The sequence below is a fragment of the Pseudomonas sp. SAS7 genome (assembly GCF_052112345.1).
Classification (GTDB): Bacteria; Pseudomonadota; Gammaproteobacteria; order Pseudomonadales; family Pseudomonadaceae; genus Aquipseudomonas; species Aquipseudomonas putida_Q.
The window spans coordinates 337,877-393,015 of the sequence record NZ_JBEGGO010000002.1; the positions used below are offsets into that span (position 1 = coordinate 337,877).

54 protein-coding genes and 1 pseudogene (2 of these 55 running past the window's edge) are annotated in these 55,139 nt (G+C 63.2%); 43 read left to right on the forward strand and 12 right to left on the reverse strand.

What is annotated here, in order from left to right; genetic code table 11:
* The 3 genes in view from potA to ABI582_RS05120 are tightly spaced (each overlapping or abutting the next) and all read left to right on the forward strand, a layout consistent with a single transcriptional unit that may run on beyond the window.
* A protein-coding gene (potA, locus tag ABI582_RS05110) for a polyamine ABC transporter ATP-binding protein (protein ID WP_442118542.1) crosses the window boundary here: on the forward strand, positions 1-436 show its end. 707 nt of this gene lie to the left of the window's left edge; 436 of the gene's 1,143 nt are visible here — the last part of the coding sequence; its start codon lies beyond the left edge, outside the window; it ends in the stop codon at positions 434-436.
* Positions 433-1,353 (forward strand): ABC transporter permease subunit, encoded by a 921-nt coding sequence (locus tag ABI582_RS05115; protein WP_338745563.1) that lies wholly within the window; start codon positions 433-435, stop codon positions 1,351-1,353. The genes potA and ABI582_RS05115 overlap by 4 nt, the downstream gene beginning before the upstream one ends.
* Entirely contained in the window at positions 1,350-2,243 is an 894-nt protein-coding gene (locus ABI582_RS05120; RefSeq protein WP_016489721.1) for an ABC transporter permease subunit, read from the forward strand. Before ABI582_RS05115 ends, ABI582_RS05120 begins: the two co-directional genes overlap by 4 nt.
* A 64-nt stretch (positions 2,244-2,307) precedes the next feature.
* On the opposite strand, the pseudogene ABI582_RS05125 reads toward ABI582_RS05120, so the two are convergent.
* A pseudogene (locus tag ABI582_RS05125) lies at positions 2,308-2,732 on the reverse strand (REP-associated tyrosine transposase).
* Positions 2,733-3,029: 297 nt separating this feature from the next.
* Between ABI582_RS05125 and ABI582_RS05130 the strand changes: the two are divergent.
* From ABI582_RS05130 to ABI582_RS05215, 18 genes are all read left to right on the forward strand, one after another.
* The gene (locus ABI582_RS05130; protein WP_338745561.1) at positions 3,030-4,118 is read left to right on the forward strand and encodes an efflux RND transporter periplasmic adaptor subunit; all 1,089 of its coding nucleotides are present in this window, start codon (positions 3,030-3,032) and stop codon (positions 4,116-4,118) included.
* Positions 4,115-5,182 (forward strand): efflux RND transporter periplasmic adaptor subunit, encoded by a 1,068-nt coding sequence (locus ABI582_RS05135; protein WP_132844838.1) that lies wholly within the window; start codon positions 4,115-4,117, stop codon positions 5,180-5,182. Before ABI582_RS05130 ends, ABI582_RS05135 begins: the two co-directional genes overlap by 4 nt.
* Positions 5,179-8,232, forward strand: coding sequence for an efflux RND transporter permease subunit (locus ABI582_RS05140; RefSeq protein ID WP_086978551.1), 3,054 nt, complete (start codon positions 5,179-5,181; stop codon positions 8,230-8,232). The genes ABI582_RS05135 and ABI582_RS05140 overlap by 4 nt, the downstream gene beginning before the upstream one ends.
* Positions 8,233-8,481: 249 nt before the next feature.
* Positions 8,482-8,664 (forward strand): sulfur starvation response protein OscA, encoded by a 183-nt coding sequence (gene oscA / locus ABI582_RS05145; protein WP_016489716.1) that lies wholly within the window; start codon positions 8,482-8,484, stop codon positions 8,662-8,664.
* Positions 8,665-8,712: 48 nt separating this feature from the next.
* A complete protein-coding gene (locus ABI582_RS05150; protein WP_016502136.1) occupies positions 8,713-9,720 on the forward strand; it encodes a sulfate ABC transporter substrate-binding protein in 1,008 nt (335 codons plus the stop codon).
* A 184-nt stretch (positions 9,721-9,904) separates the two neighbouring features.
* Positions 9,905-10,723, forward strand: coding sequence for a sulfate ABC transporter permease subunit CysT (gene cysT, locus ABI582_RS05155; RefSeq protein WP_012274724.1), 819 nt, complete (start codon positions 9,905-9,907; stop codon positions 10,721-10,723).
* An 11-nt stretch (positions 10,724-10,734) separates the two neighbouring features.
* Positions 10,735-11,607, forward strand: a complete 873-nt coding sequence (gene cysW, locus ABI582_RS05160; protein WP_016502135.1) for a sulfate ABC transporter permease subunit CysW — start codon at positions 10,735-10,737, stop codon at positions 11,605-11,607.
* Between the two features lie 3 nt (positions 11,608-11,610).
* On the forward strand, positions 11,611-12,600 hold the full coding sequence (locus ABI582_RS05165; protein ID WP_442118543.1) for a sulfate/molybdate ABC transporter ATP-binding protein: 990 nt from the start codon (positions 11,611-11,613) through the stop codon (positions 12,598-12,600).
* Between the two features lie 332 nt (positions 12,601-12,932).
* A complete protein-coding gene (locus tag ABI582_RS05170) occupies positions 12,933-13,730 on the forward strand; it encodes an energy transducer TonB (RefSeq protein WP_442118544.1) in 798 nt (265 codons plus the stop codon).
* Positions 13,731-13,760: 30 nt separating this feature from the next.
* On the forward strand, positions 13,761-14,480 hold the full coding sequence (locus tag ABI582_RS05175; protein ID WP_258654319.1) for a MotA/TolQ/ExbB proton channel family protein: 720 nt from the start codon (positions 13,761-13,763) through the stop codon (positions 14,478-14,480).
* A gap of 1 nt (position 14,481) precedes the next feature.
* The gene (locus ABI582_RS05180; RefSeq protein ID WP_012274719.1) at positions 14,482-14,883 is read left to right on the forward strand and encodes an ExbD/TolR family protein; all 402 of its coding nucleotides are present in this window, start codon (positions 14,482-14,484) and stop codon (positions 14,881-14,883) included.
* Positions 14,884-15,236: 353 nt separating this feature from the next.
* Positions 15,237-15,818: an alpha/beta hydrolase gene (locus ABI582_RS05185; protein WP_338745558.1), complete on the forward strand. Its 582-nt coding sequence runs from the start codon at positions 15,237-15,239 to the stop codon at positions 15,816-15,818.
* 64 nt (positions 15,819-15,882) lie between these two features.
* The gene (locus ABI582_RS05190; protein ID WP_063423253.1) at positions 15,883-16,713 is read left to right on the forward strand and encodes a sigma 54-interacting transcriptional regulator; all 831 of its coding nucleotides are present in this window, start codon (positions 15,883-15,885) and stop codon (positions 16,711-16,713) included.
* 175 nt (positions 16,714-16,888) lie between these two features.
* A complete protein-coding gene (locus ABI582_RS05195) occupies positions 16,889-17,674 on the forward strand; it encodes a MetQ/NlpA family ABC transporter substrate-binding protein (protein ID WP_442118545.1) in 786 nt (261 codons plus the stop codon).
* Positions 17,675-17,999: 325 nt separating this feature from the next.
* The gene (locus ABI582_RS05200) at positions 18,000-18,665 is read left to right on the forward strand and encodes an amino acid ABC transporter permease (protein ID WP_442118546.1); all 666 of its coding nucleotides are present in this window, start codon (positions 18,000-18,002) and stop codon (positions 18,663-18,665) included.
* The gene (locus tag ABI582_RS05205) at positions 18,646-19,305 is read left to right on the forward strand and encodes an amino acid ABC transporter permease (RefSeq protein ID WP_027609997.1); all 660 of its coding nucleotides are present in this window, start codon (positions 18,646-18,648) and stop codon (positions 19,303-19,305) included. The genes ABI582_RS05200 and ABI582_RS05205 overlap by 20 nt, the downstream gene beginning before the upstream one ends.
* On the forward strand, positions 19,302-20,075 hold the full coding sequence (locus tag ABI582_RS05210; protein WP_063423256.1) for an amino acid ABC transporter ATP-binding protein: 774 nt from the start codon (positions 19,302-19,304) through the stop codon (positions 20,073-20,075). The genes ABI582_RS05205 and ABI582_RS05210 overlap by 4 nt, the downstream gene beginning before the upstream one ends.
* Positions 20,072-20,944 (forward strand): transporter substrate-binding domain-containing protein, encoded by an 873-nt coding sequence (locus ABI582_RS05215; protein ID WP_442118547.1) that lies wholly within the window; start codon positions 20,072-20,074, stop codon positions 20,942-20,944. The genes ABI582_RS05210 and ABI582_RS05215 overlap by 4 nt, the downstream gene beginning before the upstream one ends.
* Positions 20,945-21,063: 119 nt before the next feature.
* On the opposite strand, the gene ABI582_RS05220 is transcribed toward ABI582_RS05215, so the two are convergent.
* On the reverse strand, positions 21,064-23,427 hold the full coding sequence (locus ABI582_RS05220) for a penicillin acylase family protein (RefSeq protein ID WP_442118548.1): 2,364 nt from the start codon (positions 23,425-23,427) through the stop codon (positions 21,064-21,066).
* 86 nt (positions 23,428-23,513) lie between these two features.
* Here ABI582_RS05220 and ABI582_RS05225 point away from each other — a divergent pair, with 86 nt between their 5' ends.
* On the forward strand, positions 23,514-24,080 hold the full coding sequence (locus ABI582_RS05225) for a sugar O-acetyltransferase (protein ID WP_442118549.1): 567 nt from the start codon (positions 23,514-23,516) through the stop codon (positions 24,078-24,080).
* Here ABI582_RS05225 and ABI582_RS05230 read toward each other — a convergent pair.
* Entirely contained in the window at positions 24,059-24,598 is a 540-nt protein-coding gene (locus ABI582_RS05230; protein WP_442118618.1) for a DUF6436 domain-containing protein, read from the reverse strand. The two genes, ABI582_RS05225 and ABI582_RS05230, sit on opposite strands and share 22 nt — an antisense overlap.
* A gap of 263 nt (positions 24,599-24,861) precedes the next feature.
* Between ABI582_RS05230 and ABI582_RS05235 the strand changes: the two genes are divergently transcribed.
* The gene (locus ABI582_RS05235) at positions 24,862-25,788 is read left to right on the forward strand and encodes an alpha/beta hydrolase (RefSeq protein WP_442118550.1); all 927 of its coding nucleotides are present in this window, start codon (positions 24,862-24,864) and stop codon (positions 25,786-25,788) included.
* Here the strand turns inward: ABI582_RS05235 and ABI582_RS05240 are convergent, their stop codons facing one another.
* Entirely contained in the window at positions 25,789-26,541 is a 753-nt protein-coding gene (locus ABI582_RS05240; RefSeq protein WP_442118551.1) for a DUF2059 domain-containing protein, read from the reverse strand.
* A 110-nt stretch (positions 26,542-26,651) separates the two neighbouring features.
* Here ABI582_RS05240 and ABI582_RS05245 point away from each other — a divergent pair, with 110 nt between their 5' ends.
* Both ABI582_RS05245 and ABI582_RS05250 read left to right on the forward strand, forming a co-directional pair.
* Positions 26,652-27,287, forward strand: a complete 636-nt coding sequence (locus tag ABI582_RS05245; protein WP_258657795.1) for a 2OG-Fe(II) oxygenase — start codon at positions 26,652-26,654, stop codon at positions 27,285-27,287.
* The gene (locus ABI582_RS05250) at positions 27,274-27,765 is read left to right on the forward strand and encodes a DUF523 domain-containing protein (protein WP_442118552.1); all 492 of its coding nucleotides are present in this window, start codon (positions 27,274-27,276) and stop codon (positions 27,763-27,765) included. The genes ABI582_RS05245 and ABI582_RS05250 overlap by 14 nt, the downstream gene beginning before the upstream one ends.
* Before the next feature lie 105 nt (positions 27,766-27,870).
* On the opposite strand, the gene ABI582_RS05255 is transcribed toward ABI582_RS05250, so the two are convergent.
* Positions 27,871-28,359 (reverse strand): transporter substrate-binding domain-containing protein, encoded by a 489-nt coding sequence (locus ABI582_RS05255; protein ID WP_442118553.1) that lies wholly within the window; start codon positions 28,357-28,359, stop codon positions 27,871-27,873.
* Positions 28,360-28,582: 223 nt separating this feature from the next.
* Here ABI582_RS05255 and ABI582_RS05260 point away from each other — a divergent pair, with 223 nt between their 5' ends.
* A complete protein-coding gene (locus ABI582_RS05260; protein ID WP_442118554.1) occupies positions 28,583-29,059 on the forward strand; it encodes a DUF4399 domain-containing protein in 477 nt (158 codons plus the stop codon).
* 49 nt (positions 29,060-29,108) lie between these two features.
* Here ABI582_RS05260 and serA read toward each other — a convergent pair whose 3' ends face one another.
* A complete protein-coding gene (serA, locus tag ABI582_RS05265) occupies positions 29,109-30,338 on the reverse strand; it encodes a phosphoglycerate dehydrogenase (protein WP_016489694.1) in 1,230 nt (409 codons plus the stop codon).
* Between the two features lie 171 nt (positions 30,339-30,509).
* Between serA and ABI582_RS05270 the strand changes: the two genes are divergently transcribed.
* From ABI582_RS05270 to ABI582_RS05285, 4 genes are all read left to right on the forward strand, one after another.
* A complete protein-coding gene (locus ABI582_RS05270) occupies positions 30,510-31,907 on the forward strand; it encodes an FAD-binding oxidoreductase (protein WP_442118555.1) in 1,398 nt (465 codons plus the stop codon).
* 25 nt (positions 31,908-31,932) lie between these two features.
* Complete coding sequence (locus ABI582_RS05275) at positions 31,933-32,598, forward strand: fumarylacetoacetate hydrolase family protein (RefSeq protein WP_132844873.1); 666 nt, start codon at positions 31,933-31,935, stop codon at positions 32,596-32,598.
* Between the two features lie 181 nt (positions 32,599-32,779).
* Entirely contained in the window at positions 32,780-33,700 is a 921-nt protein-coding gene (locus ABI582_RS05280) for an SdiA-regulated domain-containing protein (protein ID WP_442118556.1), read from the forward strand.
* Positions 33,701-33,789: 89 nt separating this feature from the next.
* Positions 33,790-34,692, forward strand: a complete 903-nt coding sequence (locus tag ABI582_RS05285) for an SdiA-regulated domain-containing protein (protein WP_442118557.1) — start codon at positions 33,790-33,792, stop codon at positions 34,690-34,692.
* A gap of 116 nt (positions 34,693-34,808) precedes the next feature.
* Here the strand turns inward: ABI582_RS05285 and rpiA are convergent, their stop codons facing one another.
* Entirely contained in the window at positions 34,809-35,483 is a 675-nt protein-coding gene (gene rpiA / locus ABI582_RS05290) for a ribose-5-phosphate isomerase RpiA (protein ID WP_016502110.1), read from the reverse strand.
* A 135-nt stretch (positions 35,484-35,618) separates the two neighbouring features.
* Here rpiA and ilvA point away from each other — a divergent pair, with 135 nt between their 5' ends.
* Both ilvA and ABI582_RS05300 read left to right on the forward strand, forming a co-directional pair.
* Positions 35,619-37,133, forward strand: coding sequence for a threonine ammonia-lyase, biosynthetic (gene ilvA / locus ABI582_RS05295; RefSeq protein WP_442118558.1), 1,515 nt, complete (start codon positions 35,619-35,621; stop codon positions 37,131-37,133).
* 38 nt (positions 37,134-37,171) lie between these two features.
* Complete coding sequence (locus tag ABI582_RS05300) at positions 37,172-37,597, forward strand: DUF2269 domain-containing protein (RefSeq protein ID WP_442118559.1); 426 nt, start codon at positions 37,172-37,174, stop codon at positions 37,595-37,597.
* 116 nt (positions 37,598-37,713) lie between these two features.
* On the opposite strand, the gene ABI582_RS05305 is transcribed toward ABI582_RS05300, so the two are convergent.
* A complete protein-coding gene (locus ABI582_RS05305; protein WP_016489686.1) occupies positions 37,714-38,370 on the reverse strand; it encodes an HAD family hydrolase in 657 nt (218 codons plus the stop codon).
* A 141-nt stretch (positions 38,371-38,511) separates the two neighbouring features.
* Between ABI582_RS05305 and ABI582_RS05310 the strand changes: the two genes are divergently transcribed.
* Both ABI582_RS05310 and ptsP read left to right on the forward strand, forming a co-directional pair.
* Positions 38,512-38,991, forward strand: a complete 480-nt coding sequence (locus tag ABI582_RS05310; protein WP_003249017.1) for an RNA pyrophosphohydrolase — start codon at positions 38,512-38,514, stop codon at positions 38,989-38,991.
* A 22-nt stretch (positions 38,992-39,013) separates the two neighbouring features.
* Positions 39,014-41,293: a phosphoenolpyruvate--protein phosphotransferase gene (gene ptsP / locus ABI582_RS05315; RefSeq protein ID WP_442118560.1), complete on the forward strand. Its 2,280-nt coding sequence runs from the start codon at positions 39,014-39,016 to the stop codon at positions 41,291-41,293.
* A 123-nt stretch (positions 41,294-41,416) separates the two neighbouring features.
* Here ptsP and ABI582_RS05320 read toward each other — a convergent pair whose 3' ends face one another.
* The gene (locus ABI582_RS05320; protein WP_442118561.1) at positions 41,417-42,154 is read right to left on the reverse strand and encodes an NRDE family protein; all 738 of its coding nucleotides are present in this window, start codon (positions 42,152-42,154) and stop codon (positions 41,417-41,419) included.
* 129 nt (positions 42,155-42,283) lie between these two features.
* Here ABI582_RS05320 and ABI582_RS05325 point away from each other — a divergent pair, with 129 nt between their 5' ends.
* From ABI582_RS05325 to ABI582_RS05335, 3 genes are read left to right on the forward strand one after another with little or no spacing between them, the layout of a single operon-like run.
* Positions 42,284-43,066, forward strand: coding sequence for a sulfite exporter TauE/SafE family protein (locus ABI582_RS05325; protein ID WP_016502104.1), 783 nt, complete (start codon positions 42,284-42,286; stop codon positions 43,064-43,066).
* Positions 43,067-43,082: 16 nt separating this feature from the next.
* Positions 43,083-43,892 (forward strand): prolipoprotein diacylglyceryl transferase, encoded by an 810-nt coding sequence (lgt, locus tag ABI582_RS05330; RefSeq protein ID WP_442118562.1) that lies wholly within the window; start codon positions 43,083-43,085, stop codon positions 43,890-43,892.
* A 48-nt stretch (positions 43,893-43,940) separates the two neighbouring features.
* Positions 43,941-44,912, forward strand: a complete 972-nt coding sequence (locus ABI582_RS05335) for a thymidylate synthase (protein ID WP_132844900.1) — start codon at positions 43,941-43,943, stop codon at positions 44,910-44,912.
* A gap of 123 nt (positions 44,913-45,035) precedes the next feature.
* On the opposite strand, the gene cadR is transcribed toward ABI582_RS05335, so the two are convergent.
* The gene (gene cadR, locus ABI582_RS05340; RefSeq protein ID WP_338745540.1) at positions 45,036-45,479 is read right to left on the reverse strand and encodes a cadmium resistance transcriptional regulator CadR; all 444 of its coding nucleotides are present in this window, start codon (positions 45,477-45,479) and stop codon (positions 45,036-45,038) included.
* A gap of 83 nt (positions 45,480-45,562) precedes the next feature.
* Between cadR and ABI582_RS05345 the strand changes: the two genes are divergently transcribed.
* From ABI582_RS05345 to ABI582_RS05370, 6 genes are all read left to right on the forward strand, one after another.
* On the forward strand, positions 45,563-47,815 hold the full coding sequence (locus ABI582_RS05345; protein WP_442118563.1) for a heavy metal translocating P-type ATPase: 2,253 nt from the start codon (positions 45,563-45,565) through the stop codon (positions 47,813-47,815).
* 9 nt (positions 47,816-47,824) lie between these two features.
* Positions 47,825-48,694, forward strand: coding sequence for a LysR family transcriptional regulator (locus ABI582_RS05350; RefSeq protein WP_442118564.1), 870 nt, complete (start codon positions 47,825-47,827; stop codon positions 48,692-48,694).
* Positions 48,695-48,936: 242 nt separating this feature from the next.
* Positions 48,937-49,995, forward strand: coding sequence for a putative 2-aminoethylphosphonate ABC transporter ATP-binding protein (locus ABI582_RS05355; protein ID WP_442118565.1), 1,059 nt, complete (start codon positions 48,937-48,939; stop codon positions 49,993-49,995).
* Position 49,996: 1 nt separating this feature from the next.
* On the forward strand, positions 49,997-51,721 hold the full coding sequence (locus ABI582_RS05360) for a putative 2-aminoethylphosphonate ABC transporter permease subunit (protein WP_174371339.1): 1,725 nt from the start codon (positions 49,997-49,999) through the stop codon (positions 51,719-51,721).
* A gap of 18 nt (positions 51,722-51,739) precedes the next feature.
* Complete coding sequence (locus ABI582_RS05365; protein ID WP_442118566.1) at positions 51,740-52,765, forward strand: putative 2-aminoethylphosphonate ABC transporter substrate-binding protein; 1,026 nt, start codon at positions 51,740-51,742, stop codon at positions 52,763-52,765.
* 114 nt (positions 52,766-52,879) lie between these two features.
* Positions 52,880-53,428, forward strand: coding sequence for a phosphonate degradation HD-domain oxygenase (locus ABI582_RS05370; protein ID WP_442118567.1), 549 nt, complete (start codon positions 52,880-52,882; stop codon positions 53,426-53,428).
* A gap of 108 nt (positions 53,429-53,536) precedes the next feature.
* On the opposite strand, the gene ABI582_RS05375 is transcribed toward ABI582_RS05370, so the two are convergent.
* Both ABI582_RS05375 and ABI582_RS05380 read right to left on the reverse strand, forming a co-directional pair.
* On the reverse strand, positions 53,537-54,901 hold the full coding sequence (locus tag ABI582_RS05375) for a GTPase/DUF3482 domain-containing protein (RefSeq protein WP_442118568.1): 1,365 nt from the start codon (positions 54,899-54,901) through the stop codon (positions 53,537-53,539).
* Positions 54,894-55,139 carry the end of a DUF2868 domain-containing protein gene (locus ABI582_RS05380; protein WP_442118569.1) on the reverse strand. 1,146 nt of this gene lie beyond the right edge of the window, so only the last 246 of its 1,392 coding nucleotides appear in the window; the start codon falls outside the window, past its right edge; its stop codon occupies positions 54,894-54,896. The genes ABI582_RS05375 and ABI582_RS05380 overlap by 8 nt, the downstream gene beginning before the upstream one ends.

A 55,139-nucleotide genomic window follows, 5' to 3' on the forward strand; every position in this document is an offset into this window, starting at 1 on the left:
GCCTGTGGACATCTACGAAACCCCGACCAGCCGCCTGGTGTGCGAGTTCATCGGCAACGTCAACCTGTTCGAAGGTGACGTGGTCGACGACGCCGAAGGCCACGCGATCATTGCCAGCCCGGAGCTGGAGCGCAAGATCTACGTCGGCCACGGCATCACTACGTCGGTGGAAGACAAGCACATCACCTACGCCCTGCGCCCGGAAAAGATGCTGGTCACTACTCAGCAACCGACCTGCGAGCACAACTGGTCGCGCGGCAAGGTGCACGACATCGCCTACCTGGGTGGCCACTCGGTGTTCTACGTGGAGCTGCCGAGCGGCAAGGTTGTCCAGTCGTTCGTCGCCAACGCCGAGCGCCAGGGCACCCGCCCGACCTGGGGCGATGAAGTGTACGTGTGGTGGGAAGACGACAGCGGCGTGGTACTGCGGTCATGAAACTGCGCAAGCTCAAGCGAGCCTTCCAGCGCCTGACCCCGCGGGGGCGGCACGTGGTGATCGGCGTGCCGTTCATCTGGCTGTTCCTGTTCTTCATGCTGCCGTTCTTCATCGTGCTGAAGATCAGCTTCGCCGAAGCCGACGTGGCGATCCCGCCGTATACCGAGATCTACAGCTACGTCGAAGACAAGATCCAGTTGGTACTCAACCTGGCCAACTATGGCTTGTTGACCGAGGATGAGCTGTACCTCTCGGCTTACCTGGGCTCGTTGAAGATGGCGTTCTTCAGCACCCTGCTGTGCCTGCTGATCGGCTTCCCGATGGCCTACGCCATTGCCAACGCCAAGAAGGAAACCCAGACCGTCCTGCTGCTGCTGATCATGATGCCGACCTGGACCGCGATCCTGATCCGCGTCTATGCCTGGATGGGCATTCTCAGCAACAACGGCCTGCTCAACGGCTTCCTGCTATGGACCGGGTTGATCGACCAGCCGCTGCAGATCCTCAACACCAACCTGGCGGTGTACATCGGCGTTGTCTATTCGTACCTGCCGTTCATGATCCTGCCGCTGTTCGCCAACCTGGTGAAGCATGACCCGAGTCTGCTAGAAGCGGCATCCGACCTGGGTTCGAGCACCTTCAACAGCTTCTGGAAAATCACCGTGCCGCTGTCGAAAAACGGCATCATCGCCGGCTGCATGCTGGTGTTCATCCCGGTGGTGGGCGAGTTCGTGATCCCTGAACTGCTCGGCGGCCCGGAAACCCTGATGATCGGTAAAGTGCTGTGGCAGGAGTTCTTCAACAACCGTGACTGGCCGGTAGCCTCTGCGCTGGCGGTAGTGATGCTGGCGATCCTGATCGTGCCGATCCTGCTGTTCAACCGCAGCCAGGCCAAAGAAATGGAGGGCCGCGCATGAAACGCTTCAGTTTCTCCAAGCTGATGCTGGTGCTCGGCTTGCTGTTCATCTACCTGCCGATGCTGATCCTGGTGATCTACTCGTTCAACGCCTCCAAGCTGGTGACGGTATGGGGGGGCTGGTCGATCAAGTGGTACGTCGGCCTGCTCGACAACACCCAGCTGATGGGGTCGGTGATGCGCTCGCTGGAAATCGCCTGCTACACGGCGGTGGCGGCGGTGGCGCTGGGTACCCTGGCGGCCTTCGTGCTGACCCGGGTCACCCGCTTCAAGGGCCGCACGCTGTTCGGTGGCCTGGTCACCGCGCCGCTGGTAATGCCTGAAGTGATTACCGGCCTGTCGCTGTTGCTGCTGTTCGTGGCCATGGCGCAGATGATCGGCTGGCCGCAGGAGCGCGGCATCGTCACCATCTGGATCGCCCACACCACGTTCTGTGCGGCGTATGTGGCGGTGGTTGTATCGGCGCGGCTGCGTGAGCTGGACCTGTCGATCGAAGAAGCGGCAATGGACCTGGGTGCCAAGCCGTGGAAGGTGTTCTTCCTGATCACCATCCCGATGATCGCGCCGTCGCTTGCGGCGGGCGGCATGATGTCGTTCGCGCTGTCGCTGGACGACCTGGTGCTGGCCAGCTTCGTGTCCGGCCCGGGTTCGACCACCTTGCCGATGGAAGTGTTCTCGGCAGTGCGCCTGGGCGTGAAGCCGGAGATCAACGCCGTGGCCAGCCTGATCCTGCTGTCGGTGTCGCTGGTGACCTTCTTTGTCTGGTACTTCAGCCGCCGCAGCGAAGAACGTCGTCGCAAGGCGATTCAGCAGGCGATCGAGGAAGGCGCCGCGGCCAATGCTTCGCAGCCGCAGGTCAAGCGCCCGACGCAGGTAGCTGCGTCGGCCTGACCCGGCCCTTTCGCGGCGGTTCGGCCCTTTCGCGCCGAACCGCCGCGAAGGCTCCAGCATCGAATCAAAGCCATACTGCATCCCAGTGTGGATATTCCCGGACACTTCTGACCAATCCAGCCCTCAATGGATTGGCAACAATGTACCGGGCTGCGTGCACCATGCTTTCCTCCCTTCTCAATGCCCGGTCCTGATACCCAGGCTGCCATACCGGGTCATGCTCAACCCCTGCCTGATGTAATGCGAGACTGGAGCGGGACTTCCTTTCAGCTCGATCAGCCAATGCAGATGGTCTGGCATCAGCACCCACGCCAGTGAGCGGCAGGCGTGCTCCTGATCGGCTTGCCGCAATTGGTGAATGACTAACCGGGCATGGTGGAAGTCATCGAATAGCGGCTTGCGCTGATGGGTAACAGTAGTCAGCAGATACAGCCTGCCAAGTTCTGAATAGCGACCACGACGAAGCAGATGGGATTGGGCCCTGGGCATCAGGTTCTTCCTTGGATAGAGATCAACCTCCCAAGGTAGTGGCTGTGTTGCCCCCCCAGGGAAGCAGATGATTTCTGGATATGGCAGGACCGGCCCTTTCGCGGGTGAACCCGCTCCCACAGGTACTGCACAGGATTCAGCCTATGCACGATCTTTGTGGGAGCGGGTTCACCCGCGAAGAGGCCGGCACAGGCTGTGAAAATGCCGAACTGATCCGCGTCAGTGATGTTTATCGAACCCTGAACTACGCTCACAGTCGCATTCCACAAATCATTTGTGCACAAGCAAGGAGCCAGCATGGCGTTGATGCGTCCGCTGTCGGTCGTCTGCCTGGGGCTGCTTTACATGCTCAGCGGCTGTAGCAAGGAAGAGGTACCCGAGACGTTGCCTCGGGTAGGTGTGCAGCAGGTCCAGCCCACCGATTTCGCTGCCAGGGTCACCCTGACCGGCGATGTACAGGCGCGGGTGCAGACCGATTTGTCGTTCCGCGTTGGCGGCAAGATCATTTCGCGCAGTGTGGATGTTGGCGATCACGTCAAGGCCAACCAGGTGCTGGCCCGGCTGGACCCGAAAGACCTGCAGAACAACGTCGACTCGGCCAAGGCCGAAGTCTTCGCTGCGCAGGCGCGGGTCACCCAGACCAGCGCCGCCTTCGTGCGCCAGCAAAAACTGTTGCCCAAGGGCTACACCAGCCAGAGCGAATACGATGCTGCCGAAGCCGCGCTGCGCAGCAATCAGAGCGCGCTGAAGGCCGCCCAGGCCCAGTTGGCCAACGCCAACGAGCAACTCAGCTATACCGCACTGGTCTCCGAGGCCGCCGGGGTTATCACCGAGCGTCAGGCCGAAGTCGGCCAGGTGGTGCAGGCGACCATGCCGATCTTCAGCCTGGCCACCGATGGCGACCGTGATGCAGTGTTCAACGTCTACGAATCGCTGCTGGTAGCGCCGCCCAGCGATGCCGGGGTGATCGTCAGCCTGCTGGACGACCCCAAGGTCCAGGCACATGGCTTCGTGCGCGAAATCACCCCCACGGTGTCGGCACAAAGCGGCACGGTGCAGGTCAAGGTGGGCCTGAAAGACGTGCCAGCAGGGATGCAACTGGGTGCACCAGTCACCGCCACCACCAATGCCCAGGGCCGGCCCAGCATCGAACTGCCATGGTCGGCACTGACCAAGGCCCTGCATGAGCCCGCCGTGTGGGTGGTGGGCGAGGGCGACAAGGTGGAATTGCGCAAAGTCGAAGTCAGCCGTTACCTCACCGGCAAGATTGTGGTCGCCAGCGGCCTGAAGGGCGGCGAAACCGTGGTGGTCACTGGCGGGCAGCTGCTGCACCCCGGCATGCAAGTGCAGAAGGTCGACGCCAAGGCCCAAGGGGGTGAGCTATGAAACGCCTGCTGCTGATGCTGTCGGCCGGCGTATTGCTGGCCGGCTGCAGTAGCGAGGAAGAAGCACCAGAGCCGATTCGGCCGGTGCTGTCGGTCAAGGTCGAACCCCAGGTGCAGTCGCAACTGGGCCGCTTCGCCGGCAGTATCCAGGCGCGTTTCGAAAGTACCCTGGGCTTTCGTGTTTCCGGGCGCATTGCCCGGCGTTGGCTGGATGTGGGCGCCCAGGTAAAGCCGGGCGACACCTTGGCCACCCTCGACCCGACTGACCAGCAGAACCAGCTGCGCGCCGCCGAAGGCGACTTGGCCAAGGTGCAGGCGCAGTGGATCAACGCCCAGGCCGATGCCCGTCGCCAGCAACAGCTGTATGACCGCGGCGTTGGCGCCCAGGCCCAGCTGGATATCGCCCAGACCAACCTGAAAACCACCAGCGCAGCGCTGGAGCAGGCGCGCTCTGCGCTCAGCCAGGCCCGTGACCAGCTTGACTACAGCACCCTGCGCACCGACCACGCCGCCGTGATTACCGCCTGGCAGGCCGAAGCCGGGCAAACCGTAACGGCGGGGCAAGCCGTGGTGACCCTGGCCCGACCGGATGTGAAGGAAGCGGTCATCGACCTGCCAATCGGCCTGGCCGAGCAGTTGAGCAAAAGCCTGACCTTCACCGTGGCCTCGCAACTGGACCCGACCATCAGCACTACGGCAAGCCTGCGCGAACTGGAGCCCCAGGCCGATGCCACCACCCGTACCCGCCGCGCCCGCCTGACCCTGGCCAGCACGCCGGCGGCCTTTCACCTCGGCACAGCTATCAGTGTGACCCTCAGCTCGCAGGTATCCCCGCGAAGCGAATTGCCCTTGAGTGCCTTGCTCGAGCGCGACGGCAAGACCCAAGTGTGGGTGATCGATACGCAGCAGAAGACCGTGGCCACCCGTGACGTGGCGCTGATCGAGCGCACCGCTGACAGCATCGTGCTGAGCGCCGGCGTGCAGCCCGGTGAGCGCGTGGTCACCGCGGGCGTCAACAGCCTCAAGCCTGGCCAGAAGGTCACCTTCGACGAGGATGCGCAATGAAAGGAAGCTTCAACCTGTCCGACTGGGCACTCAAGCATCAATCGTTCGTCTGGTACCTGATGTTCGTTGGCTTGTTGATGGGGATTTTCTCCTACTTCAACCTGGGCCGTGAGGAAGACCCGTCGTTCACCATCAAGACCATGGTCATCCAGACCCGCTGGCCCGGCGCGACCCAGGACGAAACCCTGTACCAGGTCACCGACCGCATCGAGAAGAAGCTCGAAGAACTCGACTCGCTCGACTACACCAAAAGCTACACCCGCCCCGGTGAGTCCACGGTCTACGTGTACCTGCGCGACACCACCAAGGCCAAGGACATCCCGGATATCTGGTACCAGGTGCGCAAGAAGATCCAGGACATTCGTGGCGAATTCCCGGCGGGCATCCAGGGGCCGGGCTTCAACGACGAATTCGGTGACGTATTCGGCTCCATCTATGCCTTTACCGCCGACGGCCTTACCTTGCGCCAGCTGCGTGACTACGTGGAACAGGCGCGGGCCGAGGTCCGCGATGTACCCAACATTGGCAAGATCGAGCTGGTCGGCACCCAGGACGAAGTACTGTACCTGAACTTCTCCACCCGTAAGCTGGCTGCCTTGGGCATTGACCAGCGCCAGGTGATGCAGGCACTGCAAGCGCAGAACGCGGTGACGCCGGCCGGCATGATCGAAGCCGGCCCGGAGCGTATCTCGGTGCGAACGTCCGGGCAGTTTGCCTCGGAGAAGGACCTGCAAACCGTCAACTTGAGGATCAACGATCGCTTCTTCCGTCTGGCCGATATCGCCGACATCGAGCGTGGCTACGTCGACCCGCCTTCGCCCATGTTTCGCTACAACGGCCAGACGGCAATCGGCCTGGCCATCGGCATGAAGGCCGGCGGCAATATCCAGGTGTTTGGTGCAGCACTGAAAAAGCGCATGGACCAGGTAATCGAAGACCTGCCGGTAGGTGTCGGGGTACACACCGTCTCCGACCAGTCGGTGGTGGTCAAGGAGGCGGTCGGCGGCTTTACCAGTGCGCTGTTCGAGGCGGTGGTAATTGTGCTGGCAGTGAGTTTTGTCAGCCTTGGCGTACGCGCCGGCCTGGTGGTTGCCTGCTCGATCCCGCTGGTGCTGGCCATGGTGTTCGTGTTCATGGAGTACAGCGGCATCACCATGCAGCGGATTTCGCTGGGTGCCCTGATCATTGCGCTGGGCCTGCTGGTGGACGATGCGATGATCACCGTGGAGGTGATGGTCACGCGGCTGGAAATGGGCGAAAGCAAGGAGCAGGCGGCGACGTTCGCCTACACCTCTACAGCTTTCCCCATGCTTACCGGCACCTTGGTAACCGTGGCTGGCTTCGTGCCCATTGGCCTCAACGCCAGCTCTGCGGGTGAATACACCTTCACCCTGTTCGCGGTGATCGCCGTGGCGCTGATCGTGTCCTGGGTGGTGGCGGTGTTCTTCGCGCCAGTGCTCGGGGTGCATATCCTCAAAGGCGACAAGCTCAAGGCCCACGACGCCGAGCCTGGCCGGGTCGGGCGGGCATTCGAGGGCGGGTTGCTGTGGTGCATGCGCAACCGCTGGTTGACCATCATCGGCACCGTTGTGCTGTTCGCCCTGTCGATCTTCTGCATGCGCTTTGTGCAGAACCAGTTCTTCCCGTCCTCGGACCGCCCGGAAATTCTCGTCGACCTCAACCTGCCGCAGAACGCCTCGATCGAGGAAACGCGCAAGGTGGTCGACCGCCTCGAGGCGCGGATCAAGGACGACCCGGACCTGGTGCGCTGGAGCACCTACATCGGGCAAGGCGCGATTCGCTTCTACCTGCCCCTCGACCAGCAGCTGCAGAACCCGTACTACGCGCAGTTGGTGATCGTCAGCAAGGGCTTCGAAGAGCGCCAGGGCATGATCGACCGCCTGCAGAAGATCCTGCATGAAGACTTCGTCGGCATCGGTACCAACGTGCAGTCGCTGGAGATGGGCCCGCCGGTGGGCCGGCCGATCCAGTACCGGGTCAGCGGCGCCAACATCGACCAGGTGCGCAAGCACGCCATCGAGCTGGCCACCTTGCTCGACCAGAACGAGCACATCGGCGAGATGATCTACGACTGGAACGAGCCGGGTAAGGTGCTGCGCGTGGAAATCGCCCAGGACAAGGCCCGCCAGCTGGGGCTATCGTCAGAAGACGTAGCCAATGTGATGAACAGCATCGTCAGTGGCGTGCAGATCACCCAGGTCAACGACAACATCTACCTGGTGGACGTGGTCGCCCGCGCCGAAGACAGCGAGCGCGGCTCGCCCGATACGCTGCAGAACCTGCAGATTCTTACCCCCAACGGCACCTCGATCCCGCTGCTGTCGTTCGCCACCGTGCGTTACGAGCTGGAGCAACCGCTGGTGTGGCGCCGTGACCGCAAGCCGACCATCACCATCAAGGCTTCGGTCAATGGCGAGATCCAGCCCACTGACCTGGTGGCGCAGCTCAAGCCGAAGATCGATGAGTTCGCCAGCCAATTGCCGGTCGGTTACGAAGTGGCCACGGGCGGTACGGTGGAGGAGAGCAGCAAGGCCCAGGGCCCGATCGCCAAGGTCATTCCGCTGATGCTTTTCCTCATGGCGACCTTCCTGATGATCCAGCTGCACAGCGTGCAGAAGCTGTTCCTCGTGGTCAGCGTGGCGCCGCTGGGGTTGATCGGCGTGGTGCTGGCGCTGGTGCCCACGGGTACACCGATGGGCTTTGTGGCGATTCTTGGCATCCTGGCGCTGGCGGGCATCATCATTCGTAACTCGGTGATCCTGGTAACCCAGATCGACGAGTTCGAAGCCCAGGGCTTCTCGCCGTGGGATGCGGTGGTGGAGGCCACCAACCACCGTCGTCGGCCGATCCTGCTGACCGCAGCGGCGGCGAGCCTGGGCATGATCCCGATTGCCCGCGAGGTGTTCTGGGGGCCGATGGCCTACGCCATGATTGGCGGGATCATCGTGGCAACGCTGCTGACGCTGCTGTTCCTGCCGGCGCTGTATGTGGCCTGGTACAAGATTCGCGAGCCGCAGAAACAAAACTGAAGCCTTGTACGGACCTTGTGGGAGCGGGTTCACCCGCGAATGCGACGGTAGCTCCACCATCGCATTCGCGGGTGAACCCGCTCCCACAGGGCTTTGCGTCGGCTGCAGAATCGCGATTTTAATTTGGTTATATAAACATTCTTAAACAGTATTTTTAAGAATAACTCCGCCTCACTACTATTGCCCTCAAGCCAGGCGCAAATCCCCTTCAAACCTCTGCCCGGCACCCTCACTCCAAGGAGAACGAGCATGAGTGCATCTCTGCGTAGCATCGACGGTCAGGACGAAGCCACCATTCTGCGTGAAATCCAGAGCGCCTTGCGCGACCTGCGGTTTGGTGCGGTGGAGATCACTGTGCACAACGCTCAGGTCGTACAGATCGAGCGCAAGGAGAAGTTCCGCCTGCAACAGCCCGGCAACAAGTCCGGCTGATCACGCCTTACATCCAAAATTAGAAAAATGCCAATCGGGAGCTTCACCATGTCCATTCGCCGTTATGCGCTTGCCGCTCTGGCCAGTGCTGTTTTTGCCGGTTCCGCCATCGCCAAGGACTACGAACTGCTGAACGTGTCCTACGACCCGACCCGCGAGCTGTACCAGCAGTACAACGCCGAGTTCATCAAGCACTGGCAGCAGGCCCACCCGGGCGACAAGGTGAAGATCCAGCAATCCCATGGCGGCTCGGGCAAGCAGGCCCGTGCGGTGATCGACGGCCTGCGCGCCGACGTGGTGACCCTGGCCCTGGCCGGCGACATCGATGAAGTGGCCAAGCTTGGCAAGACCCTGCCGGACAACTGGCAGACGCGCCTGCCGGACGCCAGCACCCCGTACACCTCGACCATCGTGTTCCTGGTGCGCAAGGGCAACCCGAAAGGCATCAAGGACTGGGGCGACCTGATCAAGAAGGACGTTTCGGTCATTACCCCCAACCCGAAAACCTCCGGCGGTGCACGCTGGAACTTCCTGGCGGCCTGGGCCTATGGCCTGAAAGCCGGTGGTAGCGAAGACAAGGCCAAGGCCTACGTGCAGGAGCTGTTCAAGCACGTACCGGTGCTGGATACCGGCGCCCGTGGCTCGACTATCACCTTCGTCAACAACGGCCAGGGCGACGTGTTGCTGGCCTGGGAAAACGAAGCGTTCCTGGCGCTGAAGGAAGACGGTGGCGCCGACAAGTTCGACATCGTCGTACCATCGCTGTCGATCCTGGCCGAACCGCCCGTGGCGGTGGTGGACAAAAACGCCGAGAAGAAGGGCAATACCGACATTGCCACCGAATACCTCAAGCACCTGTACAGCCCGGCCGGGCAGAAGATTGCCGCCGAGAACTTCTATCGCCCGCGTGACGAGAAGGTCGCTGCCGAATTCGGCAAGCAATTCCCGAAACTGGATCTGGTAACCATCGACAAGGACTTCGGTGGCTGGAAAACTGCACAACCCAAATTCTTCAATGATGGCGGTGTGTTCGACCAGATCTATCAGGCACAGTAAACGCCAGGGAAAAGCGGGGCCGCGTTGCGGCCCAATCGCGAGACAAGGCCGCTGCCACAGGAATCGCAACCCTCTGTAGGAGCGGCCTTGTGCCGCGAATGGGCTGCAACGCAGCCCCAGGATTCAAAAGCTTGCACCGGCCCGGGATTGTTCCCGGGCTTCGTGCGTTCAACCAGGGATACTTATGTCACGTCGTATTTCCCCCGTCATACCCGGCTTCGGGCTGACGCTGGGCTACACCTTGGTGTACCTCAGCCTGATCGTGCTGATACCGCTGGCAGCCATGTTCATTCATGCCTCGCAGCTGACCTGGGAGCAGTTCTGGAACATCATCAGTGCGCCGCGGGTGATCGCCGCGCTCAAGCTGAGTTTCGGCACCGCCCTGTTCGCCGCCATCATCAACGGGGTGATCGGCACCCTGCTGGCCTGGGTGCTGGTGCGCTACACCTTCCCTGGGCGCAAGATCATCGACGCGATGATCGACCTGCCGTTCGCCTTGCCCACCGCCGTAGCCGGTATCGCCCTGACCGCCCTGTACGCGCCTGCGGGCTGGGTTGGCCAGTTCGCCACCGACCTGGGCTTCAAGATCGCCTACACCCCGTTGGGCATCACCTTGGCGTTGACCTTCGTCACCCTGCCGTTTGTGGTGCGCACGGTGCAGCCGGTACTGGCCGACATCCCGCGTGAAGTGGAGGAGGCCGCTGCCTGCCTGGGGGCCAAGCCGCTGCAGGTGTTCCGCCACATACTGGCGCCAGCCCTGCTGCCAGCCTGGCTCACCGGCTTTGCCCTGGCCTTCGCCCGCGGCGTGGGCGAGTATGGTTCGGTAATCTTCATTGCCGGCAACATGCCGATGAAGACCGAGATCCTGCCGCTGCTGATCATGGTCAAGCTCGACCAGTACGACTACACCGGCGCGACCGCCATCGGCGTGCTGATGCTGGTGGTTTCCTTCATCCTGCTGCTGCTGATCAACCTGCTGCAGCGCCGCATCGAAACCCCTTGAAGGAGGCCGGCATGTCCAGTTCATCCCTGAGTGCAAGCGCCGCCGCCAACGCCGCCCGCCGTGGCAGTGCTACGTCGCGGCGCATTCTTATCGGCCTTGGCTGGCTGGTGTTCGCCCTGTTCCTGCTGCTGCCGCTGGTGATCGTGGTGTCGCAGGCGCTGAAGAACGGTTTTGGCACCTTCTTCGAGGCGATCTTCGAGCCTGATGCCTTGTCGGCGCTGAAGCTGACCCTGCTCGCCGTAGCCATTTCGGTACCGCTGAACCTGGTGTTTGGTGTCAGCGCCGCCTGGTGCGTGAGCAAGTACACCTTCCGTGGCAAAAGTATCCTGGTCACCCTGATCGACCTGCCGTTCTCGGTGTCGCCGGTAATCGCCGGCCTGGTCTACGTGCTGATGTTCGGCGCACAGGGCCTGTTCGGGCCCTGGCTGCAGGACCATGACATCCAGATCGTCTTCGCCCTGCCGGGCATCGTCCTGGCAACCATCTTCGTCACCGTGCCGTTTGTGGCCCGTGAGCTGATCCCGCTGATGCAGGAGCAGGGCACGCAAGAAGAGGAGGCCGCGCGCCTGCTCGGTGCCAATGGCTGGCAGATGTTCTGGCACGTGACCTTGCCCAACATCAAATGGGGCCTGATCTATGGCGTGGTGCTGTGTACTGCACGGGCCATGGGCGAGTTTGGCGCGGTGTCGGTGGTGTCGGGCCACATTCGTGGCGTGACCAACACCTTGCCGCTGCACGTAGAGATCCTCTACAACGAGTACAACCACGTCGCAGCCTTCAGCGTGGCCAGCCTGTTGCTGATCCTGGCGCTCTTCATCCTGCTGCTCAAGCAGTGGAGCGAGAACCGTATTAACCGCCTGCGCCACAGCGCCGCGGAGGAATGATTCATGTCGATCGAAGTTCGTAATGTCAGCAAGCGCTTCAACAGCTTCCAGGCCCTGAACAACATCAACCTGGACATCAACAGCGGCGAGCTGGTGGCGCTGCTGGGCCCGTCCGGCTGTGGCAAGACCACCCTGTTGCGCATCATCGCCGGCCTGGAAACCCCGGACCAGGGCAAAATCGTGTTCCATGGCGAGGATGTTTCCGGCCACGACGTGCGTGACCGCAACGTCGGGTTCGTATTCCAGCACTACGCGCTGTTCCGCCACATGAGCGTGTTCGACAACGTCGCCTTCGGCCTGCGCATGAAGCCCAAGGGCGAGCGCCCGAGCGAGAGCAAGATCGCCGAAAAAGTGCACGAGCTGCTGAACATGGTGCAGCTGGACTGGTTGTCCGACCGCTACCCGGAGCAACTGTCTGGCGGCCAGCGCCAGCGTATCGCCCTGGCCCGCGCCTTGGCAGTGGAGCCCAAGGTGCTGCTGCTGGACGAGCCATTCGGTGCGCTGGACGCCAAGGTGCGCAAGGAGCTGCGCCGCTGGCTGGCGCGGCTGCACGAGGATATCAACCTGACGTCGGTGTTCGTCACCCACGACCAGGAAGAGGCCATGGAAGTGGCTGACCGCATCGTGGTCATGAACAAGGGCGTGATCGAGCAGATCGGCTCGCCGGGCGAGGTGTACGAGCAGCCGGCCAACGATTTCGTCTACCACTTCCTGGGCGACTCCAACCGCCTGGCTGTGAGCGAAGGGCACCATGTGCTGTTCCGCCCGCACGAGGTGTCGCTGTCGCGGCATGAGACCGAAGGGCACCATGCTGCCGAGGTGCGGGATATCCGGCCGCTGGGCGCTACCACGCGGGTGACCTTGAAGGTGGAAGGGCAGAGCGAGTTGATCGAGGCCGAGGTGGTCAAGGACCATGACAGCCTGACCGGGTTGGCGCGGGGCGAGACCTTGTTCTTCCGGCCGAAGGTTTGGCAGAAGGTGGCGGATATCTGAGCCGCCCTTGATGATGAAAAAGCCCGGGCTTGGTTCCGGGCTTTTTTTTTGCCTGACGGATTGCCGGGGCTGCTTTGCAGCCCATCGCGGCACAAGGCCGCTCCCACAGGGAACTGCAACCTCATGCCTTACGCGAATATTTTGCATGCCCCCAATGCATCGCGTTTAACCCCGACAGCCGCAGCCCGCGCAGTTCGTGGCTTCCACGCCCTTCCTGGAAAACAATATTCAATTCAGTTCTAACCATAATTTTAAACATTACTTTAAGAGATAAGCCTCTGGCCCCGATGATTCAGCCACACACCTGAATCGAGACCCCAGGAGTTTGATCAATGGGTAATGTCCAGTCGGCCGTTCGGGCCTACGACCAGCCATGGCGCCCGGCCCCGGGTGACCTGGTCGAGCTTGGACGCACGCTTCGCCTCCCGCTTGGCCAGCTGCGCCTGCAACGCACGCCCGTCAGCGGGCTCAAGCGCCGCGACAAGCTGGTGTTGGGCCTGCTGGTGCTGGTGCTGCATGGCGCTGCAGCGTACTGGGTCAGCCAGGCGCCAACGCCCGAGCTGCCAGTGGTGCCACCACAGGTGCCACCCATGACCATCGAGTTCGCAGCGCCTGCACCACCTGTGGTCGAGCCGCCGCCAGCGCCCGCACCGCCTGTGGTCGAGCCGCCACCGCCACCACCGGTGGTCGACGAACTGGCCGCCAAGCCCAAACCCAAGCCAAAGCCCGTGCCAAAGCCGGTGGTTAAGCAAGCGCCCAAGCCACAGCCCAAGCCTGTCGAGGCACCACCGCCAGCGCCGGTGGCCGCCCCCGCACCGCCTGCGCCAGCGCCACCCGCGCCGGCCCCGGTAACCCCGGCATCGGCCAACGCCGCGTACCTGAAGAACCCGGCACCGGAATACCCGCAAATGGCCCAGCGCCGTGGCTGGGAAGGCACCGTGCTGTTGCGCGTAGAGGTGCTGCCAAGCGGCAAGCCCGGGCAGATCCAGGTACAGAAAAGCAGTGGCCGTGACGCCCTCGACGCTGCCGCGCTGGCCGCGGTCAAGCGCTGGAGCTTCGTACCCGCCAAGCAGGGCGACGTGGCCCAGACCGGCTGGGTCAGCGTGCCGATCGATTTCAAGCTTCGCTAACTATTTCGCAGAACACAGGAAGACACCATCATGAGCCTGCTGGCATCCCCCCTCGAATCCGTTGAAAGCGCAGTCATCTGGCTGCTGGTCGGTTTCTCTGTCGTCACCTGGGGCCTGGCCCTGGTCAAGGTTGCGCAGTTCGTGCGGCTGAAAAACCAGGACAAGCGCTTCCACAAGCAGTTCTGGGCTGCCTCCAGCCTGGACTCGGCCGCCGAACTCAGCCATGAGCTGCCCGGCCCGGCTGCCCGCGTTGCCCAGGCCGGGTACGCCGCGATTGCCGTTGGCGAGACTCAGGCCAATGACCTGAGCCACGCCATCAACCACCAGGACCGCCTGGAGCGCGCCCTGCGTCAGCAGATCGTGCGTGAGCGCCGCTCGCTGGAAACCGGCCTGGCGGTGGTCGCCAGTATCGGTAGCACCTCGCCCTTCATCGGCCTGTTCGGTACCGTGTGGGGCATCATGGAAGCGCTCAAGGGCATCAGTGCGGCCGGTTCCGCCAGCCTGGAAACTGTTGCTGGGCCCATCGGTGCGGCACTGGTGGCTACCGGTGTGGGTATCGCCGTCGCGGTGCCTGCTGTGCTGGTGTACAACTACTTCCTGCGTCGCCTCAAGCTGACCGCTGCCGACCTGGATGACTTCGCCCACGACTTCTACAGCTTGGCGCAGAAGAGTGCGTTCCGTGTGCTGGTGCACCCTGCTGTGCAAAAAGCCCAGGCTGGTTTCACCCAGCCAGTGAAGGAGGCGTCCTGATATGGCCTTTTCGACCCAGGACAGCGACGAAGTCCTCAGTGAAATCAACGTCACGCCTTTGGTAGACGTCATGCTGGTGCTGCTGGTGGTGTTCATCGTCACCGCGCCGCTGCTGACCAACGCCATCCCTATCAACCTGCCCAAGACCGAGGCCGTGGCCCCGGTGGAGCAGAAGGACCCGCTGGTGGTCAGCATCGACGGAGAAGGCAAGCTGTTCATCAACAAGGACCAGATCCAGCCCGATTTGCTGGAAACCAACCTCAAGGCTGCCAAGGACAAGGATGCGGACGTGCGCGTGCAGCTGCAGGCCGATGACGGCGTGAACTACGGCGAAGTGGCGCGGGCCATGGCAGCCATCGAACGTGCGGGGATCAGCAAACTGGCGGTGATAACCGCGCGCTGATACCTGCAAAACCTCTTCAGGCAAGTGATTCTCGCAAGTGCGTTGGGGCCATATCTCTTGGCAGGGGATGGCCCTTTTTTTTGCCCGGGTACTTCGCGTTCCCTGTAGGAGCGGCCTTGTGTCGCGATGGGCCGCAAAGCGGCCCCGAAACCTGCACCCCGCATATTCCTGATAGACCGCATTCGCTGGGTTTGGGGCCGCTTTGCGGCCCATCGCGACACAAGGCCGCTCCTACAGGGGGCCGTGCCTGGAACAAGAATTTGGTTATTAATAAATAGCTTCTTATTCCTTTACGAATATAACTCCCTCCCTATACTTGTCTCCAAGCACGCAAACTTACTGGAGGCGTCCCCATGCGCAATGAGTCAATTCGTTACCTGATTGTGCCGGGCTGGCAAGGATCGCCAGACAACCATTGGCAAAGTCACTGGCAGCGCACCCTGCCCAATAGTGCGCGGGTCGAGCAGCACGACTGGCTCACCCCGCAACGGCAGGACTGGGTGCAGGCGCTGGAACAGGCGATTGCCGCCGAGCGTTCGCCGGTGATCCTGATTGCTCACAGCCTTGGCTGCATCACGGTCGCCCATTGGGCCGCGCAGGCCAGCCCGGCCTTGCGGCGCAGGGTGCGGGGTGCACTGCTGGTAGCGCCGGCAGACGTCGAGCGGCCCACCTGCGCGCCAGCGCTGCGTAACTTTGCGCCGATCCCGGCCGAGGCGCTGCCGTTCCCCAGCCAGCTAGTCAGCTCGGACAACGACCCGGCCGTGAGCGTACCGCGGGCACTGTACCTGGCCCAGGCCTGGGGCGCCGAAGCGGGGTTGCTGAGCAATGCCGGGCACATCAACGTCAAGTCCGGCCATGAGCGTTGGGAACAAGGCTTCGCCTACTTGTATCGCTTGCAGAGCCGGGTCGAGCAGCGCGCACTGCGTCGCGCCTGATAGGCCTTAGCGTTTTCCGTTTACCTGACGCCCGGCCAATGAAGGCCTGGGGCGGGAGTTCGTCATGACGTTTCAAAACCCGTTTGGCCAGCCACTGCTGACCTTCCCCGAGCTGGACAAGAGCCCCCTGAGCATCCGTGCCAAGGCCCTGGTGTTCATCGACCCGCGTTCGCAGCAGTTGCGCGAAGACCTCGAGCGCCTGGCGCCGCAACCTTTGCCTGTGCTGATCCGTGGCGAAACCGGCACCGGCAAGGAGCTGCTGGCCCGGCAGATCCACCGTGCCAGCGACCGTGGCGGGCTGTTCGTGTCGGTCAACTGCGCAGCCATCAGCCCCACTTACGCCGATGCCGAGCTGTTCGGCTACAGCGCCGGCAGCCAGGGCGGTACGGCCAGCAGCCGCGCCGGCTGGTTCGGTTCGGCCAACGGCGGCACGCTGTACCTGGACGAGATTGCCGACTTGCCGCTGGCAATCCAGGGCAAGCTGCTGGCGGCCCTGGAAAACCGCGAGGTCACCCGGGTGGGCGCGCAGCAGCCACAGCCGGTGGATGTCCGCCTGGTCGCCGCCACCAGCATCGACCTGGCGCGGGTGGTACGTGCGGGGCGCTTCAACGAGCGCTTGTACCAGTACCTGCGCGAGGGCGCGCTGGAACTGCCGCCGCTGCGCGAGCGGCCGGGCGATATCCTGCCGCTGGCCGAGTACTTTGTGGGTATCTACAGCGTGCGTCTGCAGCGGCCTGTGCCGTTGGTAAGCGAGGCTGCGCAGCAGGTGCTGGAAGCGCATTTCTGGCCCGGCAATACCCGCGAACTGGAGAACGTCATCCACTTTGCCTTGCTGGTGAATGACAGCGAAGAGATCCAGCCAGAAGACCTCGACTTGCCCAACACCGCGCGCTAGACATCGCTCATAAGCAAAGTGGCTGGTGGCAGTTTGATTTTGGAATAAGCAGCTAAGTAAAAGATATTGTTACGGAATAAAAAATCTAGGTATTGTCCGCTTCACGCCCGCTGGTGAACCGGTTGGGCAACCGATTCGCCATCGCCGATGGCCCAGATTCAGAACAAGGACCACCATGAAGAAGACCCTGCTGACCACCGCCCTGGCCGCTGCCCTGTCGTTCTCCGGCCTGGCCGCCGCTGCCGAGAAACTGGTGGTTGCCGCTACCCCGGTACCGCACGCCGAAATCCTTGAACTGATCAAGCCGACCCTGGCCAAAGAGGGCGTGGACCTGCAGATCAAGGTCTTTACCGACTACGTACAGCCGAACGTGCAGGTAGACCAGAAGCGTCTGGACGCCAACTACTTCCAGACCCTGCCCTACCTGAAGAGCTTCAACGAAGGTAAAGGCACCCACCTGGAAACGGTCATTGGCGTACACGTCGAACCCTTCGGTGGCTACTCGAAGAAGATCAAGAACCTGTCCGAGCTGAAGGAAGGCGCTACCGTTGCCATCCCTAACGAAGGCAGCAACAGCGGCCGCGCCCTGATCCTGCTGCAGAAGGCTGGCCTGATCACCCTGAAAGACCCGAAGAATGCCCTGGCCACCCCCAAGGACATCGCCGAGAACCCGAAAAAGCTGAAGTTCCGCGAGCTTGAGTCGGCCATGCTGCCGCGTGTGCTGGACCAGGTCGACCTGGACATGATCAACACCAACTACGCCCTGGAAGCCGGCCTGAACCCGGCCAAGGATGCGCTGGTGATCGAAGGTGCCGACTCGCCGTACGTGAACTTCCTGGTTGCCCGCCCGGACAACAAGGACAGCGACGCCATCCAGAAACTGGCCAAGGCCCTGACCAGCCCGGAAGTGAAGGAATTCATCGCCAAGAAGTATCAGGGCGCTGTACTGCCGGCGTTCTGATTCGCTTGCGATACACTGCATAACCCAACGCCGACACCCCTGTGTCGGCGTTTTCATTTCCGGGATCATGCATTTGGGTGAGATGCGATCCCCCTGTAGGAGCGGCCTTGTGTCGCGAAAGGGGTGCGAAGCGCCCCCAGGATGTTTGCGTTAAACCTGCCATCGCCGGGGCCGCTTTGCGGCCCTTTCGCGACACAAGGCCGCTCCTACAAAGGGCGTGTTTGCCTGTACTATGCATATGCAATAAAGATATTTATTAAAAATTTTTTAGATCATTAAAGTCTAGCAATCGTGCCCCCGCGCACCCTGCAGACTTGCTCTACCCATGACCCTCGACACCGCATTCATCCTCAGCACGCTACCCGCCTTCCTCAAGGCCGTGGGCGTGACCTTGCAGGTAGGCCTGATCGCCATTGCCGCCTCGCTACTGGTCGCCCTGGTCAATGCCACCCTGCTGGTACTCCGCACCCCCTACCTGTGGCGCCTGGTCAAAGCCTACGTGGAGCTGGCCCGCAACACGCCGCTGCTGATCCAGCTGTTCTTCGTCTACTTCGCACTGCCGAGCCTGGGCCTGAAGATTTCCGGTTTTTCCGCTGCGATCATCACCATGACCTTCATGGGCGGTGCCTACCTCACCGAAGTGTTGCGGGCAGGCATCGAAGCCGTGCCGCGTGCCCAGCTTGAGTCCGGGCGCTCCATCGGCCTGTCCGAGGGCCAGCTGCTGCGTCATGTGGTGCTGCCCCAGGCCGGGATCCTCAGCCTGCCGGCACTGTTCGCCAATTTCATCTTCCTGCTCAAGGAAACCACCGTGGTGTCGGCGGTGGCCGTGCCGGAAATCCTCTACACCACCAAGAACTACATCGCGCTGTACTACAAGACCTACGAAATGCTCACCGTGCTGACCCTGCTCTGCGTGCTGCTGTTCCTGCCGCTGTCGTTGCTGCTGCGCTATGTGGAAAGGAGGCTGCAACATGGCCAGTTCGGGATTTGACCTGTTGCTGCAGGCGCTGCCGCAGCTGGCCGGCGGCGCCGCGCAGACCTTGGCCATCTCGGCGCTGGGCATTCTGTTCGCAACGCTGGGTGGCGTGCTGTACGGCGTGCTGGCAACCCTGGGCAACCGTGCCCTGAACATCGCCTTGCAGGTGTACCTGGAGCTGTTCCGCGCCATCCCGGTGCTGGTCTGGCTGTACCTGGTGTTCTTCGGCCTGCCGATCTTCTTTGCCCTGAGCATCCCCAGCTTCTGGTGCGCCGTGCTGGTACTGGCGCTGTGGGGCGCCAGCGAGGTAGGCGAGGTGGTGCGCGGTGCACTGGCCTCGCTGCCGCGGGGCCAGCGCGAGGCCGGGTTGTCGATCGGCCTGGCCGGCTGGCAGCTGTATGGCTACGTGCTGCTGCCGCAGGCGCTCAAGCGCATGACCCCACCGACTATCAACATCTACACGCGGATCATCAAGACCAGCTCGCTGGCGGTGCTGATCGGCGTGGTCGAGGTGATCAAGGCCGGCCAGCAGATCATCGAACGCACCTACGAATCGGTGCTGATCTACGGCGCCTTGTTCCTGTTCTTCTTCATCGTCTGTTATCCGCTGTCCGCCGCTTCGCGCGTGCTGGAACGCCGTTGGGCACACTCATGAGCGCATTGATCGAATTCCAGGGTTTCAACAAGTTTTTTGGCGAGCAACAGGTGCTCAAGGACGTCGACCTCAAGGTGGCGGCCGGCGAAGTGGTGGTCATCCTCGGCCCCAGCGGTTGCGGCAAGAGCACGCTGCTGCGCTGCCTCAATGGCCTGGAGCAGGCCCACAGCGGCCACCTGCGGCTGGCCGGGCAAGAGCTGCTTGACCCGCGCACCGACTGGCGCGACGTTCGCCAGCGGGTGGGCATGGTGTTCCAGAGCTACCACCTGTTCGGCCACATGAGCGTGATCGACAACCTGCTGCTCGGCCCGCTCAAGGTGCAAAAACGCGAACGAGCCGAAGCGCAGGCCCAGGCCGAGGCGCTGCTGGCGCGGGTCGGCCTGCTGGACAAACGCGACGCCTTCCCCCGGCAATTGTCCGGGGGCCAGCAGCAGCGCATCGCCATCGTGCGCTCACTGTGCATGAACCCCGAGGTGATGCTGTTCGACGAGGTTACCGCCGCCCTCGACCCGGAAATGGTCAAGGAGGTGCTGCAGGTGATTCAGGGCCTGGCCCGCGACGGCATGACCCTGCTCATTGTTACCCACGAAATGGCCTTCGCTCGCGCGGTGGCCGACCGCATCGTGTTCATGGAGGCCGGCAGGATCCTTGAACAGGGCGACCCCGAGAGCTTCTTCACCAAACCGCAGACCGCACGCGCGCAGCAGTTCCTGGAGAAATTCTCCTTCGTAGAAAGCCTGCCAAAGACACTGCACAAGGAACTGTCATGAAAACTGCCAACCTCACCAAACTGCTGGCGCCGTTGTTCGGCCTGGCCCTGCTGGCCGGCTGCAACAAGGCCGAAGAACCGCCCAAGCCGGCAGCGGCATCGCCAGCCACCAGCTACCTGGAAACCATCAAGGCCCGCGACAAGCTGATTGTCGGGGTGTTCACCGACAAGCCGCCGTTCGGCTTCGTCGATGAAAAAGGCCGCTATGTGGGCTTTGACACCGACATTGGCCGGCGCCTGGCCAAGGACCTGCTGGGTGATGAAAACAAGGTCGAGTTCGTGGCCGTGGAACCGGCCAGCCGTATTCCGTTCCTGCAGAGCGACAAGGTCGACCTGATCCTCGCCAACATGACTGTGACCCCGGAGCGCAAGGAAGCGGTGGACTTCACCAACCCCAACCTGCGCGTTGCCGTGCAGGCCATCGTGGCGGATGGCAGCCCGGTACAGAAGCTCGACGACCTGGCCGACAAGACCATCATCGTCACCACCGGCACCACGGCAGATATCTGGCTGACCAAAAATCACCCTGACTGGAAACTGCTCAAGTTCGAGAAGAACAGTGAGTCGCTGCAAGCCCTGGCCACCGGCCGTGGCGATGCCTATGCCCAGGACAACCTGATCCTGTTCAGCTGGGCCAAGCAGAACCCGGGTTTCCGCGTGCTGCCTGAGCTGCTGGGTGACGAAGCGCCGATTGCGCCGGCGGTGAAGAAGGGCAACACCGAGCTGCGTGACTGGGTGAATGCCGAGCTGGCCAAGCTTGGGGAAGAGAAGTTCTTGCTGAAACTGTATGACCAGTATGTGCGCAAGGAACTGAGCGATGACACCAAGCCGGAAAGCGTGATTGTCGAAGGCGGCAAATGGCAGGGCTGACAGTGTGATTGGGGCCGCTTTGCGGCCCATTCGCAGCACAAGGCTGCTCCTACAGGATTGCGCGGTCCTGTGTAGGAGCAGCCTTGTGCTGCGAATGGGCTGCAAAGCAGCCCCATCGATCACCCGCCCGGTACCAGCCTCAGGGTACTTTGCGCCGGTATCACCCCCATCTGCGCCCGCTGATACTCTCCCTGCACATACCCCTTCGCTTGGTCCGCATAATACCTGTCGAACGGCACGCCACTCTGGCCGACCGGGTTGATGGTCAGTGCCTGCCCGGCATCGGCAAAGTCGATCAGCCGGCGGGTCGATGGCCCATAGGTGACCGGCCATGGCGCCGGGCCGATCTTCGCTGAGAGGTTGTTCGGCACTTCATGGGTACCGGGTGCGGCGAACGGCCCGACGTTGAACAGCAGGTTCAGCGGCTTTTTCACCCCCAGCGGGTGGTTGTGGGTCAGGGTATGCGCCTTGCCCCATTGCCAGCTGGCCGGGTCGCTGCCCAGGGTGTCACGCAGGTGCTTCAAGCTGTGCTGCCAAGCTGTGCGCACGACTGCGGTACGGTCGGTACGCTGGTTGCCACCGCGGGTGTTCCACCAGGGTGAATCGGCATCCGCCGCCAGGCGCGGCAAGGCGGCATCGATGGCGCGGGTGCTGATCAGTACCGGGAACCACGTGTCACCCAGTTCGTCATGCAGGGCAGCAAATGCCAGTTCGTAGAGGAACTGGTTGAACAGCGTGGCGCTGGTCGAGTCCAGCGGGTAGTCGCCGCGCCAGGCAGCCAGCTGCTCGACCAGTTCCTTCTCTTCGTCACCTTCGGCCACCGCGCGCAGCGTTGCCAGCAGCGGGGCTAGGGTGCGCGGGCCATGGTCGCTGGCGGTGTCCAGCTGCAGTGCCTGGCTGTTCTGCGTGTCCCATTTCACCTCAGGGTTGGCCAGTTGGCGGTCGAGCTGGCGGCCACGGTCGGGCAAGTTGTAGTAGCCCGGTATCGGCAACGCTGCCGGGGGCTGGTAGTTGGCCGAGACGATGTAGCCGCGCGCCGGGTTTTCCTGTTGTGGGTTGGCGTTGAAGGGGTAGAACCCGAGCTTGTCGGCCTGCGCGCTGGCACCGTCGAGTATGAACGCGGGGTCGACGCCGTCTGGGCGGATTGGCAGCTTTGCCGCCGCCCACCAGCCGATATCGCCACGGGTATTGGCCCAGACAAAGTTCAGCCCCGGCGAGTGAACCTTGGCAGCGGCTTCGCGCATCTTGCCCAGGGTATCGGCACGGTTGAGCTGGTAAAAGCCTTCGAGGATCGGGTTTTCGGTTTCCAGAAACGCCCACCACATGGCGATTGGCGTGGGCCCGGCCGTGGCGCCCAGCACGTCGTTGACGATTGGGCCATGGGGCGAGCGGCGCAGGCTGAGGGTGACCGGCGCTTCGCCTTTCACCGCAATCTGCTGTTCGGTCTTTTCCAGCGCCTGCCATTTGCCGTCGACCATGACCTGGTTGGCGTCGGCTGGGTTGGTGCGCTCGGCGATCAGGTCGACGTCGTCGTTCTGGAACATGGTCAGGCTCCAGCCGAAGTCGCGGTTATGGCCCAGCAAGGCGAACGGGTTGAGCGCCTGGAAGTAGCCATACAGGTTGAAGCCGGGTGCCGACAGTTCGGCCTCGTACCACACCGCTGGCACCGCGAAGCCGATGTGCGGGTCGCCGGCCAGCAGCGGCTTGCCACTGCGGGTGTGGCTGCCGGCCACCGCCCAGGCGTTACTGCCTTCGAACTGCGGGATACCGGCGTCGCCCAGTGCTTCGTGACTGAGCCGGGCAAGTGCCTCCAGGCTTTGCCAGTCGGCAGCCGCCAGTGGCGTGCCCAAGGCGCCTTCGGGTTGCCAACCGAGGTCGAAGATGTTCAGGTATTCAGGCCCTAGTTGGTCGCGGATGTAGGTAAGCGCGGGCTCGGTGCGAAACGCGGCCGCGAAGCTGTAGGCCAGGTAACCGGCGATACTCAGGGTGTCTTCGGCGGTGAACGGGCGCGGGGTGATGCCGAGCAGGTCGAACTCCATGGGCTTGGCATGGCTGGCCTGCCAGCTGTTTACCCCGTCGAGGTAGGCTTGCAGGGCCTGCCAGGCAGGTGATTGCGGGTCCTGACGCTTGGCCATCAGTGCGGCCTGTTCGCGAATGCGCAGGCTGCGGAACAGGGTATCGGTGGGCAGCAGCTTGTCGCCCAGCACTTCTGCCAGCTCGCCACGGGCAAGGCGGCGCAGGATCTCCATCTGGAACAGCCGGTCCTGGGCATGCACATAGCCCAGGGCGCGATACAGGTCTGGCTCGCTCTGCGCCTGCAGGTGCGGCACGCCGCGGCCGTCGTAGCGCACACTGACCGGCGCTTGCAGGCCGGCCATCGCCACCTCGCCCTCGCGTTGTGGCAGTTTGCCCTGCACGTACCAGTAACCGGCTCCAGCGGCCACGGCCACAACCACGGCCAACAGGGTCAGGCTGCGCTTCATGCAGACTCCTTGTGCGTTCAAGCAAAAAATGTGGTCCGATCATCGGCGGATTCGCGAACAGAGCATAGCCCCAGGAAGGAGTTTCCATGTCCCTCAGCGAAAAACAGAAAATGCTGGCCGGCCAGCTCTACCACGCTGGCTGCCCGCAGCTACAGGCCGAGCAGATCGCCAACAAGCACTGGATGCACCGTTACAACAGCAGCGTCGAACTGCTCAACGATGCCCGTCACGGGCTGTTGGCCGAACACTTCAATGAAGTTGGCGCAGGCGCGGTGATCCGCCCGCCGTTCTATTGCGACTACGGCTACAACATCAGCGTCGGTCGCAATACCTTCATGAACTTCAACTGCGTGATCCTTGACGTGGTACAGGTGCGTATCGGCGACGATTGCCAGATCGGCCCGAACGTTCAGATCTACACCGCCGACCATCCGCTCGACCCCGAGGTGCGACGCAGCGGGCTGGAGAGCGGGCGGCCGGTGACCATCGGCAACAACGTGTGGATTGGCGGTGCGGCGATCATCCTGCCGGGGGTGACCATTGGCGACAACGCCGTGGTGGGCGCCGGCAGTGTGGTGACCCGGGATGTGCCGGCGGGTGCGACGGTGGTGGGTAACCCGGCGCGGGTGCGTCAGCCCGCCCAAGGGCAGTAGCAGCCCACTGCCAGGGTATTGGAAGCGCTGACCTGGCGGCCGTCGAGCAGGGCCTTGAGAATCGGCTCGATGAAGCTGTTGCTGGCGTTGCACACAGCGCCTTCGCTGTATGGGCCAAAGTAGGCCAGGCGGCCTTGTCGGTCCCAGATGGCCACGGCCGGGGAGGCGGGCAGGTGCTCGCTGCCCGGCAGGTTGGCGATGGGCTTGAGGGCGGTGAGGTTGGCGGGCAGTTGGCCATGGCTGCCGGGCTTTTGCAGCACGTGGAAGGTAACGCCGTGGCCTGCGAACTGGCTGATCAGGTCGCCCAGGTGTTGCTGGTTGCCGACATTGCACGGGCACGCCGGGTCCCAGAAATGCACTACACGAACCGGGCCGGGGCCGGCCAGTCCGGCAGGCAGTTGCAGCTGGCTGCCGTCGAACAGCGTGGTCTGGTTGTCGAACGGGCGCAGGTAGCGGGCCTGGAAGGTGGTATAGGCCTGCCAGAGGATGACGGCGCCGACCATGAGGGCGAGAGCCATGCACAGTGGTTTGATGATCCGAGTCTTCATGAAGGTTCCGCGACCCCCTGTAGGAGCGGCCTTGTGTCGCGATAGGGCCGCACAGCGGCCCCGGCAATATCAGCGTGGTGCAGAAATCCCGGGGGCGCTTCGCACCCCATCGCGACACAAGGCCGCTCCTACAGGGGATCGATGGTTGATGTTCGATGGTGAGCAAGCTTGCCATGGCGCGAGCCAGAGCTGAATATCCCAGATCAATACTTGCTTCGCTGTGGATGTACCCGATGCCCGCTGCCTTTCACCCCGACCGCCTGCGCGCCAGCCTGGCGCCATTCACCGCTCGCCAGCTGCTGTCGGCGCAAGCGCAGGATTATCAGCGCTTCTATGGCCTGAACCTGCCGGCACATAGCTGGCTCGGCGGTTTCCAGGCGGCGGGCTTCGACCTGGTCGGGCAGGCCTGGTTGCCTGACCAGCCAACCGCGACACTGTTCCTGCTGCACGGCTACTACGACCACATGGGCCTCTACCGGCATGTGATCGAGTGGGCACTCAAGCAGGGTTTCGCCGTGATCAGCTGCGACCTGCCCGGCCACGGCCTGTCCAGCGGGGAGCGGGCCAGCATCAGCGATTTTGCGGTGTACCAGCAGGTGCTGGAGGCCCTGTTCGAACAGGCACGCTTGCTGCAACTGCCGTGCCCCTGGCACCTGTGCGGGCAGAGCACGGGCGGCGCCATTGCCGTGGACCATTTGCTGCATCAGGGCGCGCGCAGCCCGGTCAACGGTCAGGTCATCCTGTTGGCACCGCTGGTGCGGCCGTGTTCCTGGCGTTGGTCGAAGTTCAGCTACCGGGTGCTGCGGCATTTCGTCAACGGCATCGAGCGGCGCTTCAGCGAAAACACCAACGACCCGGCATTCCTGCCGTTCCTGGAGGCCGACCCGCTGCAACCGCGTCGCTTGCCAACCGCCTGGGTGGGCGCATTGATCGCCTGGGTCAAACGCATCGAGGCCGCGCCGCGTAGCGCGCGGCGGCCGTTGATCGTGCAGGGGGAGGCCGATGGCACGGTGGACTGGCCCTACAACCTCGAAGTGCTCAAGGCCAAGTTTGCCGAGCCGCAGATCCTGATGCTGCCCGAAGCGCGTCACCATCTGGCTAACGAGCTACCGGGCATCCGCCAGCGCTACTTCGACTTCATCGACCAGCGCCTGGGCTGATCACTTCAGGTCGTTGGCGCTCTGGCCAACTGCCAGGCCGGCACGCACAGCGGCCAGGGCCGCCTGGTAGTAGGCTTTGCCGTCGGCCGACTCGGCAAAGGTGGCGAACTGTTCCAGCTCGGCATCGGACAGGTCGCGGTAGACGTACAGCAGCGTGTTGTTGAGGTCTTCGCCAATTTGCCCCATCAGCCGCTGGCGCTGGCCGTCGAGCAGGCCCTGGGCCTGGCCGCCGCCGAACAGGCCGGGGATCATCGAACTGAGGCTATCGGCTGCCACGCCGGCGATAGCCAGGCTCACTTCGGCGCCAGCCTCACGCGCCGGCAGGGCCTGGGCCAGGTGGCCGATGACCAGCAGGCGGTCGTCGCTGGCCTGGATCTTCGGCAGCCCCTTGGCGTTCTTGGCCAGCTCGTCCTTGCGGGTGGCCTTGAGTTCGGCGGCTACCACCTTGCGCCCCAGCGGTGACTGGAAGAACGCCAGGGCCGGGGCCGGGTTGGCCAGGGCGGCGCGCAGCTTTGCCTGGGCACGGCGGTCCACCGCCTGGGCCTGGAAGCGCTGGTTGCTGTTGTTGACCAGCGCCTGGTAGACGGCGGGTGGCAAACTGTTGCGGTAGCGTTCCTGGGCGGCGCTCAGGGCATCGTTGAAGTGGGCGCGCTGGTCGGGCCAGCCGGCGGCCTTGTACAGTTGATCCAGGTTGTCTGCCCAGACAGGCATGGTGCAGATCATCAGCAGAATCAGGGAAAACAGACGGCGCATTCAGGACTCCTGTCGGCAGGTGGCTATTGTCCTTGGCCCGGCGCCGGTTTGTCGAGTTATCCGCGTGTTTCTCGGCCAAGTGGCGCTGTGCGCCGGCATGGCTAATGGATATGATGCGCGCCATGCACATCTCCCCTGAACACCCGATGCTTGCGGCCGTCGTCGACGATCTGGCCACCCATGGCTGGTCCCGGCAGGCACTCTTTCTGCCTGGCGAACTGGTGCGCGCGCTGGCGGCCGAATGCCGGCGGCGTGATGCCGAAGGCGAGCTCAACCCTGCGGGGGTTGGGCGCGGTGTTACCCAGGAGGTGCGCGAAGCCATTCGCGGCGACCAGATCCAGTGGATCGATCCGGGGCAGGACGACGCCTGCGACCAGTACCTGTCGGCCATGGACCAGCTGCGCCTGGCCATCAACCAGGGCCTGTTCCTGGGCCTGGAAGACTTCGAATGCCATTTTGCCCTGTATCCACCGGGGGCGTTTTATCGCCGGCACCTGGACCGCTTTCGCGACGATGACCGGCGCATGGTGTCGGCCGTGCTGTACCTGAATGAAGGCTGGCAGCCGCAGGACGGTGGCCAGTTGCGCATGTTCCTGGCAGACGACGTGGCGCTCGACGTCGAGCCTGTGGCGGGTTGCCTGGTGGTGTTTCTGTCGGGTGAAGTGCCCCACGAAGTGCTGCCGGCCGGCCGTGAACGGTTGTCATTGACGGGTTGGTTCAGGCGACGTGGCAATGACCCGTTCTGATTTGCCCAAGGTGCTGGTCAGCGCCTGCCTGCTGGGGCAGCCGGTGCGCTATGACGGCCGGGCCAGCGGGCACCCGGACCTGTTGCAGCAATGGCAGGCCGAAGGGCGCGTGGTGCCGTTGTGCCCAGAGGTGGCCGGAGGCTTGCCCACCCCGCGCCCGCCAGCGGAGATCCCGGGCGGGCAGGGCGGCGAGGTGCTTGATGGCACTGCACAGGTGCTGACGGTAACGGGCGAAGATGTCAGTGCCGAATTTCTGGTCGGGGCGCAGCTGGCGCTGGAGCTGGTGCGTCGGCATGGCATCCGTGTGGCGGTGCTGAAGTCTGGCAGCCCCTCGTGTGGCAACCGGTTGACCTATGACGGCACGTTCAGTGGGGTGAAGGTGGCGGGGGAAGGGGTGACCACGGCGCTGTTGCGGCGGGCCGGGGTGCAGGTGTTCAGCGAGCTGGAGCTGGAACAGGCGCAGCGGGCTTTGGGGTAAACCTGTATCGGCCTCTTCGCAGCACAAGGCTGCTCCTACAGGGATCGCGTACCCTTGTAGGAGCAGCCTTGTGCTGCGAAGAGGCCGATACAGGCAATAAAAATCTTATTGCCCGGCTGCAGTCTCCTGCACACCCTTGAACCACTTCTGCTCAAGCTCGGCCGTGCGGCCACTGTCTTTCAAGCGTTGCAGCGCATTGTTCACCGCACTTTCAAACGCCGGGTTGTCCTTCTGGAACGGGATCACCAGCTTCTTCTCACCAAACGGCAGGCTCACATCGAGCGGGCCGTCGCCCTTGGGCGCATCACTCGATGGCGTGAGTGCGACGTCGTACTTGCCACTCTCGACACCGCTCAATACGTCGGCAGCCGGGGCTTCTACGAACTCGGCGCGCAAGTCCAGTTCCCTGGCAAGGTCCTGGCCAAACTCGATGTCGAAACCCGTCAGGTGGTCGTCTTGTTTGAACGCGTACGGCGAGTTGTCCGCCTGTACGGCAATGCGCAGTTCGCCCCGGTCGGCGATTTCGTCGATCAGCTCCGCCTGGGCCAATGGACTGATCAGTACTGCCAGCAGTACCCCTATGGTCGAACGCATGATTGCCCCTTTTCTTTTAACAGATGAAAAACTTTCGCCACGGCTTTCTTCCTCGCCGTGATCGAGCGCAGCCTATGACCTTGAAGCCTCGGCATTGTTTAACCCTGACTGAAATATTTCTGTCAGGCAATGTGAACACCTTGGCGATTATTTCAACTAAGGTGAACTACCGTCGCCGCCGGATGAAGGGCGGCGGTCAATAAGTGAATCACAGGAGAAGTGAATGAACAGCCTATTTTCGCGCGCTGCCGTTGCCGGTCTGCTGATGGGAGCGTCGGTTTTCGCCGTTGCTGCGGACGACCTGAAGAGCAAGGAGCCGCCCAAGGATGCCAAGGTCTTCATCGTTTCCCCCGTCGACGGTGCCACGGTCGACAAGACCTTCACCGTCAAGTTCGGCATCGAGGGTATTGCACTCAAGCCTGCGGGTGACCAGACCCCGCACAGCGGCCACCACCACCTGCTGGTGGATGTGGATAAAGACCCCGTGGCCGACATGCCGCTGCCGACCAGCCTGATGCCAGAGGCTGGCACCGCACTGCCAGCGGGCCCGCAAGTGCTGCACTTCGGCAAGGCGCAGACCGAAACCAGCATCACCCTGACGCCAGGCAAGCACACCCTGCAACTGATCCTGGGTGACCAGTATCACGTGCCGTTCAAGCCAAGCGTCGAGTCGAAGAAGATCACTGTTGAAGTGAAATAAAAAAAGGGAGGCCACAATGGCCTCCCTTTTTTTCATGCTGCAAGCAAACTTAGAACAGGACGCGGGAACGGATGGTGCCCTTGACCTGCTGCAGCTTCTCTTGCGCCAGGTCCGAGTACTCGGCGTCGACGTCGATCACCACGTAACCGACTTTCTCGTTGGTCTGCAGGAACTGACCGGAGATGTTGATGCCGTTCTCGGCGAAGACTTTGTTGATCTCGCTGAGCACGCCCGGGATGTTTTCGTGGATGTGCAGCAGGCGGTGCTTGCCTGGGTGGGCCGGCAGGGCCACTTCCGGGAAGTTGACCGAGGACACCGAGGTACCGTTGTCGCTGTACTTGACCAGCTTCTCGGCCACTTCCAGGCCGATGTTGGCCTGGGCTTCGGCAGTGGAACCGCCGATGTGCGGGGTCAGGATCACGTTGTCCAGGCCGCGCAGCGGGCTCTCGAACTCTTCGTCGTTGGAGCGTGGCTCGACCGGGAACACGTCGATGGCGGCGCCGATCAGGTGCTTGTCCTTGATGGCGGCGGCCAGGTGGTCCAGCTCGACCACGGTGCCACGGGCGGCGTTGATCAGGATCGCGCCCTTCTTCATCGCGCGGATTTCCTTCTCGCCGATCATCCACTGGGTGGATGGCAGCTCAGGCACGTGCAGCGAGACGATGTCGGCCAGGCCCAGCAGCTCGTTCAGGCTGGTGACCTGCACCGCGTTGCCCAGTGGCAGCTTGGTCAGCGGGTCGTAGAAGTACACCTGCATGCCCAGGTTTTCGGCCAGTACCGACAGCTGGGTGCCGATCGAGCCGTAGCCGACGATGCCCAGTTTCTTACCGCGGATTTCGAACGAGTTGGCCGCGCTCTTGATCCACCCGCCACGGTGGCAGGAGGCGTTCTTCTCAGGGATGCCGCGCAGCAGCAGGATGGCCTCGGCCAGCACCAGCTCGGCTACCGAACGGGTGTTGGAGTATGGCGCGTTGAACACGGCGATACCGCGCTCGCGGGCAGCTTCCAGGTCGACCTGGTTGGTGCCGATGCAGAAGCAGCCAACGGCTACCAGTTTCTTGGCGCAGTCGAAGATCTCTTCGGTGAGCTGGGTGCGCGAACGGATGCCGATGAAGTGGGCATCGGCGATCTTTTCCTTCAGCTCGGCTTCCGGCAACGAACCAGTGAGGTATTCGATGTTGGTGTAGCCGGCGGCCTTGAGGGTATCGACCGCGTTCTGGTGCACACCTTCAAGAAGAAGGAACCGGATCTTGCTCTTGTCGAGAGAAGTCTTGCTCATCTGCGTAAACCTGTATCCCGGAGAAAAAATGGCGAGGGGTGATGCCAGGCGCGAGGGCAGCCTTAGCATGAACAGCGGGAGGGCTATGCTAGCATACGCGACACAATCTGAGCTTATCCCGACAGGTGAAGAGTGCTCAGGGTGACTATGAATAAGTCGAGAGTTCCAGCGATGACCCACCCCGCTGTTATTGAAGAACTGATGACCCTTGTCGACCCTGGCAAGGTCCTGACCGACCCGGCTTCGCTCGAAGCGTATGGCAAGGATTGGACCAAGCATTACCCCCCGGCGCCCAGCGCCATCGTCTTCCCCAAGACAGTAGAACAGGTGCAGGCCATTGTGCGCTGGGCCAATGCGCACAAGGTGGCCCTGGTGCCATCGGGCGGGCGCACCGGGCTTTCTGCCGGCGCCGTGGCGGCCAGTGGCGAGGTTGTCGTTTCCTTCGATTACATGAACCAGATTCTCGGCTTCAATGCCTTCGACCGTACCGTGGTCTGCCAGCCGGGGGTAATCACCCGGCAGCTGCAAACCTACGCTGAAGAGCAGGGCCTGTATTACCCGGTGGACTTCGCTTCCAGCGGCTCCAGCCAGATTGGCGGCAACATCGGCACCAACGCGGGCGGCATCAAGGTGATTCGCTACGGCATGACCCGCAACTGGGTGGCCGGGCTGAAGGTGGTCACCGGCAAGGGCGAGTTGCTGGAGCTGAACAAAGACCTGATAAAAAACGCCACCGGCTACGACTTGCGTCAACTGTTCATCGGCGCCGAAGGCACGCTGGGCTTCGTGGTCGAGGCCACCATGCGCCTGGACCGTGCCCCGCGCAACCTCACCGCCATGGTGCTGGGCACCCCGGACTTCGACTCGATCATGCCGGTGCTGCACGCTTTCCAGGGCAAGCTTGACCTTACAGCCTTCGAGTTCTTCTCCGACAAGGGCCTGGCCAAGATTCTCGCGCGCGGCGATGTACCCGCCCCGTTCGCGACCGACTGCCCGTTCTATGCACTGCTGGAGTTCGAGGCCAGCACTGAAGAAGTCGCCAACGAAGCGTTGGCCACCTTCGAGCATTGCGTCGAGCAGGGCTGGGTGCTGGACGGGGTGATGAGCCAGAGCGACACCCAGCTTAAAAACCTGTGGAAGCTGCGCGAGTACCTGTCGGAAACCATCTCGCACTGGACGCCCTACAAGAACGACATTTCCGTCACCGTGTCGAAAGTGCCCGCGTTCCTGCGTGATATCGATGCCATCGTCGCGCAGCACTACCCGGATTACGAAGTCGTGTGGTACGGCCACATCGGTGATGGCAACCTGCACTTGAACATCCTCAAGCCCGAACACATGAGCAAGGACGACTTCTTTGCCTCGTGCACCAAGGTCAACAAGTGGGTGTTCGATATCGTCAAGCACTACAACGGCTCGATCTCGGCCGAGCACGGTGTGGGCATGACCAAGCGCGACTATTTAGGCTACAGCCGCTCGCCGGAAGAAATCGCCTGCATGAAGGCAATAAAGGCCGTCTTCGACCCTAACGGCATCATGAATCCGGGTAAGATCTTTTCACCTGAATAAAAAGCAGTATCCAGAGGAGTCGGCCATGAGTTACCAGCACCAGTACGTAGACGGCACGCGCATTCACTTCCCGCTGGGCAAGGTGGTGTGTATTGGCCGTAACTATGCCGAGCATGCCAAGGAACTGGACAACCCGATCCCCACCGAGCCGCTGCTGTTCATCAAGCCGGGCAGCTGCGTGGTGCCGGCCGAGGGCGGCTTCAAGATCCCGGCCGAGCGGGGTTCGGTGCACTACGAGGCCGAAATTGCCGTGCTGCTGGGCAAGCCGCTGTCGACTCATCCGAGCGAGGAAGAGGTGCTGGACGCCATTTCCGGTTATGCCCCGGCGCTGGACCTGACCCTGCGCGACGTGCAGGCCAAGCTGAAAGAGAAGGGCCTGCCGTGGGAACTGGCCAAGTGTTTTGACGGCGCTTGCGTGCTGCCGCCGTTCGTCTCCGCTGCCAGCTTCGAAGACGTGACCGACATCCCAGTGCGCCTGACCGTCAACGGCGAAGTGCGCCAGGACGGCAACAGCGCGATGATGCTGAACCCGATCGTGCCGATGATCCAGTACATGGCGGCGCATTTCTCGCTGCAGGCGGGGGATGTGATCCTCACCGGCACTCCTGCGGGCGTGGGGCCATTCAATGTTGGTGACGAGCTGGTGCTGGAGCTGCCGGGCGTGAGTCGCTTCGAAAGCCGGGTGCTTTAACTCGAAACCGCGTCGCCTGCTTCGCGGGTAAACCCGCTCCCACAGGGATTGCACAGGCCTTGAATACTGTGCTGAACCTGTGGGAGCGGGTTTACCCGCGAAGAGGTCGGTCCTGTTTACTGATTTTTCACACCCTATCCGGATAATGCGCGGACCTACGCCCATTCCCCAGGACACCCGCATGCCATCACCCTCCAGCGCCCCGGCAACTCCCAAGCGTCGCTTCTACCTGCGCTGGCCCTTCGGCCTGGCCGTGGCAGCGGTGATCGGCTATGGCGTCGCGGTGGCCATGCACTGGGATGACCGCGGCGCGCTGTGGCTGAAGGAAGGTTTCGAAAGCACCGCCGAGCGCAGCGAAAGCGTGTGGTTGCCGGACTATCAGGTCGACATCGATGCCAAACCGTTACCGGGCATGGACGATGACGAAGCCTCGGATGTGGCCTTCAACCCGCATACCCGCACCCTGTTCGTGGTCATGGGCAAGAACCCGATCCTGGTCGAGCTGAGCCTGGAGGGCGATGTACTGCGCAAGATCCCGCTCAACGGCTGGAACAACCCGGAGGGCGTCGCGGTGCTGGAAGACGGCAACATTGCCATCACCGACGAGCGCCTGCACGACCTGACCGTGGTCAAGGTAGACGAGAAGACCACGGTGCTGAACCACGACGACTTCCAGAGCCACGACCTGGGCCCGTCGGTCAAAAGCAACAAGGGCTTCGAGGCCATCGCCTGGGACCCGTTGCGTCAGCGCCTGATCATCGGCGAGGAGCGCCCGCCCAAGCTGTACACCTGGAACAGCGATGGCCGCAGCCCGCTCAAGGGGGAGAAGCAGCCGTTGCCTAGCGAAGAACTCGACCTGCGCAACCTGTCTGCACTCGGTGTCGACCCGCGTACCGGCCACTTGCTGGTGCTCTCGGCCGACTCCAACATGCTGCTTGAGCTGGACGAGCAGGGCCAGCAAGTCAGCTTCATGACCTTGCTGGGCGGCTTCAACGGGCTTCAAGAGACCATTCCGCGCGCCGAAGGGGTAGCCATGGACGACAAGGGCAACCTGTACATGGTCAGCGAGCCGGCGCTGTTTTATCGCTTCAAGAAGAACTGACAACATCATCAGAATTGTCTGATGCTGGCATTAAGCTTTGCTTCAGCCGTTAATGGTTAGATTCGCCACCCCCATGTCGAGTCTGCCCCATGCGTCGTCTTGTTCGCCTGCTTCTTGCCCTGGCTGTTATCGGTCTGCTCCTGCTCGGCTGGGCCGGGCAGGAGTTTCGCCTGTTCGAGCGTGGCTGGTTCAACCTCAAGACCTGGTGGCAGCCCGCCGGGCAGAGCATCGGCCTGGACCGCTACCGTGTGGTGGTGGAGGCGCAGCCGGTCGAGGGGCTGGATGACGATATCTCCGCGCTGACCTACGACCCCGACCGCAAAACCCTGTTCACCGTCACCAACGCCCGCTCGGAGCTGATCGAACTGTCGCTGGACGGCCGTATTCTGCGCCGCATACCGCTGACTGGCTTCGGCGACCCGGAGGCCGTGGAATACGTTGGGCCCAACAGCTACGTGATCACCGACGAGCGTCAACAACGGCTGATTCGTGTCCGGCTGGAAGACGACACGATGTTCCTCGATGCCGGTGACGCTGAACAGCTCAGCCTGGGCATTGGCCTGAACGGCAACAAGGGCTTCGAGGGCCTGGCCTACGATTCGGCGGGCAAGCGCCTGTTCGTGGCGAAGGAACGCGACCCGATGCTGATCTACGAGGTGCATGGCTTCCCGCATGACAACCCGGAAAAGCCCTACGCCGTGCATGTGGTGCAGGACCGCAAGCGTGATTCACGGCTGTTTGTGCGGGATCTGTCGAGTTTGCAGTTCGATGAGCGCAGTGGGCATTTGCTGGCGCTGTCGGACGAGTCGCGCCTGGTGCTGGAGCTGGATGTTGAAGGTCGGCCGCTGAGTACCTTGTCGTTGCGCAAGGGCTTCCAGGGGTTGCAGGCAACGGTGCCGCAGGCGGAGGGGATTGCGATGGACGAGGCGGGGACCATCTACCTGGTCAGTGAGCCGAACCTGTTCTATGTATTCAAGCAGCCGGCGGAGTGAGCAGGTGGGGCTGCTTAGCAGCCCATTCGCAGCACAAGGCTGCTCCTACAGGAAATCGCGACCTCCTGTAGGAGCAGCCTTGTGCTGCGAATCGAGGGCAAAGCCCTCGCCGAAGATTACTCGGCCTTCAGGCTCTTCACACCTTCAGCGGTACCCAGCAGCAGCAAGTCCGCCGGCCGCGCCGCGAACAGGCCGTTGGTCACCACGCCAACGATGGCGTTGATCTGCGCCTCCAGCTCCACCGGGTTGGTGATCTGCAGGTTATGCACGTCGAGGATCACATTGCCGTTGTCGGTGACCACGCCTTCGCGGTACACCGGGTCGCCGCCCAGCTTGACCAGCTGACGTGCCACATGGCTGCGCGCCATCGGGATCACTTCGACCGGCAGCGGGAAAGCGCCCAGTACCGGCACCAGCTTGCTGCCGTCGGCGATGCAGATGAAGGTCTTGGCCACAGCGGCGACGATCTTCTCGCGGGTCAGGGCCGCACCGCCGCCCTTGATCAGGTTAAGGTGTGCGTCGCTCTCGTCGGCGCCGTCCACGTAGAACTCCAGCTCGCTGACACTGTTCAGCTCGTAGACCGGGATGCCATGGCCCTTCAGACGCTGGGCGGTGGCTTCAGAGCTGGCGACTGCGCCGTCGAAGGCAGTCTTGTGCTGAGCCAGGGCGTCGATGAAGAAGTTGGCAGTCGAACCGGTACCGACGCCGACGACGCTCTTTTCATCCAGCTTGGGCAGAATGAAGTCGACAGCGGCCTGGGCGACGGCCTGTTTGAGTTGGTCCTGGGTCATGCGGGCTCCGAAAAGGGGCAGGGCGGTTTTCAAAGTTGCCTAGTATAACGGCTTGGGCGGCTTTGCTGTGGTCGCCCGACGTAGCGCTGGGGTAGACTCGCAGCCCTCGTCCCGCGGCCCAGTGATGCTTTCCCGATGCTCGAACAGTACGTCAAGAAGATCCTCACCTCGCGCGTCTATGACGTTGCCGTCGAAACCCCGTTGCAGAGCGCCGGGCAGCTGAGCAAGCGCCTGGGCAACCAGATCTTGCTCAAGCGTGAAGACCTGCAGCCGGTGTTCTCGTTCAAGATTCGAGGGGCGTACAACAAACTGGCCCAGCTGACCCCGCAAGAGCTGGCCCGTGGCGTGGTTACCGCCTCGGCCGGCAACCACGCCCAGGGCCTGGCCCTGGCTGCGCGCGAGATGGGCATCAAGGCCACTATCGTGATGCCCAAGACCACCCCGGAGATCAAGATCGAAGGCGTGCGCTCGCGCGGTGGCAAGGTCGTGCTGCATGGTGACTCGTTCCCAGAGGCGCTGGCTTATTCGCTGAAGCTGGTCGACGAGAAGGGCTTTGTCTACGTCCACCCTTATGACGACCCGCACACCATCGCCGGGCAGGGCACCGTGGCCATGGAAATCCTGCGCCAGCACCCTGGCCAGCTGGACGCGATCTTCGTACCCGTGGGCGGTGGCGGCCTGATCGCCGGTATTGCCGCCTATGTGAAGTACCTGCGCCCGGAAATCAAGGTGATCGGTGTCGAGCCGGACGACTCCAATTGCCTGCAAGCGGCCATGGCGGCCGGTGAGCGCGTGGTGCTGCCACAGGTCGGGTTGTTCGCCGACGGCGTCGCGGTGGCGCAGATCGGCCAGCACACCTTCGATATCTGCCGCCATCATGTGGATGAAGTGGTGACGGTCAGCACCGACGAAATCTGTGCAGCTATCAAGGATATCTACGACGATACCCGCTCGATCACCGAGCCTGCCGGCGCCTTGGGCGTAGCCGGCATCAAGAAGTTCGTCGAGCTGTACGGCGTGACCGGGCAAACCCTGGTGGCGATCGACTCCGGCGCCAACGTCAACTTCGACCGCCTGCGCCACGTGGCCGAGCGTGCCGAGCTGGGTGAGAAGCGCGAAGCGATCATCGCCGTGACCATCCCGGAGCGCCCAGGCAGCTTCAAGGCCTTCTGCGAGGCTATCGGCAAGCGGCAGATCACCGAATTCAACTACCGCAAGCACACCTCCGACGAGGCGCACATCTTCGTTGGCGTGCAGACCCACCCGGAAAACGACCCACGTGCGGCGCTGGTGCAGCATCTGACCGAGCAGGGCTTCCCGGTTACCGATCTGACCGACAACGAGCTGGCCAAGCTGCACATTCGTCACATGGTTGGCGGCCATTCGGCCGGTGCCAGCGATGAAATGGTGTTGCGCTTCGAATTCCCCGAGCGGCCTGGGGCGTTGTTCAACTTCCTCAATAAGCTGGGCGGGCGCTGGAACATCTCGATGTTCCACTACCGCAACCATGGCGCGGCTGACGGGCGCGTGGTGGCGGGCTTGCAGGTGCCGGAGGACGAGCGCCACCTGGTGCCGGCCGCGCTGGCCAAGATCGGCTACCCCTACTGGGACGAGACCGAGAACCCGGCGTACAAGCTGTTCCTGGGCTGAGCGGCTAAGCTTGGCTTATCGCTCAAGGATGTGAAGACATGGAACACCTGACCACCCTCAAGACCCTGCACATCATCGCCACCGCCCTGCTGCTACTGGGCGCCCTGGGCCTGGCGGTGTGGACGGTGCGCGCTCGCCGCAAAGGCGATGCCGAGGCCTACGCCAAGCTGTTGCGCCGGCCGCTGGTGTTCATCTGGCTGGTGATGGGCCTGTGCCTGGTGAGCATGCCGTTTACCGGCTGGTGGCTGGTGCACCTGGTGGGCTGGCCGCTGGGGCAGACCTGGGTGCTGGCGTCCAGCGTCATCTATACCTTCGGCGCCTTTGCCGTGTGGTGGCTGCTGGTGCGGCTGAACCGGCTGCGCAAGGCTGAAGCGGTGGGGCTGCGGTTTACCCTGGCGTTGGCGGTGTTCAGCGGGGTCTGCTTCCTGTCCATTGCCGGGCTGATGGGCGCCAAGCCGGTTTGAGGCCAGGGGAGGGCTTTGCCCTCCATCGCGACACAAGGCCGCTCCTACAGGGGAACGCATATTCCTGTAGGAGCGGCCTTGTGTCGCGATAGGGCCGCAAAGCGGCCCCGGCAATCTCAATCCCTGAGTGAAACCACCGGCCACCCGCGCTTCTCGGCCTCGGCCCGCAGGTTCGGGTCCGGGTCCACCGCCACCGCATGCGTCACCCGTTGCAGCAGCGGCAGGTCGTTCATCGAGTCGCTATAGAAGTAGCTGTCTTCCAGGTCGAAGCCGTTCTCCAGCATCCAGCGTTCCAGCCGTGTCACCTTGCCTTCACGGAAACACGGTATATCGGTACTGCGCCCGGTATAGCGGCCGTCGCGCATCTCGCATTCGGTTGCGAGCAATACCCGTACCCCAAGGCGCCGGGCAATCGGTGCGGTCACGAAACGGTTGGTGGCGGTGATGATCACCAACTGGTCGCCCGCCTCGCGGTGTTGCTGCAGCAAGGCCAGGGCCTTGGGCAGGATGATCGGCTCGATGCAGTCGCGCATGAAGTCGCGGTGCCATTCGTCGAGCTGGGCCACAGGCGTTGCCGCCAGGATCTCCATGGAAAAGGCCAGGTAGGCCTGCAGGTCCAGGGTGCCGTTGAGGTAGTCCTGGTAGAAGCCATCGTTGCGTTGCTTGTAGGCGACCGGGTCGAGAATGCCGCGCTCGCAAAGGTAATCACCCCAGGCATGGTCGCTGTCGCCACCGAGGAGGGTATTGTCCAGGTCGAATAAAGCCAGGCGCATTGCGGTCACTCGCATCAGCTACAGGGTAGGCCCGCAGAATACGGAGTTTTCACGCTGCTGCACATAAGCTTGGCGGGCGCGTTGCTGCGCTCGCAAGCTTTGTGGAACAATGCGGTGACATGCGTTTGCGAGGTTGCTGCCGTGATCGACCCGGATGGTTTTCGCCCCAATGTCGGGATCATTCTCACGAATGATGCCGGGCAGGTGCTATGGGCTCGCCGGATCAACCAGGATGCCTGGCAGTTTCCCCAGGGGGGTATCAACCCTGACGAGACGCCGGAAGATGCCCTGTACCGCGAGCTGAACGAAGAAGTTGGCCTTGAACGCGATGATGTGGAAATTCTTGCCTGCACCCGCGGTTGGTTGCGTTATCGTTTACCCCAGCGACTGGTACGTACCCACAGCCAGCCGCTGTGCATCGGCCAGAAGCAGAAGTGGTTCCTGCTACGGCTGGTCAGCAATGAACAGCGGGTGCGGATGGACCTGACCGGCAAGCCGGAATTCGACGGCTGGCGCTGGGTGAGCTATTGGTATCCGCTGGGCCAGGTTGTGACATTCAAGCGCGAGGTGTACCGACGCGCCCTGAAAGAGCTAGCACCGCGTCTGCTGACGCGCGACTGACGACGGAGTTCGACCCCGAGCCATGCTCAATACGCTGCGCAAGATCGTCCAGGAAGTAAACTCCGCCAAAGATCTCAAGTCGGCGTTGGGGATCATTGTCTTGCGCGTCAAGGAGGCCATGGGCAGCCAGGTCTGCTCGGTCTACCTGCTCGACCCGGAAACCAACCGCTTCGTGCTGATGGCTTCCGAAGGCCTGAACAAGCGCTCCATCGGCAAGGTCAGCATGGCCCCCAACGAAGGCCTGGTTGGCCTGGTCGGTACCCGGGAAGAGCCGCTGAACCTGGAAAACGCCGCCGACCACCCGCGTTACCGCTACTTTGCCGAAACCGGTGAAGAAAAATTCGCCTCCTTCCTGGGTGCACCGATCATTCACCACCGCCGCGTGGTCGGGGTGTTGGTCATTCAGCAAAAGGAGCGCCGCCAGTTCGACGAGGGCGAAGAGGCCTTCCTGGTCACCATGAGCGCCCAGCTTGCCGGGGTAATTGCCCACGCCGAAGCCACTGGCTCGATCCGTGGCCTGGGCCGCCAGGGCAAGGGTATCCAGGAAGCCCGTTTCGTCGGTGTACCTGGCTCGCCTGGCGCTGCCGTGGGCCGCGCGGTGGTGATGCTGCCGCCGGCCGACCTGGAAGTGGTGCCGGACAAGGCCGTCGATGACATCGACGCTGAACTCAAGCTGTTCCAGAACGCCCTTGAAGGCGTGCGCGCTGACATGCGCAAGCTGTCGGCCAAGCTGGCCACCCAGCTGCGCCCTGAAGAGCGCGCGTTGTTCGATGTGTACCTGATGATGCTCGAAGACGCAGCCTTGGGCGGCGAGGTAACCGAAGTCATCAAGACCGGCCAGTGGGCGCAGGGCGCCCTGCGCCAGGTGGTTGGCGAGCACGTCAGCCGCTTCGAGCTGATGGACGATGACTACCTGCGCGAGCGCGCCTCCGACGTCAAGGACCTTGGCCGGCGCCTGCTGGCCTACCTGCAGGAAGCCCGCTCGCAGTCGCTGGTGTATGCCGACAACACCATCCTGGTCAGTGAAGAGCTGACACCGGCCATGCTCGGCGAAGTGCCGGAAGGCAAGCTGGTGGGCCTGGTCTCGGTACTGGGTTCGGGCAACTCCCACGTCGCCATCCTCGCTCGCGCCATGGGCATCCCCACGGTGATGGGCCTGGTCGACCTGCCGTACTCCAAGGTCGACGGTATCGAACTGATTGTCGACGGGTACAAGGGCGAGGTGTTCACCAACCCCAGCGAAGTGCTGCGCAAGCAGTACAGCGAAGTGGTCGAGGAAGAGCGCCAGCTGGCCCAGGGCCTGGATGCCCTGCGCGAACTGCCATGCGTCACCCCCGACGGCCACCGCATGCCGCTGTGGGTCAACACCGGCTTGCTGGCCGACGTGGCCCGTGCCCAGCAGCGCGGTGCTGAAGGGGTAGGCCTGTACCGCACCGAAGTGCCGTTCATGATCAACCAGCGCTTCCCCAGCGAGAAAGAGCAGCTGGCCATCTACCGTGAGCAGCTGGCGGCCTTCCACCCGCTGCCGGTAACCATGCGCACCCTCGACATCGGCGGTGACAAGGCGCTTTCGTACTTCCCGATCAAGGAAGAAAACCCCTTCCTGGGCTGGCGTGGCATCCGTGTCACCCTGGACCACCCGGAAATTTTCCTGGTGCAGACCCGCGCCATGCTCAAGGCCAGCGAGGGCCTGGACAACCTGCGCATCCTGCTGCCGATGATTTCCGGCATCCACGAGCTGGAAGAAGCGCTGCACCTGATCCACCGCGCCTGGGGCGAGGTGCGTGACGAAGGCACCGACGTGCCGATGCCGCCGGTGGGCGTGATGGTGGAAATCCCTGCGGCGGTGTACCAGACCAAGGAACTGGCGCGGCAGGTGGACTTCCTGTCGGTCGGCTCCAACGACCTGACCCAGTACCTGCTGGCGGTGGACCGCAACAACCCGCGGGTTGCCGACCTGTACGACTACCTGCACCCGGCGGTGCTGCAAGCGCTGAGCACTGTAGTGCGCGACGCCCATGGCGAAGGCAAACCGGTGAGCATCTGCGGTGAGATGGCCGGTGACCCGGCAGCGGCGATCCTGCTGATGGCCATGGGCTTCGACAGCTTATCGATGAACGCCACCAACCTGCCGAAGGTGAAGTGGATGCTGCGTCAGGTGAACATGAGCAAGGCCAAGGAACTGCTGGCCGAGGCCCTGAGCCATGACAACCCGCAGGTTATCCACAGCTCGTTGCAGCTGGCCCTTAAAAACCTCGGGTTGGCGCGGATGATCGGGCCAGGGGCCAACAAAACCCTCTGATTTTTTGGAGCCGCTTGCGGCCCTTTCGCGGCGCAAGGCCGCTCCTACAGGAGATCGCGTACCCCTGTATCAGCGGCCTTGTGCCGCGATGGGCTGCGCAGCAGCCCCATGGCCCTCAAACCACTAGCTCAATTTCCCCAGGTGCCCACCAAAGGGCCCGAAACTGCGCTCGATCAGCCGCCTTCGCCCCTGATCATCCACGATCAGCACCGTACTCGCCCGGGTCCCGTAGTTCTGGCTGGCGATGAATACGCTCGACAGCAGTTTCTCGGTCGCCACCCCCACGCCTGTCTCGGGCAGGTCACCATCAGCTGCCGGCTCGTTATCGGCCAGCAAATCCAGCAACGGGCGCGGTTCTGGCGTTTCCAGCAGCCCCTCCAGCCCGCTCCGTGCCTTCACCAGCTTCGGCCACGGCGTATCCAGCCCGGCGTTGGATAACCCGTACACCCCGGCGTCCAGCAGGCACGGCGTGGCGTCACGGGCGTGCAGGTAACCCAGCTGTCGCACATCACCCACCAGCAGGTTGAAGCCCGAATACTGCCCGCTGCGGCTGGCTACCTGGTCCAGGTAAGCCTCGACCCCAAGCTCACCCTGCAGGTACGCCGCCACCAGTTCACCCCGCGAGCGCGGCCCCAGTGCCTGGCCCGGGTCGCGGATATTGGTCAGCGCCGCAAACCGCCCCTGCGGCCCCACGCCCAGCCATGTGCCACCGGCTTCCAGGTCGCGCCCGGCATGCACCCCGGGCGCATCCTCCCAGGCCGCCAAGGGTTGAGTGGGGCGGGCATAGAACTCGTCGCGGTTGGCCGCGACGATCAGCGGCAGGGTGTGCCCCGGCCGCCAGGCAAATACGATCAGGCACATCGGTTGGGCCTCTGTGTTTTTTGTCACTGTACCCACAGCAGCGTGGCGGATCCATCCTGACACAGAGTTCACTAGAGCCCCGAGCCCGGCTTCCGTTACCATGCCGGATTGTTTTCCTGGGGAAGCCGAATGGAATTCGTGCTCTATCTGCTGTTGGGCGCCTGTGCCGGTGTGCTGGCCGGGCTGTTCGGCGTGGGCGGTGGCATCATCATCGTGCCGGTGCTGGTGTTCAGCTTCACCTTGCAGGGCTTCGACGCCTCGGTGCTGACCCACCTGGCGGTCGGCACATCGCTGGCAACCATCGTGTTCACTTCGATCAACGCCGTGCTTGAGCACCACCGCAAGGGTGCGGTGCAATGGCCGATCTTCGCCTGGATGACCCTCGGCATCCTGCTGGGGGCAGGTGTGGGTGCCAAGACCGCCTCGCTGATCCAGGGCCCGCTGCTGCAGAAGATCATCGGCGTGTTCGCTCTGGTCATCGCTGCGCAGATGGCTCTGGACCTCAAACCCAAGGCAAGCCGCGGCATCCCTGGCAAGCCCGCCTTGATCGGGGCCGGTGGGGTGATTGGCTGGGCCTCGGCAATTTTCGGCATCGGCGGTGGTTCGCTGACCGTGCCGTTCCTGACCTGGCGCAGCCTGCCCATGCAGCAGGCGGTGGCCACGTCCTCGGCCTGTGGCCTGCCGATTGCCGTGGCCAGTGCCCTGAGCTTCATGCTGTTGGGTTGGCACGAGGAGCACCTGCCGGCCCACAGCCTGGGTTACGTCTACCTGCCGGCGATGGTCGGCATTGCCGTGACCAGCATGTTTTTCGCCCGCTTTGGCGCGCGCCTGGCGCACAAGCTGTCGCCCCGTTTGTTGAAACGCCTGTTCGCAGCGCTGCTGTTCTGTGTCGGCCTCAGCTTTTTGATTTGAATCGAGAGGAAGTTCCATGCTGCCTTACCCGCAGATAGACCCCGTGGCCCTGGCCATCGGGCCGCTGAAAATCCATTGGTACGGGCTGATGTACCTGATCGGCATCGGCGGCGCCTGGCTGCTGGCTTCGCGCCGGCTGCACCGCTTCGACCCCACCTGGAACCGCGAGAAGCTGTCCGACCTGGTGTTCTGGCTATCGATGGGGGTGATCGTCGGTGGCCGCCTGGGTTACGTGCTGTTCTACGACCTACATGCCTACCTGGCCAACCCGACGCTGATCTTCGAAGTGTGGAAGGGCGGAATGTCGTTCCACGGCGGGTTCATCGGCGTGATGCTGGCGGCCTTGTGGTTCGGCAAGCGCAACAACAAGTCGTTCTTCGAGCTGATGGACTTCGTTGCCCCGCTGGTGCCGATCGGCCTGGGTGCCGGGCGTATCGGCAACTTCATCAACGCCGAGCTGTGGGGCAAGGCGACCGACGTACCGTGGGCGATGGTGTTCCCGCCGTTCAGCGACCCTGCCCAGTTGCCCCGTCATCCGTCGCAGCTGTACCAGTTTGCCTTGGAAGGTGTGGCATTATTCGTGATTCTCTGGTTGTACTCGCGCAAACCGCGTCCGACCATGGCCGTTTCCGGCATGTTTGCGCTGTTCTACGGCATTTTCCGCTTTATCGTGGAGTTTGTGCGGGTGCCTGATGCCCAGCTTGGCTACATTGCCTTCGGCTGGTTGACCATGGGTCAGTTGCTCTGCGTGCCGATGATCGTCGGCGGCATCTTCCTGATCTGGTTGGCCTACAACCGCAAACCTACGGCAAATCCAGCCGTATGATTTTCACGGCAGGGGCGATCCCCCTGCCGTTCTTGTTACAGGAAAGTCATGAAACAGTATCTAGATCTGGTCCGTGAAGTCATCGAGAACGGTACGTTGCAAGGCAATCGCACCGGCATCCGTACCATCAGCATGCCGGGCGCCATGCTGCGCTTCGACCTGCAGAAGGGCTTCCCGGCCATCACCACGCGCAAGCTGGCGTTCAAGTCGGCGATCGGCGAGATGGTCGGCTTCCTGCGGGGCGTGAAAAACGCCGGTGAATTCCGTGAGCTGGGCTGCAAGGTCTGGGACCAGAACGCCAACGAAAACGCCCAGTGGCTGGCCAACCCGTTCCGCCAGGGCCATGACGACCTGGGCGAGATCTACGGCGTGCAATGGCGTCAGTGGCCAGGCTACAAGCGCATCCCGCTTAGCAACCCGGCCGCTATCGAAATGGCCGAGAAGGCAGGCTTTCGCCGTATCGCCCAGGACGAAGAGGACGGCGTCGCCTTCGTCATTCTGTACAAGGCCATCGACCAGGTGCGCCAATGCCTGGACACCATCGCCAACGACCCGGGCAGCCGCCGCATCCTGTTCCACGGCTGGAACTGCGCGCAGCTGGACGAAATGGCCTTGCCGCCGTGCCACCTGCTGTACCAGTTCCACCCGAATGTAGAGACCAAGGAAATTTCCCTGACCCTTTACATCCGCTCCAACGACCTGGGCCTGGGCACACCGTTCAACCTCACCGAAGGCGCGGCGCTGCTGTCGCTGTTCGGCCGCCTGACCGGTTACACCCCGCGCTGGTTCACCTACTTCATCGGCGATGCCCATGTGTATGAAAACCACCTGGACATGCTGAACGAGCAGCTCAAGCGCGAACCGCTGGAAGCGCCGAAGCTGGTGATCAGCGACCGCGTGCCGGCGTTTGCCGAGACTGGCAAGTATGAGCCGGAGTGGTTGGAGAAGATCGAGCCGAGTGATTTCTGGCTGGAAGGCTATGAGCACCATGCGCCGATGACAGCGCCGATGGCGGTGTGATTTTCTAGATTGCCGGGGGCGCTTTGCGCCCCTTTCGCGACACAAGGCCGCTCCTACAGGAGATTGCGCCCCCTGTAGGAGCGGCCTTGTGTCGCGATGGGCTGCAAAGCAGCCCCGGCGACTTCAATGTCCATGGCTTCGCCCCACATGCGAATGCTCGGTGTCCGGCACCGATACCGCCCCGTTCGTCTCCAGTTGCTGCAAGATCGCGCATTCATTCCCCTGCGCATTGCAGCGCTGCCGCAGCTCCACCAGCTGCGCCTGCAACGCCACCAAGCCATCGATCCGCGCCTGCACATGCTCGATATGTTCGTCGATCAGCGCATTGACGCTGCCGCACGAGTCGTCAGGGCTGTCGCGCAGACGTAGCAGGCTGCGGATTTCTTCCAGGGTCATGTCCAGGGTGCGGCAGTTGCGGATGAAGGTCAGCCGTTCCACGTGGGCCTGGGTATACAGCCGGTAGTTGCCTTCTGTACGGGCAGGCTCGGGCAGCAGGTTTTCACGCTCGTAGTAGCGGATGGTTTCCACCGCGCAGTCGGTGGCTTTGGCCAGTTCTCCGATCTTCATCACGAAATCTCCAGCAAGTGGCTTGACCCTATAGTGGCTACAGGGTGTTCACTTGGCAACAGGCTCACTTTAAGGACGACCCCATGAACCAGCCTGTCAGCCACGAACACAAGCACCCGCATGATCACGCCCATGGCGATGATGACTATGGGCATGCCGCCCACGGCCACAGCTGCTGCGGGGCCAAAGCCGCGCCGGCGCTGGTGCAGCTGACTGAAACGGCCAGTGCCCAGGCACAGCTCAGCCGCTTCCGCATCGACGCAATGGACTGCCCGACCGAGCAGACCCTGATTCAGGACAAGCTGGGCAAGCTGGCCGGTATCGAGCAGCTGGAATTCAACCTGATCAACCGCGTACTTGGCGTACGCCACACCCTGGACGGCACTGGCGACATCGAGCGTGCCATCGACAGCCTGGGCATGAAGGCCGAGCCGCTTGGTGCCGAAGGCGACAGTCCCGCCGCCGCGCCCCAACCGGTCAAGACCCGCTGGTGGCCGCTGGCATTGTCGGGTGTTGCCGCCATCGCCGCCGAAATCGTGCACTTTGCCGCGCTGGCCCCGGAATGGCTGGTGGCTGCATTGGCGCTGGCAGCCATTCTTGGTTGCGGCCTGGGCACCTACAAGAAGGGCTGGATTGCCCTGAAAAACCGCAACCTCAACATCAATGCGCTGATGAGCATCGCCGTGACCGGTGCTGTGCTGATCGGCCAGTGGCCGGAAGCGGCCATGGTGATGGTGCTGTTTACCGTTGCCGAGCTCATCGAAGCCCGCTCGCTGGACCGCGCACGCAATGCCATCAGCGGGCTGATGCAGCTGACCCCGGACATGGCCACGGTGCAGCAGGCAGATGGCCAATGGCGCGAAGTGGAAGTGCGCGAAGTGGCCATCGGCGCGTTGGTGCGGGTGCGCCCCGGCGAGCGCATCGGCCTGGATGGCGAAGTGAGCAGTGGGCAATCCAGCGTCGATCAGGCGCCGATCACCGGCGAAAGCTTGCCTGTGGAGAAGGCCGTAGGCGACAAGCTGTTCGCCGGTACCATCAACCAAGCGGGTGCGCTGGAGTTTCGCGTTACGGCTGGCGCGGGGCAATCGACCCTGGCGCGGATCATCAAGGCCGTGGAGGAGGCGCAAGGCGCGCGGGCGCCTACCCAACGCTTCGTCGACCAGTTTTCGCGTATCTATACCCCGGTGGTGTTTGCCATCGCCCTGGCCGTGGCGGTGATCCCGCCGCTGTTCATGGCCGCAAGCTGGTTCGACTGGGTGTACCGCGCCCTGGTGCTGTTGGTGGTCGCGTGCCCGTGCGCCCTGGTTATCTCGACCCCGGTGACCATCGTCAGCGGCCTGGCCGCTGCTGCGCGCAAAGGCATCCTGATCAAGGGCGGTGTGTACCTGGAAGGCGGCCGTCACCTGGATTACCTGGCGCTGGACAAGACCGGCACCATCACCCACGGCAAGCCGGTACAGACCGACGCCAAAGTACTGGAGCCGGTGTTCGAAGGCCGTGCGCAAGCCCTGGCTGCCAGCCTGGGCGGACGTTCGGACCACCCGGTTTCCCGCGCCATTGCCCAGTTCGGCAAGGAGCAAGGCCTGGCCTTGAGCGAGGTCGATGACTTCGCTGCCCTGGCCGGGCGCGGCGTGCGTGGCACCATCGCTGGCGAGGTCTACCACCTGGGCAACCACCGCCTGGTGGAGGAACTGGGGCTGTGCTCGCCCGAGCTGGAAGCCCAGCTGGATACGCTGGAGCGCCAGGGCAAGACCGTGGTCCTGCTACTGGACCGCAGCGGCCCGCTGGCTCTGTTTGCCGTGGCCGATACGGTCAAGGACAGCAGCCGGCAGGCCATTGCCGAGCTGCATGAGCTGGGCATCAAGACTGTCATGCTGACCGGTGACAATCCGCATACCGCGCAGGCCATCGCCGCCGTGGTGGGTATCGACCGCGCCGAGGGCAACCTGCTGCCAGGCGACAAGCTGAAAACCATCGAAGCATTGTACGCACAGGGCCATCGCGTGGGCATGGTCGGTGACGGCATAAACGACGCCCCGGCGCTGGCCCGTGCCGAGATCGGTTTTGCCATGGCCGCCGCTGGTACCGACACCGCTATCGAAACGGCCGATGTGGCGCTGATGGACGACGACTTGCGGAAAATCCCGGCCTTCGTCAGGCTGTCGCGCCAAAGTGCGGCGATCCTCATGCAGAACATCGTTCTGGCGTTGGGCGTCAAGGCGATATTCCTGGCGATTACCTTTGCCGGCATGGCCACCCTGTGGATGGCAGTGTTCGCCGACATGGGCGTGAGCTTGCTGGTGGTGTTCAACGGCTTGCGCCTTTTGCGCAAATAGAGGACGTGCATGCTGAGTTCGGAGCTTAAAGCCTTTTACATGGTGGCCCGCCTGGGCAGCATCACCCTGGCGGCAAAGAAGCTCGGGCTCAGCCAGCCCACGGTAACCACGCAGATCCGCAACCTGGAAAGCCACTATGCGGTAGAGCTGTTCTACCGGGGCGGGCGGCGCCTGGTGCTGAGCGAGGATGGCGTGCGACTGCTGCCGATGGTCAAGGCGCTGTTGCAGCAGGAGGCCGATATCGAGTTCGAGCTGCGCAACAGCGGACAGGCCCAAGGCAGCTTGCGCATCGCCGCCACGGCGCCTTACTACATTCTCGACCTGGTGAAGATCTACCGCGAGCGTTTGCCGCAGGTGGATGTAGCGGTGGAGATCGGCAACTCGCAGCAGGTGCTGGAAATGCTCGAAGACTACCGGGTGGATATCGCCGCGTCGTCGCAACTGGTGGAGGACGCCCGGCTGGTGCGGCGGGTGCTGGGCACCGATCCACTGGTGGTGGCGGTGCACCGCAACCACCCGTTGGCCCATCGCCAGACGGTGTCCATCGACGTGGTGGCCGGGCATTGCCTGTTGATGCGCGAAAAAGGCTCGACCACGCGCAAGCTGACCGAGCAGATGATGCAGGAGGCCGGGGTGACGGCCGGGGCCTTGCTGGAAATCGGCAGCCGCGAGTCGATCCGCGAGGCGGTGCTGCGCAACATCGGCATTAGCGTGATTGCCCGCCACGAGGTGCCGCACAACTCCGAACTGCGGGTGCTGGTGCTGGACAATGCGCCGGTTATGCATGAGTACCTGTATTGCCTGAAGGAACGGCGCCAGGCCAGGTTGCCGGCTGCCTTTCTTGGGGTGGCGCAGGAAGTGGCCGGCTCGCACTTCTGATTCAGGCGTACACAGCCGTTGTAGGAGCAGCCTTGTGCTGCGAAGAGGCCCTGACAGGCGCTGCAAATGCATATGCTGTACCGGCCTCTTCGCAGCACAAGGCTGCTCCTACAAGTAGGGTGACGGCCTGTCAGGCCATTACCAAATTTGCCTATACGACTATCACCCGCTTTTGCCTTAACGCCACAGAACCTTCGCACAGCCTGCCTAGCATCGCCCCATCTCTTCGATGAGGCCCTGCCATGAACCACACCACCCCCGGCGCACAGATGCAAGTGCGCAACATCCACAAGCGCTTCGGTGCCTTTACGGCGCTCAACGATGTCTCGCTGGACATCGCCGCCGGCGAACTGGTGTGCCTGCTCGGCCCGTCCGGCTGTGGCAAAACCACCCTGCTGCGCTGCATCGCCGGCCTGGAGCGCCAGGACCGCGGCACGCTGTACATCGGCGAGCGCGATATCTCCGAGCTGCCGCCCCAGGCCCGTGACTACGGCATTCTGTTCCAGTCCTACGCGCTGTTCCCCAATCTTACCGTCGAAGCCAACATAGCCTACGGCCTGACCGGCAGTGGCCGCGAGCAGGCCCGCCAGCGGGTGGCCGAAATGCTCGAACTGGTAGGCCTTTCTGGCAGCGAGAAGAAATACCCAGGCCAGCTCTCCGGTGGCCAGCAGCAACGTGTGGCCCTGGCCCGCGCGCTGGCACCGTCGCCATCCCTGCTACTGCTCGACGAGCCGATGTCGGCGCTGGACGCCCGGGTCCGCGAGCACCTGTGCACCGAGCTGCGCCAGCTGCAACGCCAGCTGGGCATCACCACCTTGATGGTGACCCACAACCAGGACGAGGCCATGCTGATGGCCGACCGCATTGCGGTGATGAACAACGGCCAGGTCGAGCAGTACGCCACCCCGCAGGAAATCTACGACCAGCCGGCCACGCCGTTCGTTGCCGAGGTCGTCGGCCAGGGCAACTGGCTGCCATTCCAGCGCAGCGGCGACAGCCATGCCCAGGTCGGCGGCATGAACATGCGCCTGGCCCCGGGTTCGGCCCGGGCCAGCAGCGGCCGGCTGTTCTGTCGCCCGGAGGCGATCACGGTCAACCCGGTGGTACACGAAGAAAACCTGTTCCCGGCCATGGTCCGCGAAATCACATTCCTCGGTAACCGCTGCCGCATGAGTTTTGAACTCAAGGCCCTGCCAGGCCATGCCCTGTTGGCCGAGGTGGCCCCCGAGGCTATGCCGCGCCTGGGTTCGCAGGACATCTGGGTGGCGCTGCCGCCGCAGAGCCTGCAGGTGTTTGCCTGAGATGGCCGCGCCAATGTCCCTGCCGCTGAGCCAGGCCAAAGCCGCGCCGCGTGCTGGCGTTGCCCTGGGCGACCGGTTGTTCGTCGTCGGCGGCAAGAGCCTGCTGCTGATCCTGTTGGTACTGGCCGTGCTGATGCCGCTGCTGGCGATCTTCTGGCGTGGCTTCAGCGCTGACGCGGGCCAGGGCGGCGGCCTGCTGGCAGCCCGTGAACTGTTCGCCAGCGACAACTTCCACTGGTTGCTGGGCAACAGCCTGTCGGTGGCCTTCACCGTCGCGGCCATCGTGGTGCCGCTGGCCTACCTGTTTGCCTATGCCCTGCAACGCACGCTGATCCCGGCCAAGGGCCTGTGGCGGGGGATTTCGCTGCTGCCGCTGCTGGCGCCGTCGATGCTGCCGGCCATCGCCCTGGTCTACCTGTTCGGTAACCAGGGGCTGTTGCGCGGGTTGCTCAGCGACAACATCTACGGCTTCTGGGGCATCGTGCTGGGGGAGGCCATCTACACCTTCCCGCATGCGCTGATGATTCTGCTGTCGGCGCTGTCGCTGGCCGATGCTCGGCTGTTCGATGCTGCCTCCAGCATGGGCGCCGGCCCAGGTCGGGCGTTCACCAGCATCACCTGGCCGGCCACGCGCCAGGCGGTGTTTGCGGCGTTCTGCCTGGTGTTCACCCTGACCATCACCGACTTCGGTGTGCCGGTGGTGGTCGGGGGCGACTATCAGGTGCTGGCGCTGGAGGCCTACAAGGCGGTGGTCGGCCAGCAACAGTTCGGCCGTGGTGCATTGATCGGCATGGTGCTGCTGTTGCCGGCCCTGTTCAGCTTCAGCGTCGACGCCTGGCTGCGCCGGCGCCAGGGCGAGGCCATGAGCGGCCGTGCCCAGGTGTTCGAACCCAAGCCATCGCGTGGCCGCGATGCCTGCTTCCTGGCCCTCGTGCTGCTGGTGTGCGCAGCATTGCTGCTGGTGATCGGCATGGCGGTGTATTCGTCGCTGGTCACGTTCTGGCCATACAACCTGTCGTTGTCGCTGCGTCACTACATGTTCGAAGACACCGCCGGTGGCGGCTGGCTGGCCTACCGCAACAGCGTGACCATGGCCATCGGCACCGCGCTGATCGGCAGCATCGTGATCTTCACCGGTGCCTACCTGATGGAGAAAACCCAGGGCCAACGCCTGCTCAACCAGGCGCTGCGCTTGCTCAGCTTCATCCCCATGGCCGTGCCGGGCCTGGTGCTGGGCCTGGGCTACGTCTTCTTCTTCAACCTGAACGGCAACCCGCTGCATGTGCTGTACGGCAGCATGGGGCTGTTGGTGGTGTGCACCATCGCCCATTACCTGACCACCGCGCAGATGACCGCAACCACCGCGCTGCGCCAGCTGGATGGTGAGTTCGAGGCCGCCGCGCTGTCGCTGAAGGCGCCGCTGTACAAGCACTTCCTGCGCGTGACCGTGCCGATCTGCCTGCCGGCGCTGCTGGACATCATCCGCTACCTGTTCGTTTCGGCCATGACTACTGTGTCGGCGGCGATCTTCCTGTACAGCCCCGACACCATCCTGGCTGCCGTTGCCGTGCTGAACATGGACGACGCCGGCAACGTTGGCGGTGCTGCTGCCATGTCCACCTTGATCTTGCTGACCAGTGCCGGCGCTTCACTGCTGCTGGCCGCAGCTTCACGCGGCCTGCTGCGCCGCTCCCAAGCCTGGCGCCAACGCGCCGCGACCGTCTGACCTGTAAGGAACCTACCCATGTACAAGCCCCTTGCACTTGCCGCTGCCGTTTCTGCCGTATTCAGCCTGCAGGCTTCGGCCGCAGGTACCCAACTGACGGTCTACACCGCGCTGGAAGCCGAGCAGCTCAAGAGCTACAAACAGGCCTTCGAGAAGGCCAACCCGGACATCGAGATCAAGTGGGTACGCGACTCCACCGGCATCATCACTGCCAAGCTGCTGGCCGAGAAAGACCGCCCGCAAGCCGACGCGGTATGGGGCCTGGCAGCGTCCAGCCTGGCCATTCTCGACCAGAACGGCATGCTGGAAGCCTATGCACCGAAGGACCTGGGCAAGATCTCCGGCAACTACCGGGACGCTGCCAACCCGCCGGCGTGGGTGGGCATGGACGTGTGGGCCGCGACCATCTGCTTCAATACCATCGAGGCCGAAAAGCAGGGCCTGAGCAAGCCGGTGAGCTGGCAGGACCTGACCAAGCCAGAGTACAAAGGCAAGATCGTCATGCCGAACCCGGCCTCGTCGGGTACTGGCTTCCTTGACGTGAGTGCCTGGTTGCAGACCTTTGGTGAGCCGCAAGGCTGGGCCTACATGGACGCGCTGCACCAGAACATCGGCCAGTATGTTCACTCAGGCTCCAAGCCATGCAAGCTGGCGGCTGCGGGCGAGTTCCCGATCGGTATCTCGTTCGAGTACCCGGCTGTGCAACTGAAGCGCCAGGGCGCGCCGCTGGATATCGTGTTGCCGAAGGAAGGCCTGGGCTGGGAGATCGAGGCGACTGCTGTGATCAAAGGCTCGCCCAAGGCGGATGCTGCCAAGCGCCTGGCTGATTTCTCGGCCAGCCCGGCGGCGATGGAGCTGTACAAGGAAAACTTCGCCGTGCTGGCCGCGCCGGGCATTGCCAAGCCACAGACCGAGCTGCCAGCGGACTATGAACAGCGCCTGATCAAGAACGACTTTGCCTGGGCATCGAAGAACCGTGACCAGATTCTGGCCGAGTGGCGCAAGCGCTACGACGGCAAGTCGGAGAAGGTGGCCCAGCAGTAACCTGTACCGGCCGCTTCGCAGCGCAAGGCTGCTCCTACAGGGGGCGCGATAGCTGTAGCAGCAGCCTTGTGCTGCGAAGAAGCCAACTCATCATCAAGCCAGGATAAGCTACCGATGCCCACCCCAGCACAGATCGTCGACAGCACCTTCGCCCTGTACGCGCGCCATGGCAGCGACGACTACATCGGCGAAGCCATCACCCAGCTCGAACACATGTCACAGGCCGCGCAACTGGCCCTGGCCGAAGGCTTCGACGATGAGGTGGTGCTGGCGGCATTCTTCCACGACATCGGCCACCTGTGTGGCGGTGAGGCCAGCATGGGCGGCTACGGCGTGGTCAGCCATGAACGCATCGGCGCCGAGTATCTGCGCCGTTGCGGCTTTGGCGAGCGCATGGCGCAACTGGTGGAGTACCACGTGGAGGCCAAGCGCTACCTGACGTTGCGCCAGGTTGGGTATTACCAGCGGTTGAGCGAGGCGAGCCGGCGGACCCTGGAGTATCAGGGTGGGGTGATGAGCGAGGCCGAGGCGGATGCGTTCGAGCGGGATCCGCTGTTCGAGGTGAGCTTGCGGATGCGGGAGTGGGATGAGCGGGCCAAGGAGGTCGGCGTGCCGGTGGTTGATCTGGTTGGGTTGAAGCAGAGGGCACTGGCATTGCTTTGACACATGGATTGTCGGCTCTGGCCTCTTCGCAGCACAAGGCTGCTCCTACAGGTATCGCGTCCGCCTGTAGGAGCAGCCTTGTGCTGCGAAGAGGCCAGGCCTGCTGACTCAAAATTGGGAAACCAGTGCTTCCAGCTGTTCCTGCCGCTCAGCCTGATTCAGCTTTGCCCCTGGGTTGAGCGTCGACCATTGCGGATGCGCCCGCGCCTTCACCAGTGCCTCTGGCAACTTGCCCTCGCGCCAGGCCTTCTCATCCAGCTCACCCAGCCTGATGCTGTCTTGCGCCGCATGCCCGCGGTTATCCAGCGCCACCATCAACTGCTGCTGACGCAACGCCAGCAGGCGCAATACCGTGTCGTCCACGGTCAGCTCGCGTTTGCCCTTGAGCTTGCCCATCAACCGTGAGCCATAGTTACGCGCTGTCTGTAGCGCACCACCGGCAATTGCCCCGGCCAGCGCTGCCGCGCCTAGGGTAAGCCCGCCGACCAGCAGATCGACCCCGGCCCCGGCTGCGGCTCCCGCCGCCACACCGCTGCCCAGGCGCACGCCCAGCAGCTTCAAGGTTTCAGGATTGAACAGGTCATCGCCCCAGCGGCCATCGAGCAACGGCAGGTCGCTGGCATGGGCATCTTCACGGCGGAAGGCATACAGCTTGAGCAAGGCTTCGACGCAACGCTGTTCACGTTGGCGTATGTCCTGGCGCAGCGCCTCTATGGCGCGCGCTTCGGCCGCAGGTTCGGCCTCTACACTCCGCCGGCAGGCGGCGCAGTCCAGCAGCAGCTCAGCGATCAGGCGCTTACCACTGTGCTGGCGGGCCAGGCGCTGTGCCTGCTGGTCGTCGATCAGCCGCTGCAGGGCCGGGCGAGCATCCTCCAGCAGCAGGGCCAGGCTTTCATACAAGCGGCGCTCGCCATCCTCGGGCGGGGCCACGCTGTCGAACCGCACCAACGCGTGAAGGCCAAGCCGGGCAAGGGCTTCACGCCATTGCGGCTCGCGGTGCTGGTGGCTGGCGACGAAGTTGAGCACCGGCAGCAGTGGCTTGCCGCAACTGGCCAGCACTTCCAGTTCATCGCGGTACTTGGCCAGCACCGGCTCGCGCGCGTCGATCACGTACAGGCCGGCATTGCTGGCCAGCAACTGGCGCAGCACCTTGGCCTCCTGCTCGAAACGCTGGCGCGCTTCGCTGCCTTGCAGAAAGCGCTCCAGCCGAGCCGGGCCGTCCAGGCGCTCGCCCGGGCGTTCCAGGCGTTCGAGGTAGTCGAGCAGGGCAATGGCGTCCTCCAGGCCCGGCGTGTCGTACAGCTCCAGCAAGGGTTCGCCGTCCACCGACAAACGCGCACCTTCTACATGGCGGGTGGTGCTGGGGCGGTGGGACACTTCGCCAAAGCCTACGTCGCGGGTCAGCGTGCGCAGCAGCGAGGTCTTGCCGACGTTGGTATGGCCGACCACGGCCAGTTTCAGTGGCTCAGTCATGGCCATGCTCCAGCCAGGTCAGTGGTGAGGTGTCGGCGTGCTGCAGGCCAAGGCGGTCAAGGGCTTCGTGCCAATCGCCCAGGCGCTGGGCATCAACAGCCTGGCCGGGTGCGGGCTGCAGTAGCCAGATACGGGTTGCGCCGGCATTGCGCGCCAGTTCGGCGAGCAACGCCAGGCTGCCGCGGTCGGGCGAGCGCCGGGGGTCGCAGGCGATGGCCAGGCGTGCCGGGGGGAAGCG

Bases quoted from the DNA above. Each gene is read 5' to 3' on its own strand.
- ABI582_RS05190 (WP_063423253.1), top strand. From the start codon at position 15,883: ATGACGTTTCAAAACCCGTTTGGCCAGCCACTGCTGACCTTCCCCGAG.
- ABI582_RS05360 (WP_174371339.1), top strand. From the start codon at position 49,997: ATGGCCGCGCCAATGTCCCTGCCGCTGAGCCAGGCCAAAGCCGCGCCG.
- ptsP (WP_442118560.1), top strand. From the start codon at position 39,014: ATGCTCAATACGCTGCGCAAGATCGTCCAGGAAGTAAACTCCGCCAAA.
- serA (WP_016489694.1), bottom strand. From the start codon at position 30,338: ATGAGCAAGACTTCTCTCGACAAGAGCAAGATCCGGTTCCTTCTTCTT.
- ABI582_RS05150 (WP_016502136.1), top strand. From the start codon at position 8,713: ATGTCCATTCGCCGTTATGCGCTTGCCGCTCTGGCCAGTGCTGTTTTT.
- ABI582_RS05365 (WP_442118566.1), top strand. From the start codon at position 51,740: ATGTACAAGCCCCTTGCACTTGCCGCTGCCGTTTCTGCCGTATTCAGC.
- ABI582_RS05320 (WP_442118561.1), bottom strand. From the start codon at position 42,154: ATGTGCCTGATCGTATTTGCCTGGCGGCCGGGGCACACCCTGCCGCTG.
- ABI582_RS05300 (WP_442118559.1), top strand. From the start codon at position 37,172: ATGGAACACCTGACCACCCTCAAGACCCTGCACATCATCGCCACCGCC.
- ABI582_RS05240 (WP_442118551.1), bottom strand. From the start codon at position 26,541: ATGCGCCGTCTGTTTTCCCTGATTCTGCTGATGATCTGCACCATGCCT.
- ABI582_RS05375 (WP_442118568.1), bottom strand. From the start codon at position 54,901: ATGACTGAGCCACTGAAACTGGCCGTGGTCGGCCATACCAACGTCGGC.
- ABI582_RS05140 (WP_086978551.1), top strand. From the start codon at position 5,179: ATGAAAGGAAGCTTCAACCTGTCCGACTGGGCACTCAAGCATCAATCG.
- ABI582_RS05200 (WP_442118546.1), top strand. From the start codon at position 18,000: ATGACCCTCGACACCGCATTCATCCTCAGCACGCTACCCGCCTTCCTC.
- ABI582_RS05245 (WP_258657795.1), top strand. From the start codon at position 26,652: ATGATGCGCGCCATGCACATCTCCCCTGAACACCCGATGCTTGCGGCC.
- cadR (WP_338745540.1), bottom strand. From the start codon at position 45,479: ATGAAGATCGGAGAACTGGCCAAAGCCACCGACTGCGCGGTGGAAACC.
- ABI582_RS05230 (WP_442118618.1), bottom strand. From the start codon at position 24,598: ATGGCTCTCGCCCTCATGGTCGGCGCCGTCATCCTCTGGCAGGCCTAT.
- ABI582_RS05185 (WP_338745558.1), top strand. From the start codon at position 15,237: ATGCGCAATGAGTCAATTCGTTACCTGATTGTGCCGGGCTGGCAAGGA.
- ABI582_RS05370 (WP_442118567.1), top strand. From the start codon at position 52,880: ATGCCCACCCCAGCACAGATCGTCGACAGCACCTTCGCCCTGTACGCG.
- ABI582_RS05345 (WP_442118563.1), top strand. From the start codon at position 45,563: ATGAACCAGCCTGTCAGCCACGAACACAAGCACCCGCATGATCACGCC.
- ABI582_RS05255 (WP_442118553.1), bottom strand. From the start codon at position 28,359: ATGCGTTCGACCATAGGGGTACTGCTGGCAGTACTGATCAGTCCATTG.
- ABI582_RS05215 (WP_442118547.1), top strand. From the start codon at position 20,072: ATGAAAACTGCCAACCTCACCAAACTGCTGGCGCCGTTGTTCGGCCTG.
- ABI582_RS05285 (WP_442118557.1), top strand. From the start codon at position 33,790: ATGCGTCGTCTTGTTCGCCTGCTTCTTGCCCTGGCTGTTATCGGTCTG.
- ABI582_RS05260 (WP_442118554.1), top strand. From the start codon at position 28,583: ATGAACAGCCTATTTTCGCGCGCTGCCGTTGCCGGTCTGCTGATGGGA.
- ABI582_RS05115 (WP_338745563.1), top strand. From the start codon at position 433: ATGAAACTGCGCAAGCTCAAGCGAGCCTTCCAGCGCCTGACCCCGCGG.
- ABI582_RS05325 (WP_016502104.1), top strand. From the start codon at position 42,284: ATGGAATTCGTGCTCTATCTGCTGTTGGGCGCCTGTGCCGGTGTGCTG.
- ABI582_RS05225 (WP_442118549.1), top strand. From the start codon at position 23,514: ATGTCCCTCAGCGAAAAACAGAAAATGCTGGCCGGCCAGCTCTACCAC.
- ABI582_RS05180 (WP_012274719.1), top strand. From the start codon at position 14,482: ATGGCCTTTTCGACCCAGGACAGCGACGAAGTCCTCAGTGAAATCAAC.
- ABI582_RS05130 (WP_338745561.1), top strand. From the start codon at position 3,030: ATGGCGTTGATGCGTCCGCTGTCGGTCGTCTGCCTGGGGCTGCTTTAC.
- cysW (WP_016502135.1), top strand. From the start codon at position 10,735: ATGTCCAGTTCATCCCTGAGTGCAAGCGCCGCCGCCAACGCCGCCCGC.
- lgt (WP_442118562.1), top strand. From the start codon at position 43,083: ATGCTGCCTTACCCGCAGATAGACCCCGTGGCCCTGGCCATCGGGCCG.
- ABI582_RS05335 (WP_132844900.1), top strand. From the start codon at position 43,941: ATGAAACAGTATCTAGATCTGGTCCGTGAAGTCATCGAGAACGGTACG.
- ABI582_RS05350 (WP_442118564.1), top strand. From the start codon at position 47,825: ATGCTGAGTTCGGAGCTTAAAGCCTTTTACATGGTGGCCCGCCTGGGC.
- ABI582_RS05195 (WP_442118545.1), top strand. From the start codon at position 16,889: ATGAAGAAGACCCTGCTGACCACCGCCCTGGCCGCTGCCCTGTCGTTC.
- ABI582_RS05220 (WP_442118548.1), bottom strand. From the start codon at position 23,427: ATGAAGCGCAGCCTGACCCTGTTGGCCGTGGTTGTGGCCGTGGCCGCT.
- rpiA (WP_016502110.1), bottom strand. From the start codon at position 35,483: ATGACCCAGGACCAACTCAAACAGGCCGTCGCCCAGGCCGCTGTCGAC.
- ABI582_RS05135 (WP_132844838.1), top strand. From the start codon at position 4,115: ATGAAACGCCTGCTGCTGATGCTGTCGGCCGGCGTATTGCTGGCCGGC.
- ABI582_RS05305 (WP_016489686.1), bottom strand. From the start codon at position 38,370: ATGCGCCTGGCTTTATTCGACCTGGACAATACCCTCCTCGGTGGCGAC.
- ABI582_RS05270 (WP_442118555.1), top strand. From the start codon at position 30,510: ATGACCCACCCCGCTGTTATTGAAGAACTGATGACCCTTGTCGACCCT.
- ABI582_RS05205 (WP_027609997.1), top strand. From the start codon at position 18,646: ATGGCCAGTTCGGGATTTGACCTGTTGCTGCAGGCGCTGCCGCAGCTG.
- ilvA (WP_442118558.1), top strand. From the start codon at position 35,619: ATGCTCGAACAGTACGTCAAGAAGATCCTCACCTCGCGCGTCTATGAC.
- ABI582_RS05250 (WP_442118552.1), top strand. From the start codon at position 27,274: ATGACCCGTTCTGATTTGCCCAAGGTGCTGGTCAGCGCCTGCCTGCTG.
- ABI582_RS05355 (WP_442118565.1), top strand. From the start codon at position 48,937: ATGAACCACACCACCCCCGGCGCACAGATGCAAGTGCGCAACATCCAC.
- cysT (WP_012274724.1), top strand. From the start codon at position 9,905: ATGTCACGTCGTATTTCCCCCGTCATACCCGGCTTCGGGCTGACGCTG.
- ABI582_RS05235 (WP_442118550.1), top strand. From the start codon at position 24,862: ATGCCCGCTGCCTTTCACCCCGACCGCCTGCGCGCCAGCCTGGCGCCA.
- ABI582_RS05165 (WP_442118543.1), top strand. From the start codon at position 11,611: ATGTCGATCGAAGTTCGTAATGTCAGCAAGCGCTTCAACAGCTTCCAG.
- ABI582_RS05275 (WP_132844873.1), top strand. From the start codon at position 31,933: ATGAGTTACCAGCACCAGTACGTAGACGGCACGCGCATTCACTTCCCG.
- ABI582_RS05280 (WP_442118556.1), top strand. From the start codon at position 32,780: ATGCCATCACCCTCCAGCGCCCCGGCAACTCCCAAGCGTCGCTTCTAC.
- ABI582_RS05175 (WP_258654319.1), top strand. From the start codon at position 13,761: ATGAGCCTGCTGGCATCCCCCCTCGAATCCGTTGAAAGCGCAGTCATC.
- oscA (WP_016489716.1), top strand. From the start codon at position 8,482: ATGAGTGCATCTCTGCGTAGCATCGACGGTCAGGACGAAGCCACCATT.
- ABI582_RS05210 (WP_063423256.1), top strand. From the start codon at position 19,302: ATGAGCGCATTGATCGAATTCCAGGGTTTCAACAAGTTTTTTGGCGAG.
- ABI582_RS05170 (WP_442118544.1), top strand. From the start codon at position 12,933: ATGGGTAATGTCCAGTCGGCCGTTCGGGCCTACGACCAGCCATGGCGC.
- ABI582_RS05120 (WP_016489721.1), top strand. From the start codon at position 1,350: ATGAAACGCTTCAGTTTCTCCAAGCTGATGCTGGTGCTCGGCTTGCTG.